This window comes from Polaribacter vadi (assembly GCF_018861005.1).
Lineage (GTDB): Bacteria > Bacteroidota > Bacteroidia > Flavobacteriales > Flavobacteriaceae > Polaribacter > Polaribacter vadi_A.
Genome location: NZ_JAHKQL010000004.1, coordinates 18183 through 75853, shown reverse-complemented (window position 1 = coordinate 75853; position 57671 = coordinate 18183). Strand labels below are relative to the sequence as shown.

Annotated in this window: 49 protein-coding genes and 1 tRNA gene (1 of these 50 only partly in view); 43 read left to right on the top strand and 7 right to left on the bottom strand. The window is 29.8% G+C overall.

Annotated elements, in window-relative coordinates:
- The 33 genes from KO506_RS02965 to KO506_RS02805 form a co-directional block, all read left to right on the top strand.
- Positions 1–1118, top strand: partial view of a Glu/Leu/Phe/Val dehydrogenase dimerization domain-containing protein gene (locus KO506_RS02965; protein ID WP_215993413.1) — the 3' portion only. The gene continues 115 nt to the left of window position 1, outside the view; the window shows 1118 of its 1233 coding nt (coding positions 116–1233); the start codon falls outside the window, past its left edge; the stop codon is at positions 1116–1118.
- Positions 1119–1131: 13 nt separating this feature from the next.
- On the top strand, positions 1132–2535 hold the full coding sequence (gene nhaD, locus KO506_RS02960; protein ID WP_215993412.1) for a sodium:proton antiporter NhaD: 1404 nt from the start codon (positions 1132–1134) through the stop codon (positions 2533–2535).
- Positions 2536–2682: 147 nt separating this feature from the next.
- Entirely contained in the window at positions 2683–3372 is a 690-nt protein-coding gene (locus KO506_RS02955; protein ID WP_215993411.1) for a MotA/TolQ/ExbB proton channel family protein, read from the top strand.
- A gap of 96 nt (positions 3373–3468) precedes the next feature.
- Positions 3469–3861 carry an ExbD/TolR family protein gene (locus tag KO506_RS02950; protein WP_215993410.1) on the top strand — a complete coding sequence of 131 codons (393 nt, stop codon included), beginning with the start codon at positions 3469–3471 and terminating at the stop codon, positions 3859–3861.
- 68 nt (positions 3862–3929) lie between these two features.
- Positions 3930–4766, top strand: coding sequence for an energy transducer TonB family protein (locus KO506_RS02945; RefSeq protein WP_215993409.1), 837 nt, complete (start codon positions 3930–3932; stop codon positions 4764–4766).
- A gap of 56 nt (positions 4767–4822) precedes the next feature.
- Positions 4823–6031 carry a bifunctional folylpolyglutamate synthase/dihydrofolate synthase gene (locus tag KO506_RS02940; RefSeq protein WP_215993748.1) on the top strand — a complete coding sequence of 403 codons (1209 nt, stop codon included), beginning with the start codon at positions 4823–4825 and terminating at the stop codon, positions 6029–6031.
- Positions 6032–6191: 160 nt separating this feature from the next.
- Positions 6192–6266: transfer RNA gene (locus KO506_RS02935), tRNA-Val, on the top strand.
- Positions 6267–6958: 692 nt separating this feature from the next.
- Positions 6959–8236: a nucleotide sugar dehydrogenase gene (locus tag KO506_RS02930; protein ID WP_215993408.1), complete on the top strand. Its 1278-nt coding sequence runs from the start codon at positions 6959–6961 to the stop codon at positions 8234–8236.
- Between the two features lie 205 nt (positions 8237–8441).
- A complete protein-coding gene (locus KO506_RS02925) occupies positions 8442–9374 on the top strand; it encodes a Gfo/Idh/MocA family oxidoreductase (protein ID WP_215993407.1) in 933 nt (310 codons plus the stop codon).
- A 45-nt stretch (positions 9375–9419) separates the two neighbouring features.
- A complete protein-coding gene (locus tag KO506_RS02920) occupies positions 9420–9848 on the top strand; it encodes an adenylyltransferase/cytidyltransferase family protein (protein WP_215993406.1) in 429 nt (142 codons plus the stop codon).
- Between the two features lie 49 nt (positions 9849–9897).
- Positions 9898–10341 carry an adenylyltransferase/cytidyltransferase family protein gene (locus KO506_RS02915; RefSeq protein ID WP_215993405.1) on the top strand — a complete coding sequence of 148 codons (444 nt, stop codon included), beginning with the start codon at positions 9898–9900 and terminating at the stop codon, positions 10339–10341.
- A 3-nt stretch (positions 10342–10344) separates the two neighbouring features.
- Positions 10345–11670, top strand: a complete 1326-nt coding sequence (locus KO506_RS02910; RefSeq protein ID WP_215993404.1) for a UDP-glucose dehydrogenase family protein — start codon at positions 10345–10347, stop codon at positions 11668–11670.
- 15 nt (positions 11671–11685) lie between these two features.
- Complete coding sequence (locus tag KO506_RS02905) at positions 11686–12636, top strand: GDP-L-fucose synthase family protein (RefSeq protein WP_215993403.1); 951 nt, start codon at positions 11686–11688, stop codon at positions 12634–12636.
- A gap of 67 nt (positions 12637–12703) precedes the next feature.
- Positions 12704–13831: a GDP-mannose 4,6-dehydratase gene (gmd, locus tag KO506_RS02900; protein WP_215993402.1), complete on the top strand. Its 1128-nt coding sequence runs from the start codon at positions 12704–12706 to the stop codon at positions 13829–13831.
- 120 nt (positions 13832–13951) lie between these two features.
- Entirely contained in the window at positions 13952–15424 is a 1473-nt protein-coding gene (locus KO506_RS02895) for a hypothetical protein (protein ID WP_303436098.1), read from the top strand.
- A 56-nt stretch (positions 15425–15480) separates the two neighbouring features.
- Complete coding sequence (locus KO506_RS02890; RefSeq protein ID WP_215993400.1) at positions 15481–16248, top strand: HpcH/HpaI aldolase family protein; 768 nt, start codon at positions 15481–15483, stop codon at positions 16246–16248.
- 71 nt (positions 16249–16319) lie between these two features.
- Positions 16320–17009 (top strand): cytidylyltransferase domain-containing protein, encoded by a 690-nt coding sequence (locus KO506_RS02885; protein ID WP_215993399.1) that lies wholly within the window; start codon positions 16320–16322, stop codon positions 17007–17009.
- On the top strand, positions 16999–17631 hold the full coding sequence (locus KO506_RS02880; RefSeq protein ID WP_215993398.1) for an HAD family hydrolase: 633 nt from the start codon (positions 16999–17001) through the stop codon (positions 17629–17631). Before KO506_RS02885 ends, KO506_RS02880 begins: the two co-directional genes overlap by 11 nt.
- Positions 17632–17638: 7 nt before the next feature.
- Positions 17639–18994, top strand: coding sequence for a lipopolysaccharide biosynthesis protein (locus KO506_RS02875; protein WP_215993397.1), 1356 nt, complete (start codon positions 17639–17641; stop codon positions 18992–18994).
- Between the two features lie 38 nt (positions 18995–19032).
- Positions 19033–20196, top strand: coding sequence for a glycosyltransferase family 4 protein (locus tag KO506_RS02870; protein WP_215993396.1), 1164 nt, complete (start codon positions 19033–19035; stop codon positions 20194–20196).
- 8 nt (positions 20197–20204) lie between these two features.
- The gene (locus KO506_RS02865) at positions 20205–21284 is read left to right on the top strand and encodes a CgeB family protein (protein ID WP_215993395.1); all 1080 of its coding nucleotides are present in this window, start codon (positions 20205–20207) and stop codon (positions 21282–21284) included.
- Positions 21285–21495: 211 nt separating this feature from the next.
- On the top strand, positions 21496–22797 hold the full coding sequence (locus tag KO506_RS02860) for a hypothetical protein (RefSeq protein WP_215993394.1): 1302 nt from the start codon (positions 21496–21498) through the stop codon (positions 22795–22797).
- Positions 22798–22895: 98 nt separating this feature from the next.
- Positions 22896–23858, top strand: a complete 963-nt coding sequence (locus tag KO506_RS02855) for a glycosyltransferase family 4 protein (protein WP_215993393.1) — start codon at positions 22896–22898, stop codon at positions 23856–23858.
- Between the two features lie 115 nt (positions 23859–23973).
- On the top strand, positions 23974–24654 hold the full coding sequence (locus KO506_RS02850; protein WP_215993392.1) for a hypothetical protein: 681 nt from the start codon (positions 23974–23976) through the stop codon (positions 24652–24654).
- 3 nt (positions 24655–24657) lie between these two features.
- On the top strand, positions 24658–25812 hold the full coding sequence (locus KO506_RS02845; protein WP_252726767.1) for a glycosyltransferase: 1155 nt from the start codon (positions 24658–24660) through the stop codon (positions 25810–25812).
- An 11-nt stretch (positions 25813–25823) separates the two neighbouring features.
- Complete coding sequence (locus KO506_RS02840; RefSeq protein ID WP_215993391.1) at positions 25824–26882, top strand: acyltransferase family protein; 1059 nt, start codon at positions 25824–25826, stop codon at positions 26880–26882.
- Positions 26869–27444 carry a putative colanic acid biosynthesis acetyltransferase gene (locus KO506_RS02835; RefSeq protein WP_303435837.1) on the top strand — a complete coding sequence of 192 codons (576 nt, stop codon included), beginning with the start codon at positions 26869–26871 and terminating at the stop codon, positions 27442–27444. Before KO506_RS02840 ends, KO506_RS02835 begins: the two co-directional genes overlap by 14 nt.
- Entirely contained in the window at positions 27437–27991 is a 555-nt protein-coding gene (locus KO506_RS02830) for a putative colanic acid biosynthesis acetyltransferase (protein WP_215993390.1), read from the top strand. The genes KO506_RS02835 and KO506_RS02830 overlap by 8 nt, the downstream gene beginning before the upstream one ends.
- Positions 27988–28893 carry a glycosyltransferase family 2 protein gene (locus tag KO506_RS02825; protein ID WP_215993389.1) on the top strand — a complete coding sequence of 302 codons (906 nt, stop codon included), beginning with the start codon at positions 27988–27990 and terminating at the stop codon, positions 28891–28893. The genes KO506_RS02830 and KO506_RS02825 overlap by 4 nt, the downstream gene beginning before the upstream one ends.
- A 2-nt stretch (positions 28894–28895) precedes the next feature.
- Positions 28896–29660, top strand: a complete 765-nt coding sequence (locus KO506_RS02820; protein WP_215993388.1) for a glycosyltransferase family 2 protein — start codon at positions 28896–28898, stop codon at positions 29658–29660.
- 50 nt (positions 29661–29710) lie between these two features.
- A complete protein-coding gene (locus KO506_RS02815; RefSeq protein WP_215993387.1) occupies positions 29711–31102 on the top strand; it encodes an undecaprenyl-phosphate glucose phosphotransferase in 1392 nt (463 codons plus the stop codon).
- 370 nt (positions 31103–31472) lie between these two features.
- Entirely contained in the window at positions 31473–32246 is a 774-nt protein-coding gene (locus KO506_RS02810; RefSeq protein ID WP_215993386.1) for a polysaccharide biosynthesis/export family protein, read from the top strand.
- A 3-nt stretch (positions 32247–32249) separates the two neighbouring features.
- Positions 32250–34655, top strand: coding sequence for a GumC family protein (locus KO506_RS02805; RefSeq protein WP_215993385.1), 2406 nt, complete (start codon positions 32250–32252; stop codon positions 34653–34655).
- Between the two features lie 722 nt (positions 34656–35377).
- On the opposite strand, the gene KO506_RS02800 is transcribed toward KO506_RS02805, so the two are convergent.
- The 3 genes from KO506_RS02800 to KO506_RS02790 form a co-directional block, all read right to left on the bottom strand.
- Entirely contained in the window at positions 35378–36232 is an 855-nt protein-coding gene (locus KO506_RS02800) for a D-alanyl-lipoteichoic acid biosynthesis protein DltD (protein ID WP_215993384.1), read from the bottom strand.
- 22 nt (positions 36233–36254) lie between these two features.
- Positions 36255–37271: an MBOAT family O-acyltransferase gene (locus tag KO506_RS02795; RefSeq protein ID WP_252726765.1), complete on the bottom strand. Its 1017-nt coding sequence runs from the start codon at positions 37269–37271 to the stop codon at positions 36255–36257.
- A gap of 446 nt (positions 37272–37717) precedes the next feature.
- Positions 37718–38470, bottom strand: a complete 753-nt coding sequence (locus tag KO506_RS02790; RefSeq protein ID WP_215993382.1) for a tyrosine-protein phosphatase — start codon at positions 38468–38470, stop codon at positions 37718–37720.
- 132 nt (positions 38471–38602) lie between these two features.
- Here KO506_RS02790 and KO506_RS02785 point away from each other — a divergent pair, with 132 nt between their 5' ends.
- Positions 38603–39454 (top strand): N-acetylglucosamine kinase, encoded by an 852-nt coding sequence (locus tag KO506_RS02785; protein ID WP_215993381.1) that lies wholly within the window; start codon positions 38603–38605, stop codon positions 39452–39454.
- Positions 39455–39514: 60 nt separating this feature from the next.
- Here the strand turns inward: KO506_RS02785 and KO506_RS02780 are convergent, their stop codons facing one another.
- Positions 39515–40771: a UDP-N-acetylmuramoyl-tripeptide--D-alanyl-D-alanine ligase gene (locus tag KO506_RS02780; RefSeq protein WP_215993380.1), complete on the bottom strand. Its 1257-nt coding sequence runs from the start codon at positions 40769–40771 to the stop codon at positions 39515–39517.
- Between the two features lie 67 nt (positions 40772–40838).
- Positions 40839–42515: a gliding motility lipoprotein GldJ gene (gene gldJ / locus KO506_RS02775; RefSeq protein WP_215993379.1), complete on the bottom strand. Its 1677-nt coding sequence runs from the start codon at positions 42513–42515 to the stop codon at positions 40839–40841.
- A gap of 232 nt (positions 42516–42747) precedes the next feature.
- On the opposite strand from gldJ, the gene porU reads away from it, so the two are divergent.
- From porU to KO506_RS02735, 8 genes are all read left to right on the top strand, one after another.
- Entirely contained in the window at positions 42748–46104 is a 3357-nt protein-coding gene (gene porU / locus KO506_RS02770) for a type IX secretion system sortase PorU (protein WP_252726764.1), read from the top strand.
- Positions 46105–46142: 38 nt separating this feature from the next.
- Positions 46143–47270, top strand: coding sequence for a type IX secretion system outer membrane channel protein PorV (gene porV, locus KO506_RS02765; RefSeq protein WP_215993377.1), 1128 nt, complete (start codon positions 46143–46145; stop codon positions 47268–47270).
- 77 nt (positions 47271–47347) lie between these two features.
- Positions 47348–47830: a cytidine deaminase gene (cdd, locus tag KO506_RS02760; protein WP_215993376.1), complete on the top strand. Its 483-nt coding sequence runs from the start codon at positions 47348–47350 to the stop codon at positions 47828–47830.
- 56 nt (positions 47831–47886) lie between these two features.
- Positions 47887–48270 (top strand): group III truncated hemoglobin, encoded by a 384-nt coding sequence (locus tag KO506_RS02755; protein WP_215993375.1) that lies wholly within the window; start codon positions 47887–47889, stop codon positions 48268–48270.
- Between the two features lie 119 nt (positions 48271–48389).
- Positions 48390–49454 carry a 3-oxoacyl-ACP synthase III family protein gene (locus KO506_RS02750; protein ID WP_215993374.1) on the top strand — a complete coding sequence of 355 codons (1065 nt, stop codon included), beginning with the start codon at positions 48390–48392 and terminating at the stop codon, positions 49452–49454.
- Between the two features lie 111 nt (positions 49455–49565).
- Entirely contained in the window at positions 49566–51101 is a 1536-nt protein-coding gene (gene guaA / locus KO506_RS02745) for a glutamine-hydrolyzing GMP synthase (protein WP_215993373.1), read from the top strand.
- A 41-nt stretch (positions 51102–51142) separates the two neighbouring features.
- On the top strand, positions 51143–52783 hold the full coding sequence (locus KO506_RS02740) for a LysM peptidoglycan-binding domain-containing protein (RefSeq protein WP_252726763.1): 1641 nt from the start codon (positions 51143–51145) through the stop codon (positions 52781–52783).
- A gap of 1 nt (position 52784) precedes the next feature.
- A complete protein-coding gene (locus KO506_RS02735) occupies positions 52785–53123 on the top strand; it encodes a hypothetical protein (RefSeq protein ID WP_215993371.1) in 339 nt (112 codons plus the stop codon).
- Positions 53124–53195: 72 nt separating this feature from the next.
- Here the strand turns inward: KO506_RS02735 and KO506_RS02730 are convergent, their stop codons facing one another.
- Together KO506_RS02730 and ccsA are read right to left on the bottom strand one after the other, a co-directional pair.
- The gene (locus tag KO506_RS02730) at positions 53196–53711 is read right to left on the bottom strand and encodes a DUF2892 domain-containing protein (RefSeq protein ID WP_215993370.1); all 516 of its coding nucleotides are present in this window, start codon (positions 53709–53711) and stop codon (positions 53196–53198) included.
- Between the two features lie 52 nt (positions 53712–53763).
- Positions 53764–56967 carry a cytochrome c biogenesis protein CcsA gene (gene ccsA, locus KO506_RS02725; protein ID WP_215993369.1) on the bottom strand — a complete coding sequence of 1068 codons (3204 nt, stop codon included), beginning with the start codon at positions 56965–56967 and terminating at the stop codon, positions 53764–53766.
- 100 nt (positions 56968–57067) lie between these two features.
- Here ccsA and KO506_RS02720 point away from each other — a divergent pair, with 100 nt between their 5' ends.
- On the top strand, positions 57068–57643 hold the full coding sequence (locus KO506_RS02720; RefSeq protein WP_215993368.1) for a hypothetical protein: 576 nt from the start codon (positions 57068–57070) through the stop codon (positions 57641–57643).
- Positions 57644–57671: the final 28 nt, after the last annotated feature.

Sequence of the window (57671 nt, the reverse complement as noted above, 5' to 3'; positions counted from 1 at the left end):
CAGCAGGTGGTGGAACAAGAATGCGTAAAGGCTTAAATATGAATGAGGTTTTGTCTTTGGCAAAAACTATGGAAGTTAAGTTTACAGTTTCTGGTCCAGCAATTGGTGGAGCAAAATCAGGTATAAATTTCGATCCAAATGATATTAGAAAAAGAGGTGTTTTAGAACGTTGGTATAAAGCAGTTACTCCGCTTTTAAAACATTATTATGGTACAGGAGGCGATTTGAATGTAGATGCAGATAAAGATGTTATTCCGATTACCGAAAGTTGTGGTGTTTGGCATCCTCAAGAAGGTATTTTTAATGGGCATTTTAAACCTACTGAAGCAGATAAGATAAATAGAATTGGCCAATTACGTATGGGCGTAATTAAGGTGATTGAAGATGAAACGTTTTCACCAGATTTGTCTAGAAAATATACAATTGCAGACATGTTAACGGGGTATGGAGTTGCAGAAGCTGTAAAACATTATTACAATATTTACGGAGGAGAAGTTAAAGACAAAAGAGCCATAGTTCAAGGTTTTGGAAATGTAGGTGCAGCTGCAGCTTATTATTTAACAAAATTAGGAGCAAAAGTTGTTGGTATTATTGATAGAGATGGTGGTTTAATAAACGAAAAAGGATTTTCGCAACAAGAAATGACTGATTTATTTTTGTCTAAAGATGGAAATAAATTGACATCAAAAAATATGATTTCTTTTGATGAAATAAATGAGAAAATTTGGAGCTTACCTGCAGAAATATTTGTTCCTGCAGCAGCTTCTAGATTGGTTTCTCAAGATCAAGTACAACAAATGATAGATGCAGGTTTAGAAGTAATATCTCCAGGAGCTAATGTTCCTTTTGCGGATAAAGAAATTTTCTTTGGCCCAATTATGGAGTACACAGATAATCATTTAAGTTTGTTGCCAGATTTTATTTCCAATTGTGGTATAGCAAGAGTTTTTGCATATTTAATGGAGGCAAAAGTAGATTTACCAATGCAAGATAAAGCTATATTTAATGACACATCTAACATCATAAAAAAAGCATTACAAAAAACATTTAAAAAGAGTGCGTCTAAAACAAAAATCTGTTCAACTGCATTCGAAATAGCGTTAAAACAATTAATTTAAATAATAAATAAAAATGGAATCAGTAATTATTATTGTATTTGTAATGGGGTATTTAGCCATTACTTTAGAGCATAATTTAAAACTAGATAAGTTAATACCTGCCTTGGTTATGATGGCAGTTTGTTGGGCTCTAGTTGCACTTGGTGTAGACAACTTTACAAATTGGTTCGATTCTGCAAATCATGGTTTAGTAGACGGTTTTGCAACAATGGGGCATGATGATAAATTACATTTAGTAGAAGAAACGTTATTACATCATTTAGGTAAAACAGCAGAAATTCTAGTTTTCCTTTTAGGGGCAATGACAATTGTAGAAATTATCGATTATTTTGATGGTTTTTCTACTATTAAAAGTTACGTGAATTTTAAAGGAAAGAAAAAGCTTTTATGGATGTTTGCAATTCTAGCTTTTATTTTATCAGCAATTATAGATAATTTAACAGCTACAATTGTTTTGATTTCTATTTTACAGAAAATTGTAAAAACTAGAGATGATAGAATTTGGTTTGCTGGTTTAATTATTATAGCAGCAAATGCAGGTGGTGCTTTTTCACCTATTGGAGACGTAACAACAACAATGCTTTGGATTGGAGATAAAGTAAGTACAGGTATGTTATTTACCTATTTATTTTTACCATCATTATTATGTATGGTTGTGCCTACTTTTATTGCAACTTTTTTACCTGCTTTTAAAGGAGAAATTGATTTTGATGAAAACGAAGTAGAAAAGCCTAAAAGTCAGCACAGTGCAACTATGTTATATTTAGGGTTAGGAGCAATTTTATTTGTGCCAGTTTTTAAAACAGTTACACATTTACCACCTTATGTTGGTATGATGTTGTCTTTAGGTATTGTAGCAACCTTTGCTGAAATTTATAGTAATTCTAAATTTGCTTTGTCAAAAGTAGAAGGAGAGCAAGCTCAAGAACATGAAGCAGAAGCACATCACAGTCCTGTACATGCATCTTTATCTAAAATAGAAATGCCAAGTATCTTATTTTTCTTAGGTATTTTAATGGCAGTTGCAGCTTTAGAATCTTTAGGTATTCTATTTAATTTTGCTGATAGTTTAAAACAAGGTATTCCTTTAATTGGTTCTGAGTTAGAAGGTACAGTAGTTTCTGATTTAGTGGTAATATTATTAGGGATTGGTTCTGCAGTAATCGATAATGTACCATTAGTAGCTGCAAGTTTAGGAATGTTTTCTGAAGGTTTAGATAATCCTTTATGGCACTTTATTGCATTTTCTGCAGGTACAGGAGGTTCTATGTTAATTATAGGTTCTGCTGCTGGAGTTGTAGCAATGGGTATGGAAAAAATAGATTTCTTTTGGTATTTGAAAAAAATATCTTGGTTAGCTTTAATAGGGTTTTTAGTAGGGTCTTTATCATTTGTTTTACTAAGAGCATTTATTTAAACATAATTTTAATAAAATTTAAAATGCCATTTTGTTAATTTACAAAATGGCATTTTTTTTTTTGCTATAATTAAAACTGAATTGTTACCTTGAAACAATTTTAAAAAAGAACAGTCGTTAATATATAAAACCAAAAAACTTAGTTGAATGATTTCATTTTTTCAAGAAAATAAAGACTTACTAGAAGAAGCTGTACAAGAAGAAAAAACACTCTCTATCTATAAGTTAATTATGGATGGTGGTATAGGAGGGCAAATAATTATTGCTTTGCTATTTGTGTTGTTAGCTGTTGCTCTATATATTTATTTTGAACGCTTTTTTGCAATAAAATCGGCCTCTAAAGTAGATAAGAACTTTATGAATCAAATTAAAGATTTTATTTCTAATGGTAATTTAGAATCTGCAAATGCATTATGTAAAAGTAAAAATACGCCTACAGCAAGATTAATAGGTAAAGGTATTTCTAGAATTGGTAAACCTTTAGATGATATCAATACAGCTATTGAAACTGCAGGTAAATTAGAAGTGTATCAACTAGAAAAAAATGTTTCTGTTTTAGCTACAATTGCAGGTGCAGCACCAATGATTGGTTTTTTAGGAACTGTTATTGGTATGATCATTGCCATTCATGAAATTGCAAATGCTGGTGGGCAAATAGATATAAAAATGCTTTCTGACGGATTATATACAGCTATGACAACAACAGTTGCAGGTTTAATTGTGGGTATTATCGCTTATATAACCTACAATCATTTAGTAGTCAGAACCAATAAAGTTGTCTATCAAATGGAAGCAAAATCAGTTGAGTTTTTAGATTTACTTAATGAGCCAGTCTAATACAAGTTCAAAATTTAAAGTATAGAGTTTAAAGTTACAAACTAATTTTTGAGGCTCAATTTTGAATTTTAAACGTTAAACCTTGAATATCCAAATATGAATTTAAGAGGAAGAAATAAAGTAGATCCATCATTCAATATGTCTTCAATGACAGATATTGTTTTTTTATTGCTGATATTTTTTATGCTAACCTCTACTTTGGTTACTGTAAGTGCTATAGATGTTTTATTGCCCAAGGCTGGTGGAAAAACAGAAAACAGTAAGTCAGTTGCTGTAACGATTACCAGTAAATCTATTTTTTATATTGATAAAACTGAGGTAAGTTCATCGAGTCTAGAAAGTGAAATTTTAAGAAGTGTTGGTACAGATAAACAGAAAACCATTGTAATTAGAGGTGATAAAGATGTACCTTATAAAAATGTAATGAAGGTAATAGATATTGCAAATAAGAATAAGTTAAAAATGATTTTAGCTGTAAAAGGAAAGTAAATACAATTGTCAGTTCGAGTGATTTTCTGATTGAAATAAAGAAAATTGTATCGAGAACTTTATAAATAATGCCAATATTAGACACAAAACATAAACGAAAATCAGCAATAATAACATTAATAATTTTAATGTTATTGCTATTTGGTATACTTAATTATGGTATGCAATATTTAGATCCGCCAGAAGAATATGGAGTTGCCATTAATTTTGGAGATACAGATTATGGTAGTGGAGAGCCAGTTTTAAATACCAAAAAAGCACCAACTCCAAAGGTTGAAGAACAAGAAGAAATTATAGAAGAAGAGGTTGTAGAAGAAACTCCTGATGAAATTATAGAAGAAGAAATTATTACTGAAGAAACTGTAGAGGATGTACCTGTAGTAGAAAAAGTAAAAGAAGTAAAAAAAGAGCCTATTAAAGAGGTTGTAAAAAAAGAAGAGAAGCCAAAACCAAAACCGAAACCAAAACCATCAAAAGAAACAACAGATGCATTAAATAGTTTGTTAAATGGTAATGTTTCTGATGGTGCTCCTAAAGGTGAAGGAGATGATAATAAAGAAGGTGTAAAAGGAAAATTAAATGGCGATCCAGAATCCAATAAATATTATGGAAATACGGGTAGTGGTTCTGGTGGTAATTATAATTTAGCTGGTAGAAAAGCATTGTCTAAACCCAAAGAGCAACCAAATTGCCAAGAAGAAGGTATTGTAGTGGTAAGAATTACAGTAAATAAAAATGGAAAAGTAATTAGCGCTGTTCCAGGAGTAAAAGGTTCTACAAATACGGCTGCTTGTTTACTAAAGCCAGCAAAAGAAGCTGCGTTAAAAACCACTTGGAATGCAGATGATAAAGCACCTTCAAATCAAACAGGAACTATTATTTATAAGTTTTCTCTCTCTAAATAATGCTTATTTTTGTTGATTCTGTCATTCCTGTAAAGCAGGAATCTAAAATCAGAATTATGAACTATCAAGAAACTTTACAATGGATGTTTGCTCAATTACCCATGTATCAAAAAGAAGGTAAAACTGCATTCAAAAAAGACTTAACTAATATTTTAGCATTTTCTAAAGAATTAGAGCACCCAGAAAAAAAGTTTAAATCTATTCATGTTGGGGGTACAAATGGTAAAGGATCAACGTCTCATATGTTGGCTTCAATTTTACAAGAAGCAGGTTATAAGGTGGGTTTATATACATCACCACATCTAAAAAACTTTACAGAGCGAATTCGTATTAATGGTAATGAAATTCCGAAAAGTAAAGTTATGTCATTTGTCAATAGCCATAAAGAATTTTTAGAAACCCAAAAACTATCTTTTTTTGAAATGACAGTAGGTTTAGCTTTCGATTATTTTGCAAAAGAAAAAGTAGATATAGCTATTGTTGAAGTCGGTTTAGGAGGTAGGTTAGATTCTACTAATATTATAATGCCAGAAATTTCAGTAATTACAAATATAGGTCTAGATCATACACAGTTTTTAGGAGAAACCTTGCCAGAAATTGCTTTTGAAAAAGCAGGGGTTATTAAAGATAAGATTCCTGTAATTATTGGTGAAGAGCAAAAAGAGGTTAGAGAAGTTTTTTTAGAAAAAGTAAAAGAAACAAATTCAGCACTCTTTTTTGCTTCGGATATTATACAAAATTATACAAGTGATTTATTGGGTGATTATCAGCACAAAAACACGAAAACAGCAGTGTTAACAATACAAAAACTACATGGATTTATAGTTTCAGAAGAAAATATTAAAAAAGGGTTATTAAATGTGGTAAGAAATACCAATTTAAAAGGAAGGTGGCAGATTTTACAAGATAACCCAAAAGTTATTTGTGATACTGCCCACAACAAAGAAGGTTTAAAAATAGTGCTGAATCAATTAAAAAAAGAAAAGTTTACAAAGTTGCATATTGTGTTAGGTGTTGTTTCTGATAAGAAATTAGATGATGTTTTACCTCTTTTCCCAAAAACGGCTACCTATTATTTTTGTAAACCTAATATCCCAAGAGGACTTCCTGAAGATGAATTACAATTAAAAGCAATGAACTTAGATTTAAAAGGAAAAAAATATTCATCTGTAAAAAATGCGTATGCAGATGCCTTAATAAATGCAAATCAGCAAGGTATAGTTTATGTTGGTGGGAGTACTTTTGTGGTTGCAGAAATAATTTAAAATAAATTTCATTTTTTGTTTGTCAGATTCAAAAACAGTGTTATATTTGCAACCGCTTAAGGTAATTGTCTTAGTTGTTTTAGAGGTTATCAATTTTGGTTTTGAAAAATTAAAATTATAAAAGTGATTAAATTCCTACCTTAGGAATCAAAATATAAAAGGGCAATTAGCTCAGTTGGTTCAGAGCACTTGGTTTACACCCAAGGGGTCAGGGGTTCGAATCCCTTATTGCCCACTTCAAAAATCCTTTACTATTATAGTAAAGGATTTTTTATTTAGCTATGAATTGCTTCTGATGTATTTAATACTTAAAAATCTCGATAGATTTGTATAGAGGAACTTAAGATGTTAGATGTATAGTTTGAAAGCACAATTCTAGTCATAAAAGGTGTTCTTTTGAGCATTGAGGTTTTAATTATTGTGTGTCGTGAAAAGTTTGAGGAATGATTAAAAGCATTGCACTGAGAACGACAAGTGATAATTGGAAAAGTAAAAAAGCCATTCAAAAATTTATAGCAACTTTAAAAACTTAAGGATCTCTCAATTTCTTCAATAAGGTAAAAGTTTATTGCTACATTTATTGTTCGCTAAATATAATTATAGTGATTTTTTGTGTATAGCAATTTGTAAATTTAAGTTTTAAATTTGTTCTTTTTTTTTAATCATTTTTTTTAGGTATTGAGAAGTGAATGTTATTTGTTTTATTGAATAATGTAATGAGGGGAATTAAAATTGTCTTGTTTTTTAGATAGCGATGTGTAAATTTCATATATAGCATAGTTAGTAAAAAAAAACATGAACTTTATTCTTTTTTTTTAAGAGTTGTTTAAAATAACTGTGTCTTTTTATTTCGAATTTTTTGCTTTTCATTCATACATAAAAAACCTTTTTTGTACATTCGTAGACTTATAATTATTTCGTCAGTTAATGCAAAAAATAAAAATAGCAATCATTGGTTTAGGGTATGTAGGTTTACCACTAGCGCGATTATTTGCTACAAAATATCCTGTGGTTGGTTTTGATATTAATACGCAAAGAGTTGCAAAACTGCAAGAAGGAATCGATGAAACCCAGGAGGTAGATGATGCGCTTTTAAAGCAAGTTATTGTAAATGAAGAACGTGCTGCAAAGGGTTTGTATATTACTACAGATTCGAATAGTTTGCAAACTTGCAATTACTTTATTGTAACAGTACCTACCTCTGTAGATAAAAACAATCAGCCTGTTTTAAAGCCATTGTTATCAGCTAGTAAAACCATCGCAAAATATTTAAAAAAAGAAGATATTGTTATCTATGAATCTACAGTCTATCCAGGTGCAACTGAAGAAGATTGTATTCCTGTTTTAGAAAAACATTCTAATTTAAGTTTTAACGAAGATTTTTTTGTTGGGTATTCACCAGAAAGAATTAGTCCTGGAGATAAAGTAAGAACGGTAGAAAGTATACTAAAAGTAACTTCTGGTTCTACTCCTGCAACTGCAAAAAAAGTGAATGATTTATATAAGTCTGTATTAAAAAACGGAACACATTTAGCACCTTCAATAAAGGTGGCAGAGGCTGCTAAAATTATAGAAAATTGCCAAAGAGATATTAATATTGCCTTTGTAAATGAATTGGCTAAGATTTTTAGTTTAATGAACATTAATACCAGTGATGTTTTAGAGGCAGCCACAACAAAATGGAATTTTCTTCCTTTTAAGCCAGGCTTAGTAGGTGGTCATTGTATAGGTGTAGATCCATTTTATTTGGCGCAAAAAGCACAGCAATTTGGTTATTATCCAGAAATTATACTCTCAGGTAGACGATTAAATGATAGTATGGGTAGTCATATTGCTTCTGAGGTCATCAAGTTGATGATTAATAAAGAGGTAAAAATTAAAGGTGCTAAGGTTTTAATTTTAGGGATTACTTTTAAAGAGAACTGTCCAGATATTCGAAATACAAAGGTGGTCGATTTATATCATGCTTTAAAAAGTTACGGAGTAGATGTTGATTTATACGATCCTTGGGCACAAAAAGAAGAGGTTTTTGAGGAGTATCAAATCAGTTTATTAGAGGGTTTAACTGAACATAAATACGGAGCTATTGTTTTGGCAGTAGCACACAATGATTTCAAAGAAATTGATATAAGTGAATTACAAAGAAGTAAATCTGTAATTTATGATATTAAGAATTTTTTAAAGGTTAAGGATAAGAGTTTGTAGGTTCACAGTTCTCAGTCTTAGTTTTTGGTTAAAAATAAGGGGAATTATAAATTACGAATTATGACAAATAGGAGGAAGAGAAGATAGTCTTGAAATAAAAAAAAAGGTTAAGTGTTGGAAGTAAGTGGTTTGGAATTAGAACTCAATAACGAACAATAGATAAACGAATCACGAATAAGTGCAGCAAAAAAGCGGAAAAATAAAAATGAAGAATTTTGCATTAATAGGGGCAGCTGGTTATATCGCTCCAAGGCATTTACAAGCCATTAAAGAAACCAATAATACCTTAATTGCGGCTTTAGATAAGTTTGATAGTGTAGGGATCATGGATCGTTATTTTCCCAAAGCAGATTTCTTTGTAGAATTTGAGCGTTTTGATCGTCATATCGAAAAATTAAAAAGAAATGGTATACACTTGGATTATGTTTCAATCTGTACACCTAATTATTTGCACGATTCACATATTCGTATGGCATTAAGAAGAGGAGCAGATGCTATTTGTGAAAAGCCTTTGGTCTTAAATCCATGGAATATAGATGCTTTAAAAGATATTGAAAAAGAATCGGGGCAGAAGATAAATACTATTTTACAATTACGATTGCATCCGAGTATCATTGCTTTAAAAAATAAAGTAGACGCTGCTAATTCCAATCAAAAATACGAAGTAGACCTAACCTATATTACTTCTCGAGGACGTTGGTATGATATTTCTTGGAAAGGGGATGAAAGTAAGTCAGGAGGGATAGCAACTAATATAGGGGTGCATTTTTACGACATGCTTTCTTGGATTTTTGGAGCAGTTCAAGAAAATATTGTACATTTAAGGACGCAAAATAAGGCTTCTGGTTATTTAGAATTTGAAAAAGCCAGAGTACGTTGGTTTTTGTCTATCGATGAAAATTCTTTACCAGAAGCGGTTAAGCAAAAAGGGCAAAGAACTTATAGATCGATCACCGTGAATGAAGAAGAAATTGAGTTCAGTTCAGGATTTACAGAATTGCACAATCGTAGTTATGAAGAAATCATAAAAGGAAACGGTTTCGGATTGGTTGATTCTGAAGAATCTATAAAAATAGTACATGACATTAGGAATTTAACAATTCTTAAAAAAGGGGAAAAACATCCATTTTGTAGTTAAATAAATAAACATATATTTGTCTCAGTATTAATTAAAAATGTAACAATGAAAAAGAAAGCAATTATCGTTTCTGGTTATTTTAATCCTATTCATAAAGGGCATTTAGAGTACTTCAATAATGCCAAATCCTTAGCTGATGAGCTATTTGTAATTGTAAACAGTGATTTACAAAGGGAGTTAAAAGGTTCTAAAGCATTTCAAAAAGAAGACGAACGTTTGATTATAGTTAGTAATATCAAAGCCGTAGACAATGCGATTATTTCTGTAGATCAAGATCGTACTGTTTGTGCAAGTATTGCGCATTTGGTCAAAGAATATGGGGATGCCTATGATTTTGCTTTTGCTAATGGTGGAGATCAAAATAACAACTCTATTCCAGAAGTGCCTACATGTAAAGAATTGGGTGTAGCCTTAATCGATGGTTTAGGTGACAAAATACAATCTTCTTCCTGGTTGCTTAAAGGCAAGGAGTAACAAGTAGAAATCAAAAATTATCAACCAAAAAGAATAAAAATAAATTAATATGAAAATTGGTATTACTTTCAGTGCTTTCGATTTGTTTCATGCAGGGCACGTAAAAATGTTAGAAGACGCAAAACAAGAATGTGATTATTTAATCTGTGGTTTGCAAACCGACCCAACCTTAGATCGTCCAGAAAAAAATAGACCGATTCAATCTGTAGTAGAACGCTACATCCAATTAAAAGGATGCAAGTTTGTGGATGAGATTGTACCTTATGCTACAGAGCAAGATTTAGAAGATGTGTTACGTTCTTTTAAAATAGATGTGCGTATTGTTGGGGATGAATATATGAACAAACAATATACAGGACGTAAATATTGCGAAGAATCTGGAATAGAACTATTTTACAATAAAAGAGAGCACCGTTTTTCGAGCAGTGGTTTACGAAGAGAAGTACAAGAAAAAGAAAATTTAAAAGAGGAAGTAAAGTCTAAAAAAGCATAAAGCATGAATATAGCTGTTATTGGTTCTGGATATGTAGGTTTAGTGTCAGGGACTTGTTTTGCAGAAATGGGAAACAAAGTTACTTGTGTAGATATTGATCAAAAAAAAATTGATAAACTTGAAGAAGGCATTATTCCAATTTTTGAACCAGGTTTAGAAAGCATGGTATTGAAAAACGTTAAAAATAAAAATTTGTTTTTTACTACCAATTTAGCTGAAGCCATTGATACTGCTGTTATTGTTTTTATTGCTGTGGGTACGCCTATGGGAGATGATGGTTCTGCGGATTTGCAATATGTATTAGCAGTTGCCAAATCGATAGGAGAAACCATGCAAAAACGTTTGATCGTGGTTGATAAATCTACAGTGCCAATTGGAACAGCAGATAAAGTAAAAGCTACTATACAAGCTGAATTGGATAAAAGAGAGGTGGCCTTGGAATTTGATGTGGTTTCAAATCCAGAATTTTTAAAAGAAGGCGCAGCGATTGATGATTTTATGAAGCCCGATCGTGTGGTAATTGGTGCGGATTCTGAGTATGCTTTTGATAAAATGAAGCAATTGTATTCGCCGTTTTTTAGAACTCATGATCGTTTTATAACCATGGATATTCGTTCTGCTGAAATGACAAAATATGCTGCTAATACCATGTTGGCGACCAAAATTTCATTTATGAACGAGATTGCAAATATTTGTGAGCGCGTGGGTGCAGATGCAAATAAAGTAAGAATAGGAATTGGTTCTGATAAAAGAATTGGGTATAGTTTTATTTATCCTGGTGCAGGTTATGGAGGTTCTTGTTTTCCTAAAGATGTTAAAGCTCTAAAAAAGATTGCTGAAGAAAACGGTTATAAAGCGAATTTAATCGAGTCAGTAGAAAATGTAAACGACGCTCAAAAGTTATCCATCGCCAAGAAAATTGTAGCGAGGTTTGGAGAAGATTTGTCTGGATTTACCTTTGGTTTGTGGGGTTTAGCTTTTAAACCCGGTACCGATGATATGCGAGAAGCTCCTTCTATTTATACCATTAAAGAATTGGTGAAAAGAGGAGCAAAAGTTAAAGCTTATGACCCTAAAGCTAGAGAAGAAGCAGAACATTTTTATTTAAAAGGAGTTGCTAATTTAGAATATTGTAATTCCAAATATGAAGTTTTATTGGGGGCAGATGCTTTGATTCTCTTAACAGAATGGAAAGAATTTCGTTCTCCAGACTTCCACGAAATCAAACAACAACTAAAATCACCTATCATTTTTGATGGTAGAAATCAATACAATGCCTTTAATTTAGACAAAGAAGGTTTTGAATATTATCAAATAGGTAAAAAGTAGAAGCATATTTAATATATGGAAAAGAATTCAAAAATATACATTGCAGGTCATCGTGGGATGGTGGGATCTGCAGTTTGGAGGATCTTAGAGCAAAAAGGATATTCTAATTTAATTGGGAGAACTAGTAAGGAGCTAGATTTAAAAAATCAAGAAGCCGTTTTTCAGTTTCTTCAAGAAGAGAAACCTGATGCGATTATCGATGCTGCTGCAAGAGTAGGTGGTATTTTAGCTAATAATGATTTTCCATATCAGTTTATCATGGAGAACATGCAAATACAGAACAGCTTGATAGATGGCGCTTTAAAATCAGGTGTTGAAAAATTTATTTTCTTAGGGAGTTCTTGTATCTATCCAAAATTCGCGCTACAGCCATTAAAAGAGGAGTACTTATTAACAGATTCTTTAGAGCCGACCAATGAGTGGTATGCCATTGCCAAAATTACTGGGGTAAAAGCTTGTGAAGCGATCAGAAAACAATTTGGTAAGGATTATGTAAGTTTGATGCCAACCAATTTATACGGGTATTTTGATAATTTCGATTTAAAGACTTCCCATGTATTACCAGCGATGATCCGTAAGTTTCACGAGGCAAAAGCTAATAATAACGCTGATGTTGTATTATGGGGAAGTGGAACGCCAATGCGTGAGTTTTTGTTTGTAGATGATATGGCAGAAGCCGTGGTGTATGCATTAGAAAACCAATTGCCAGAACATTTGTACAATGTAGGTTCAGGTACAGACATTACCATTAAAGAATTGGCAGAGACTATACAGAAAGCAGTGGGTCATCAAGGAACAATTGTTTGGGATTCTGAAAAACCTGATGGAACACCAAGAAAATTAATGGATGTTTCTAAAATGAAAGCCATAGGTTGGCAGTATACCACAGAATTGCAAGAAGGTATAGAAAAAACCTATGATTGGTTTTTAGAAAATATAGAAAGTATTAAACAAGTAAAAATGTAGAGTCGATAATCCTCTATTGTTTCTCGTCCATCGAAAAACGAAACACGAACAACGAAATAAAAAAAATATGAAAGTTGCATTAATCACAGGAATTACAGGTCAAGATGGATCGTACTTAGCAGAGTTGTTATTAGAAAAAGGCTATGAAGTACATGGTATAAAAAGAAGATCTTCTCTGTTCAATACCGATCGTATTGACCATTTATACCAAGACCCTCATGATCCAAACCAAAGATTAAAGTTACATTATGGAGATTTAACAGATTCTATGAATCTAACCCGTATTATTCAAGAATGCCAGCCGGATGAAATTTACAACTTAGGGGCGATGTCTCATGTAAAGGTTTCTTTTGATATGCCAGAGTACGTAGGTAATGTAGATGCACTAGGTACTTTACGAGTTTTAGAAGCTGTTCGTTTGTTAGGTTTAAGCAAAAAAACCAGAATATATCAGGCGTCTACGTCAGAATTATTTGGTGGTTTGCCAGAAAATAAAAACGAAAGAGGTTTTTATGATGAAAACTCACCTTTATATCCACGTTCTCCTTATGGAGTAGCAAAAATTTACGGTTTTTGGATCACTAAGAACTATCGAGAAGCCTATGACATGTTTGCTTGTAATGGGTTGTTATTTAACCACGAATCGCCAAGAAGGGGAGAAACTTTTGTAACTAGAAAGATTACTAGAGCCGTAGCAAAAATAGCCTTAGGCTTACAAGATAAAGTCTTTTTAGGGAATTTAGAAGCCAAACGAGATTGGGGACATGCCAAAGATTATGTACGCATGATGTGGATGATTTTACAAGCCGACAAAGCAGAAGATTGGGTAATTGCCACAGGAGTAACGACTACAGTAAGGGATTTTGTTCGTATGGCTTTTAGTGAAGTGGGTATCGAAGTAGAGTTTAAAGGAGAAGGTGTAGATGAAAAAGCCTATGTAGTTACTTGTAATAAAGAAGAATTTCAAGTAGCAATAGGTAAAGAAGTATTGTCTGTAGATCCATCTTATTTCCGTCCAACAGAAGTAGATTTATTACTAGGAGACCCAACAAAAGCTAAAGAACAATTAGGTTGGGTGCCAGAATATGATTTAGCAGGTTTGGTAAAAGATATGATGGAAGGTGATGTAGCACTTATGAAAAAGGATGTAGATCTGTTAAAAGCTGGGCATGAAATTTTAAAACAGGTTGAGTAGAATTTTGTTTAATCAAAATATAAGTTAGTATTAAACTACAAATAAAAAAACATGAAATTATTAGATTGCACACTAAGAGATGGAGGTTATTATACGAACTGGGATTTTGATGAAGCTTTGGTGGCAGAGTATGCTGCAGCAATGGAGGCTTTACCCATTGATTATGTGGAAGTAGGATATCGAAGTATGGCGATGAAAGGATATTTAGGCGAGTACTTTTACTGTCCAGAATATGTTTTGAAACGACTAAAAAGTTTAATGCCTAATAAAAAGTTGGTCATTATCTTAAATGAAAAAGATATAAGGTCTTCGCATATAGATGAGGGATTGTTAGATCCTTGTAAACCATATGTAGCTATGGTTCGTATGGCGATTGATCCTAAAAATATGGTGCGTGCAATTGAATTGGCAAAAACAGTAAAGGCGGCCGGTTTTGAGGTGGCATTTAATGTAATGTACATGTCTAATTGGAAAAATGATCCTTCTTTTTTAGATGCTTTAGTTGGGGTAGATGATGTGATTGATTATTTTTATATGGTAGATTCTTATGGTGGAGTAATGCCACAAGATGTAAAAGATACCATTACTATGGTCCGTAGTAAAACAAGTGTACCCATTGGTTTTCATGGACATGATAATCTAGAAATGGCACTTATCAATACTATTACAGCAAAAGAGGCTGGTTGTGAGATTTTAGATGCCACAATTACGGGTATGGGACGTGGAGCAGGAAATTTAAAAACAGAATTATTACTTACCTATTTAGAAAGTGCAGAAAACTTACCGATTGCGTATAATGAGTTAAGTAGTGTAGTTAGTGAGTTTGAAGAGATGCGTAAGCATTATCAATGGGGTACAAGTTTGCCTTATATGTTTTCTGGAGCCAAATCTTTGCCACAAAAACAAGTGATGGAATGGGTGGGGATGAATCGTTATCCTTTGGGTAGTATTATCAATGCATTAAATAATAAAAAACAAGAAGTCGCAGATAATTTAAAGTTAGCTACATTAAAAAAAGAGTCTAAATATAGTAAAGCTATAATTTTAGGAGGAGGTAAAACTGCCAAAGAACACAAAACAGCTGTAAAGAAATTTTTTGAAGGTGCAGGACAAGATGCGTGTTTAATTCATGCGGGTACACGCCAAGTAACAGAATATTTAGACATTGACTGTGACCAGTACTATGGTTTGGTAGGTTTTGAAAGTGAAAAGTTATTAAAACAAATTGGTGATTTTTCTAAAGTAACACAAGTATGTGTGTATCCTCCTTTCCCTCGTAAAATGGGAACAACTATCCCTGATAGCATAATAAAAGTATCAAAAGAGTTGGAAAGAATTACTTTTACTGATTTAGATACAGAATCACCTATGGCTATAGCAACTCAAATAGCCATTGATTTAGGGGTGAATCACTTGTACTATATTGGTTTTGATGGATACGATTTAAGTTTAAATCAAAATCAGTTTGTAATGGCAAGAGAAAATCAAATTATCTTGGAAGATGTTATGAATACAGGAGGTGTGCAAATAGAATTTTTGACACCAACGAAGTATAAAAATGTAAACGTATCTTCTATTTATAGTTTGATATAGAAAGGGAGATAGAAAAATAAAGAAGACCTTGCCTATTGACTACTTTTTAAATATATATGAAAAAGAACATACTTATCGATAAAATAACTAATCAAAAATTTCTTTATGGACCTTTTTGTAAAATGCAAGATCCTACAATTATAGAACTTGCGGCTTTAAGCGGTTTTGATTTTATTATTATTGATATGGAACATGGGCCGCATGATGTTACTTCCGTACAAAATATGATAAGAGCAGCTGAAGCTAAAGGAATTGTACCGGTAGTTCGTGTAACGGAAAATAACGAAACACTTATTTTACGACTGTTAGATATAGGTGTAAAATGCATTCAAGTGCCACAAGTATCAACGGTAAAAGATGCTCAAAAAGTAGTTGAGTGTACCAAATTTTATCCGATAGGTAATAGAGGTATGTGTAGATATGTTCGTGCTGCTGAATATACGAATGTAAGTAGTGCAGATTATTTTAAAAACTCAAACAATTCTATAGCTACCATTATTCATATTGAAGGTTTAAAAGGTATAGAAAACTTAAAGGAGATTGTTCAAGTAGAAGGAATCGATATTATTTTTATAGGATGTTATGATTTGTCGCAATCATGTGGTGTTCCCGGTGAAATAAAACACAACAAAGTTATAGAAACAATGAAAAAAGCAATAAATATTGCACAGGAAAATGGAAAAATGATGGGTACTTTTACAGAATCATTTGAAGATGCTAAAATGTGGAAAGAAATAGGGGTGCAATATATTTCTTATGCAGTAGATGTGGGTATTGTTTTAGATGCATTTAAAAAGGTGGTAACTCAGTTAAATAAGAAATAGAATATATAATCAATAATAAGAAAATCTAAGGCCATTTTTTTTTGTTATAAGTAAACAAATATCACATTACTATGACCGTATTTTTACCATGTAGAGCAGGTAGCCAAAGGATACCCAACAAGAATACCAAAGAATTTGCTGGTATCGAAGGGGGGTTATTAGAAGTAAAGTTACGTAGTTTAATTAATGCTACTTTGGTTGATAAAATCGTTCTTTCTACCAATGACCAAAAAGTTATCGATATTGCAGAAGCTATTCCTCACAAGAAAATTTCAATTGATATTCGACCAGAACATTTAGCATTATCATCTACCAGTACAGATGATTTGGTAGATTATGTACCGACTATAATTGAAGATGAGCACATTTTATGGACTCACGTAACTTCTCCTTTTATTACTTCCGATTCATTGAACAGAGGAATTAAAAAATATTATGAAAATTTAGATGAAGGTTACGATAGCTTAATGACGGTGAATAAAATTCAAACTTTTTTATGGAATGAAGATGGTAAACCCAACAATTATGACAGAGATAAAGAAAAGTGGCCTAGAACACAAACTTTAGCTCCTTTATATGAAATTAATAGTGGTTATTTTATTAATAAAAGAGATAATTACATAAATTTAAAAGATAGAATTGGTCATAAACCTTATTTGTTACAATCAGAAGGCTATGAAAAAATAGATGTAGATTGGCCCGATGATTTTTTATTAGCAGAAATGGTGTACAAATTAAAATACAGTGTTGATGTTCAATAAAAAAAACATATTGTGGGATTTTGATGGTGTCATTTTAGATTCGATGGTTGTTAGAGATTGGGGTTTCGAAGAGATTTTTAAAAATTTTGATGCTCAACAAGTTTCAGAACTATTAAAATATCATCGTGCTAATGGAGGACTGTCTAGATATGTGAAAATCAGATATTTTTATGAAAATATTTTGGGTGAAAGTATTACAGAAGAAAAAGTAATGCTTTATGCAGAAAATTTTTCTGTGTTAATGAAAAAGGAATTAACAAACCCTAAAAATCTAATATTAGATGCTGTATCATTTATCAAATCAAATTATCAAAAGTATCATTTTCATATTGTTTCAGGTTCTGACGGAGAAGAATTACGGTTTTTATGTAAAGAATTAGGTTTGACACCCTATTTTTTATCTATTGAAGGTTCACCTACTCCCAAAAAAGTATTGGTTAAAAATTTATTAAAAAATCATAATTATATTTTAAGAGAAACATGTTTAATTGGAGATTCAATCAATGATTATGAAGCTGCTAAGGCCAATAATATTCATTTCTATGGGTATAATAATAAAGAATTAAATAAATTAGATGGAGGATATATTCCTAGTTTAAATGTTTTAAACACTAATTTTTAATAATTTTATGTCTACAGTAAAAAAAAATATTTTAAAAAATGGTTTTGCTTCTATACTTACAAGAGGTGTAAGAATGTTAGAACAGCTATTTTTAGTGCCTTTTTTTATCACTAGCTGGGGTGCTGCTTACTATGGTGAATGGTTAACACTTACAATAATACCTAGTGTATTTGCATTTTCTGATTTAGGTTTTGGTTCTGCAGCTGCCAATAGTTTTGTTTTAGCATATGCATCGGGTCAAAAACAAAAGGCCGCTAATATAAACAAAGCAGCTATTAGGATAATTTCTACTATGTTAGTTATAGCAATGTTTGTAAGCGTAGTAGTATTATTGATACTTAATCATTTTGATGTTTTCGAAAAATCGATTATTGAAAAATACGATGCTATAATTGCTGTTTCTGTTTTGATATTAGCTAGATTTTTAAATTTTTACACGCAGCTTATAGAATCCTATTATAGATCAGCAAGAAAAGCATCTTTAAGTATTAACTTACAAACTTTAAAATCTTTGTTAAATTTGGGTGCAGGGATGTTAGTACTTTTATTTGGATATGGTATAGTTGCTTTTGCTATTTCTCAGTTAATTGTAATCGTATTCTTTAATTTTTTTTATTGGTATAGAGGGAGTAAAATGTTGGAAGGATTTCATAAATACAAAGGAATTAAAGATAAATTAGAAATAAAAAATATAACATCCAAAGGTATTGGATACATGTTGTTTCCAGGTTGGCAAGCTATTTATTTTCAAGGTACTACTTTTGTGGTTAGAATTGTCTTGGGACCTGAGTCAGTAGCTGTATTTAATACAGTACGCACATTAAGTAGGTCTGTAAATCAAGTTTTAAATATAATCAGTTCTAGTATTTTTCCTGAATTGCAATACGAAATTGGTGCTGGAAATACATCTAAAGCGAATAAAATTTTTAAAATAGGTGTACTTTCTTCTTTTATACTTTCTGTTTTAGGAGTAATATTTTTAGCAGTGTTTGGTCTGTGGTTTTATGGAATATGGACACAAAAACAATTGTATGTAGAACCGTCTGTATGGTATGTTTTTTTAATAGGTATATTGTTTAATTCTCTTTGGTGGTCTTCAGAACCTATATTCAGAGCAAAAAATGAACCATATGTTTTTGCTATTGCAGGTGTAATTAGCGCAATTGTATCTGTAATATTTACTTATCTATTATCTTCAGGTTTTGGTTTATTAGGTGCAGCAATAGGAGCTATTATTTTAGATATAATTATGGCATTTATAATTATTCCTAAAAGTATAAGTATGATGGAGATGAAATTTATAGAGATTTTTCAAGGATTAAATTTAAATATGGCCATAAAAAAAATTGTAAGTAAAAAATAAAATATTTCTCATTTTAAAATATCAATAACGTAATTGTCATGAAAGTAACTCAAATATCAATTGGTAGATTTCATCATTTTCATCTAGCAAGGCAAATGGAAAGATTTGGACTATTAGATAAAGTTTTTACAGGGTATCCTAAATTTAAATTAAAAGATGAGAAAGGAATAGATATAAATAAAATTAAAACTTTTCCTTATCTACATGCACCGTATATGAAAAGAAACGTGATAGGCTTGGATAAGTACGATTGGTTGAATAAAGCTTGGGTTTGGTATGATAAGCTTCTAGTAGATAGTTATGCCGCTTCTAAAATAGATAAGCCTACTATATTAATTGCACTTTCCGGAACAGGATTAAAAGCAGGTAAAGTTGCAAAAAAGAAAGGTGGTATATATATTTGTGATAGAGGATCAACACATATTCAATTTCAAGATGAAATTCTGAGAGAAGAATATGAGAAATGGGGTTTTGTTTATAAAGGGATCGATCCTCGTATAATTGACAAAGAGTTGGAAGAATATAATTTTGCAGACAAGATAACTATACCCTCTACATTTGCAAAGAACTCTTATATAGATAAAGGTATTAATGAAAATAAAATAACTAAAATTCCTTATGGTATAAATTTATCAAGATTCCAAAAGACTAAAATAACACCAATAGATGTGTTTAGAGTAATTTGGGTTGGTGGCGTATCTTTAAGAAAGGGGTTTATGTATGCGTTAAAAGCATTTCAAAGATTAGAACATCCAAATAAAGAATTTTTAATTATTGGAAGTGTCTCCAAAGAAATAAAATTTTTATTAACTAATGAAAATTTAGATAAGATAATTTTTAAAGGAAATGTTAGTAATGCAGTACTAAAAGACTATTATAGTGTTTCGCATGTATTTGTTATGCCAAGTATAGAAGATGGTTTTGGAATGGTGTTAGGAGAATCCTTAGCGTGTGGCTGTCCAATTATTACCACAACAAATAGTGGAGGTGTAGATTTGTTTGATGATAGTAAAGAAGGTTTTATTGTACCTATACGTTCTTCTGACGACATACTAGAAAAAATGCAACTTTTAGCTGATAATCCAGAAATACAAAAACGTATGAGTAGTAATGCTGAAAAAAAAGCTAAAGGAATAGGAGGATGGGATTCTTATGGTGATCGTTGGAAACTAGTAATAGACAATTATAATAAACTCAACTAGGTTACTAAATGGGATTAATAAAAAATAGTAATTTGAGAGTTTTATCTATTGGTGGTTTAAGTGCATATGGAAAAAGTAACACCTGTTTGCATAGGCATAATGCAATAAAAAAGAATGCAAATACTGTGCATGAAGTAGATACTGCAAATACAAAAGTGTCATTACTTTATAAAATAACAAATAAGCTATTTAATTTAGGTTTTCCTATCAATTTACCGGACTCTAAAAAATCTAATAAGAAAATATCTCGATTAATTCAAGAAAATAAATATGATATTGTATGGATTGATAAAGGTTTAACTATTAAAAAAAAAACATTAAAGCTTATTAAACAATTGCAACCAAATTGTAAAATTGTTAGTTTTTCTCCAGACAATATGATGATGCGATTTAATCAAAGCCAAAATTTTTTAAATTGCAGATTTCTATATGATTATACATTTACAACAAAATCATTTATAGTCCAGGATTTGAAAGATCTAGGTTTTAAGAATGTTTTTTTTATCAATAAAACTTATCATGAAGAATTTCATTATCCTAGAGAACTTACTTTAATTGAAGAAAAGGAATTAGGAGGAGATGTTGGTTTTATAGGTGCTTGGGAAGAAGAGCGTTGTCATAGTATTTTATATTTGGTTGATAACGGTATTAAGGTAAAAGTTTTTGGAAATAAAAAATGGAAAGAATACATCGACTATCATCCAAATTTAGAAATTAGAGAGGGTTTGTTTTCAGACAATTACCCAAAAGCCTTAAGAGCTTTTAAAATTTCTTTATGTTTTTTAAGAAAGATGAATAATGATCAGCAAACGGCAAGAACAATGGAGATACCTGCTTGTGGTGGTTTTATGATGGCAGAAAGAACAAAGGAACATCAGATTTTATTTAAAGAAGGTAAAGAAGCTGAGTATTTTAGTACAAATGAGGAATTGCTGAATAAATGTAATTATTATTTAAAGAAAGAAAATAAAGAAATCAGGTTAGCTATTATTAATTCAGGTATTAAGAGATGTGAAAAATCTGGCTATTCTAACGAGAAAACTATTGCTAAAATGATGAAAATAGTATTAGGAAAGAATGAAAAATAAAAATAAAATATTTATTCTTAAACAATTACGGAAATGGCTTGGTATAATTTTAATTATATCCATTACTTTAGAGTTATTACTTTTCCCGTCTTTAGCAAACTTATTAGGTTGCTTAATGACATTCTTTAGTTTTTTAATATTTCGTAATTTTTTAAGAGTTAAATATGTAGTTTACACACCTTTTGCTTTCTTTTTTTATCTTTCAATGTTTATGTACAGATACCTTCCTTTAATTGCAACATTAATAGAAGGTAACCCAATATCTCTCGGTTTTGAAAGACCTATTGAAACTTTTATTTTCGAGTTATTGCTCTTTTCTATCAGTTCATTTGCCTTTTATTTATCTGCAAATTTGAAATATAAAAATAATGCACTTCAAAAAATCTTAAATAAAAATAATTTTTTTGATACCAATCCAAAAATTATTTGGTTGTTAGGGAGTATAGGTTTTTTAGTAAGGCTTTATATATTTAGTGCTGGACAATCAGAGTATGGTAATGTGGGAGGTAAATTTTTAGATGGTATTCTTTATTTATATTATGCACCATTAATATTATTTTTTCCAAAGTTAATAGGTCAAGAGGGATATGGATATAAGAAATTAGTTTGGATTTATTTTGTAATTATTTTTATAGTTAATTTAGCCTCAAATAGCAGAGCAGCAATGATTGCACCTATAGGCGTATGTTTTCTTTTGTTTTTTTTATTTTTAGTAAAAAATAATTTAAAAATTAAAGAAATTATTTCACCTCGCCTTTTGTTAGTTTTAGTTTTTTTAGTTGTTTTTGGTTTGGATATGTTGTCTGATATGTCCTATGCTATGTTATATAATAGATCAATAAGGTCTGACGTTTCTAAAACAGAATTACTACAGAAAACTTTAAAAACATATAACAATAAAAAATTATTAGAGCAAATTAAATTTGATAGAAAAGAAAGGTCTAATGAAGTTAGTTCTTATAGTTTAGGCTGGACAGAAAAATACATTGATAATTTTATGTTAAATCGATATGCTAATATGAGGATATCTGATGAAACATTATATCATGCAAATAGATTAGGCTATGGTAGTGAAAAGTTACAGACCGATTTTTGGAATCAATTAATATTAGTTTTTCCTAGTCCTTTTTTAAATTTTTTTGGTGTAAAATTTAATAAAGAAAGTAATAAATACAGCAGAGGTGATTTACTATCTGGTGGCACTCTTGGTAATTTTGTAGTAACTAGTCATGTTGGTGATGGTTTAGCAACTTTTAGTTATTTTTATTTTCCAATACAATTCATTCTAAATATACTTGTTTTTTATTTACTCAATACCTTTGTTTATATTAAAGCTTATAAAGTACATTATTCTTTATTTGGTTTAATGAATGCATTTGTTTTTTTAGGAATGTTTAGAAATGCAAATGGTATATTAATAGATTTTGGGTATTGTGTTCGCTATTATTGGCAAAGTGTAATAACTTACATAATAATTTATAGAATAGTTAAATTAATAAAAAAAATTATTTGAGGATAAATTATAGGTAAATAACTAACCTTATTTAATCAATTAAAATTAAAAAAAACAATTTTAAGCTAATGAAAATAACTTATTTTTTTCGCCCAAAAATGGATGGTGTATTTAGTATTGAAACTGTTTTTCAACAATTATTTCAATTTTTACCCAAAGAAATTGAAAAGAAAGAGTACTTGTGTTCACATAAATGGAAACGTTATGATAGTTTTGTAAAAGCACGTAAATTTCAGGGAGAAATCAATCACATTACTGGAGACATTCATACCATTGCATTATTTTTAAAAGGGAAACGTACAATATTAACAGTACATGATATTGGTCGTTATGAAAGAAATTTATCAGGAATACGTAAAATAATTATAAAATATTTATGGCTGCAATGGCCTCTTAAAAAAGTGGCTTATATTACCACAATTTCAGAATTTACTAAACAAAAATTAATTACTACTTGTAAAATAGATGCTAAGAAGGTTTTAGTAATACCGAATCCTGCAAGTTCTGATTTTAAGCCTTTTTATAAGGAGTTTAATAATAAACAGCCTCTTGTTTTACAAATTGGAGGTAGCTCTGTTAAAAACTTACTTAGATTGATAGAGGCCGTAAAAGGGACTAGTTTTAAGTTGTTACTATTAAGAAAGCCTACTGCAGATTTAAGGAAAGATTTAGATGAAGCAAATATTGTATATGAGTTTAGATATAATTTAACAAGAGAAGAGGTATATAAATGCTATTGCGACTGTGATATAGTCTTTTTTGCTTCTCTTCATGAAGGATTTGGTGTTCCAATTTTAGAAGCACAACAAATAGGAAAGCCAATTATAACTAGCAATATTGCACCAATGAACGATGTCGCTGGTGATGGAGCTCTATTGGTAGACCCTACTAATGTTAATGAAATTAAGAAAGCTTTACAGAAGTTGAAAACTGAAACAGTGTTTAGAAATGAATTAATAAAGAATGGGAGTTATAATTTAGAACGATTTTCAGTAAAAACAGTTACAGAAAAATACGTAAGTTTATACAAAAAATTAAATAAAGAATTAGAAAAATTATAATATGGGGTTTTGGCAATTAATGATCAGAAAAGACGATTTTATCATTAAAACTATGAACAGCATAGTCACTTTAAAAAATCGTTTGTCATTTGGGAAGCAAAAAGTATTATTGAGAATGAAAAAGCAGTATAAAAACAGCACCAATGTAAATCAAGTTTACATTATTTTAAATGGACCTTCACTTAAAAAACAAGATTTGTCTGTATTACAAGGGCAAGATATAATGTTTGTAAATAGAGGGTTTAAACATGAATTGTACCATCTGTTGCAACCAAAGTTTCATGTATTTGTAGATGCTAAGCTAAAGACAGGAGAATGGCCGATTACTTGGTTGGATGAAATATTAACAATGGTACCCGATATTACTTTTATAATGCCGGTAGATTGGTATCATTTAGAAATGTTAAAACCTTATAAAGAAAAAGGAGTGAAATTTCTATGGATGTCTTTAGATACACCTTTTAAATGTATAGGAGTTTCTGGGTATTGTTTTGAAGCATCCATGTTTTGTGGATATAAGAAGATCTGTTTTACAGGGTTTGATGCTAACGGTCTGGCTTATGAGTTGATAAATCATCAAAGTCATTTTTATGGTGTAAATGAAGAAAATAATATCAAAACTAGTAAAAATTATGTAATAGATTTATATATGCATAGCAGGCATTTAAGAGAATTACAAAAACTAGCAGAAGCATCAAAGCAAAAAGGTATCGAAATAATAAACTTAACAGAAGGAGGATTATTGGATATGTTTACTAGAAATAAGTTAGAAGAATCTGTTAAAAAAAGAATCTAAGTAATGAAAATATTACATGTAATTAGTACGATGGATCCAAAAACAGGAGGGGTTTGTAAAGCAGTACGAGATATTATTGAAGGTATGCGTATTATAAAACCAGAAATTATAAATGAAGTTTTATGTTTAGATCCTCAAACTGCAGATTATTTGGTTGCAGATACTTTTTTAACAATTTCTTTAGGAAGTAATAAAACAGGATGGAGTTATAGTAAAGAATTGTTACCTTGGATGAAAAAACATATAAAAAATTATGATTTATTAATTGTACACGGTTTATGGCAATATCAAAGTTTTGTAGTTGCACAAATAGCAAAATCTAAAGATATACCTTATTATGTAATGCCTCATGGAATGTTAGATCCATATTTTCAAATAGCTAAAGAAAGAAAGCTAAAGGCGATTAGAAATAGAATTTTTTGGCAGTTTATAGAAAAAAAATTAATAAACAATGCAAAGGGTTTGTTGTTTACTTGCGAAGAAGAAAAGAAATTGGCAAATACGACTTTTCCTATGTATAATCCAAAATCTGAAAAAGTTGTTGGTCTAGGGGTTGAATTACCTCCTATTGAAACAAATAAAATGAGGGAAGAATTACAATTAATAGTACCTGAATGGAATGGAAAACCTTTTTGGTTATTTTTAAGTAGAATACACCCAAAAAAAGGAGTAGATTTATTGATTGAAGCTTACACAAAGTTAGAGCAAGAAAATATTGATTTACCACAATTGATTATTGCAGGACCTGGATTAATTACAGAATACGGTAAAAAGGTATTAGAAAAATCTAAAAGTTCTAAAAATATTTATTTTCCAGGTATGTTAACAGGCGATGCTCGATGGGGAGCTTTTTATGCAGCAGAATGTTTTATTTTACCAAGTCATCAGGAAAATTTTGGAATTGCAGTAGTGGAAGCCTTAGCTTGTGGAACTCCTGTTTTGATTTCTAACAAAGTAAACATTTGGAGAGAAATTGAAAAAAATAAAGCAGGTATTGTACAAAATGATGATACTGGATCAATTTTTAAATCATTAAAAACTTGGTTTAATTATTCAAATGAATTAAAAAAATATTATGAACAGAATGCCAAAGGTGTTTTTCTAAAATATTTTGAAATTCATCAAGTAGGTAAAAGGTTTGTAAAAGAGTTAATTTAATTCTAAATATAATGGAAAAATATGTAAGTGATAAAATTAGAATGATTTCTTTTTTTTTAATACTTTTAGTTCTATATATACATTCTGGTTTTCATACAGAAGAAATACAAGGTATGAAGGTGAATTTTTATGTTCAAATGATTTTAGGAGACATGATTGGAAGATGTGCTGTCCCTATGTTTTATGTAATTTCAGGATTTCTGTTCTTTTTATCTACCACTATAAATATTGAGTCAATTTTTATAAAAATGCAAAAGAGATTTAAAAGTTTGGTTATTCCTTATATAATAGGTTGTGTTTTTGTTGTTTTATTTCTATATATTTTGCTTCAAATTCAAGGAATTTCACACTTTATAAACGGTAATATTTCTTTAATATTTAAAAAAGATATGCTTACTCTACTTTATAATACATTTGTAAATTCTGGTAGTGGTACTCCAATAGCTTTTCATCTATGGTTTTTAAGAGATTTAATATTGTTAGTGTTTTTAGCCCCATTATGGTTTTTTTTGTATAAATGGTTCAATTGGTTTTGGGTTGGTTTAATTGGTCTTTTAGCAATATATTTATCGGAAGGTTCTTTTGCCTATTCATTATTTTGGTTTTCTTTAGGAGGTGCTATACATTTAATAAAATTTAATATTGAAGAAACAACAACTTCTTTAAACAAAAAAGTAACTATATTTTTATTTATCTTATTATGCTTATTAGAATTATTTACATTTAAATGGCATGGTTGGTATTTTTTGAAAGTACCGATAATTTTTTTAGGTTTATTAGCAATTTGGTTTGCATATGATTTTGTTTTTTCTAAACATTTTAGAATAAAAAATTATCGTTATCTTTTTTATATCACTTCTTGTACATTTTTTATCTATTTATTTCATATGCCTACATTGAATATAGTAAGGAAATTAATTGTTTATTTTTTAGGTAAAAATAGTATTGGATTTTTGATATCTTACATCCTTTCCCCTTGGTTATTTGTTGGCTGTGTTACTATTATTTCGCTATTTTTTAAAAAATATTTTTTTAACTTTTATAAAATTATTGTTGGTGGAAGAGTATGATAAATTATTAAAAAAAGTTGACTTATCTCAATATAATCATAGCTTTAGTTTAAAAAATAAAGTAAGTAGGGTGATATGGTATATTACTAGATTTTTTTTGTTTCAACCTTTTAAAGGGAATATATTTAATTCATGGAGAAATTTTGTTTTAAAATGTTTCGGAGCAAAAATTGGTAAAGGGACTATTATTCATGCCAATGTAAAAATTTGGGCACCTTGGAATTTGGAAGTGGGTACATTTACCTGTCTAGGGCAAAATGTAGATTGTTATAATCAAGGAAAAATTAGCATAGGTTCTAATACTACAATTTCTCAAAAAAGTTATTTGTGTGCGTCTACACATGATATTACAGACCCTCAAAATAATTTAATTTTAAAACCAATTGCCATAAAAGATCAAGTTTGGGTAGCAGCAGATGCATTTATAGGTCCAGGGGTAACTATTGAAACAGGAGCTGTGGTAGGTGCTACATCATCCGTATTTAAAAATGTGGAAACATGGACAGTAGTAGGCGGTAATCCTGCTAAATTTTTAAAAAATAGAAAGTTACGAAATGGATAGTGATTTTGAATACAACCCAGTACAGACAACACCTTTTAGTTTTAAAGAAAAGGTAAAAAGTCATATATGGAAAATAGTAAATATGACTATTTTTAAGCTTTTTCCTAATCAAATTAAAAAACCTAGAATCTACTTATTGCGATTGTTTGGGGCTAAATTAAGTAGTACAGTAAATATTAATAGAACGGCAAAAATTGACCATCCATGGAATTTAGAAATGGGGCATCTATCAAGTTTAGGTCACAAATCTTGGGCTTATTGTTTAGATAAAATAACAATTGGAGAAAAGTGTTGTATTGGAGAATATTCTTTTTTAATAACGGGTAGTCACAATGTTAATAGTGTCGGTTTTGAAATGGTGACAAGTCCTATAGTTATCAATGACGGATGTTGGGTAACCACAGGAGTTTATATATTGCCAGGAGTTACTTTAGGAAAATATTCTGTAATTGGAGCAAAATCCTTAGTTGTTAAAAGTATTGAGCCGCTCTCTATAGTAGGAGGTAACCCTGCAAAATACATCAAAAAAAGAGTTTTAAAAGAATGAATCAAACAAAGACCATAGCCGCAATCATACTAACGTATAATGAAGAACAACATATAGAGCGCTGTATCAATTCGATAAAAAATTCGGTAGATGAAATTTTCATTATAGACTCTTTTAGCAAAGACTATACAGTTGCTATTGCAGAACGTTTAGGGGCTAAAGTTTATCAAAACCCTTGGGTTAACTATGCAACCCAATTCAATTGGGCATTACAAAATTGCAACATTCAATCGGAATGGGTTTGGCGTATTGATGCTGATGAATATTATGAATCCAATTCGAATATAGATTTAAAACAAGAATTAGCAAACTTAAGTAGTGAGATTTCAGGTGTCTACATCAAACGAAAAATTATTTTTATGGATAAGCCTCTGTTACATGGAGGTTGGTTTCCAGTATGGCACTTAAAAATATGGAAATTTGGTAAAGGTTTTTGCGAAAATCGATGGATGGATGAGCACATAAAATTAACTGAAGGTATAACTGCCGAAATTAACATAGTTCAAGTTGATGAAAATTTGAATGATCTCACCTGGTGGACAGAGAAACACAACCATTACGCTACAAGAGAAGTTGTTGATTTATTAGATACCCAATATCAGATATTTTCTAAAAGCAGTGTAGAACCTAAATTTTTTGGCACTGGAGAACAACGTAAGCGGTTTTTAAAATTGGCTTATTTAAAATTTCCATTATTTGTACGTCCTTTTATCTATTTTTCATACCGTTATTTTTTGAAATTAGGTTTTTTAGATGGTAAATCGGGTTTTGTATGGCATATTTTACAAGGTTTTTGGTATCGTTTTTTAGTAGATGCCAAGATTTATGAGTTAAAACTTAATTTTAAGAATGATGAGACAAAATTGATTGCATATATCAAAGAAAAATATCAAATAAAATAATTATGAAAGTATCCATCATTACTATTGTCTATAACAATGCCGCTTGTATCGAAAGCTGTATACAATCGGTGTTAGCGCAAAGCTATCCCAACATAGAACACATCATCATCGATGGGGGGTCAACGGATGGTACACAAAAGGTAATAGAACCATTTATTCCTCAATTGGGCTATTATAAATCTGAAAAAGACAAAGGCTTGTACAATGCGTTAAACAAAGGGATTCAAGTAGCCACAGGGGATGTGATTGGTATTTTACATTCGGATGATTTGTTTTATGAATCCACCACCATAGAAAAGGTAGTTCAAGGTTTTCAACAATCAAATGCCGATTTGTTGTATGCCCATGGATTGTATGTAGAACGGGATGCGATTGATCATATTAAACGGGTCTATCCAGGGAAACCCTATCAAAAAAAGTATTTGAAGTATGGATGGATCCCTTTGCATACCACCATTTATGTAAAAAGAGACGTATTTGAAAGCTATGGACTTTATGATGAATCGTATCGCATCGCCAGTGATTACGAAATTTCTTTACGATGGTTCTTTAATGATAAGATCAAAAAATATTTTTTAGATGACTTTATTGTAAAAATGCGTTTGGGAGGTAAGAGCACCACCTTAAAATTGCAAAAGAAAAAGTCTACAGAAGATTTGCAGATCATTCAAAAATATCAATTATGTGGCGTTTTGACTTTAATTTTTAAAATTTCACGTAAAGTAAAGCAATATGCCTTACCAAAAATAAAGGGTTATGCCTCTTAGCATGCAACGAGTTATGTTAAAATGTATCTTTATGACTAATAAAAAAAAGTATGAAAAAAAATAAATCCAAATTTATTCCCTTAATCTTCTCGATTGTAGATGTATTGCTATTCGTGATTGCCTTTTTTGTGGCGAATTATTGGGTGTTTCAAGGGCGAATTCCAAGTTTAATTTTTTACAATAGCTTTATTGTAGTTGGTTGTTTCTTATGGGTGGGGCTTAATTTAAAGTTTGATATCTACGAAGCACCCAGAATTATATACATGCACAAATTATTGGGGAAGAATTTATATACACTAGTCACTTTCGGTTTTTTATGTGGGGGGCTTATTTTTTTTATTACCGATTATAAATTTTCTCGGGTCTTCTTTTTGTATTTGTTATTGATTTTTTCTGTTTTGGTTTTATGCTGGCGCCTTGTTTCCTATACTTTGGTGAAGGTGTATCGAAGAAAAGGTTATAATTATAGCAAGATTGTGTTGGTAGGAATGAATGAAAACATCCTGAAATTGATTGATAACGTCTATTTCAATGCCAATTACGGGTTTAAAATCTCGGGTTTGTTTACGGATGCAAACATCACCGATGATTTACAAGCCCATTTTAAGGGGAAATTATCCCAGATATTTGATTTTTTAGAAAAAAACCATGTGCATGAAATTATCATTTCTTTGCCTTACCATCAAAGCAAATTGATCAATGATTTGTTTCGTTATGCGGATAATCATATGATTCGGGTACGGGTGATTCCAGAATTTTCGGAGTATTTGTCCCAACGCTTTTCCATCAATTACATTCAGCAAATTCCGATTATGAAATTGAGAAGTGAGCCTTTAAAGAGTTTTACCAATCGTTTTATTAAAAGGGCTTTTGATGTTACTTTTTCTTCTATAGTGGTATTGCTCGTATTTTCGTGGTTATTCCCAGTCATTGCAATTATTATCAAGTTGACAAGTAAAGGTCCTGTTTTTTTTGTACAAAAAAGAACAGGACAAGATGGCAACGCCTTTGATTGCTTTAAATTTCGAAGCATGACCGTAAACAAAGAATCCGATTCAGTACAAGCTACCAAGAATGATTCGAGAGTTACTAAGTTTGGGGCTTTTATGCGTAAAACCAGTATTGACGAATTACCACAAATCTTTAATGTATTACTCAACAACATGTCTTTGGTGGGGCCTAGACCCCACATGCTCAAGCATACCGAAGAATACCGGGTTTTGGTAGACAAGTTTATGGTGCGACACTTTGCTAAACCTGGAGTAACCGGTTGGGCACAGATCAATGGCTACCGTGGAGAAACCAAACAAGTTAAAGACATGGAAAATAGAGCCAATGCCGATATTTGGTATGTAGAAAACTGGAGCTTTTTTTTAGATGTAAAAATTGTAGTAATTACGGCCTGGTCCATGTTTTTTAAGAAGGATGAAAATGCCTTTTAATGGTGATTAGATAAAAATAGGATGGTTGTCAAATCGAGTGAATTGATGATCAAAGGAGTCAATTTGTACTGAGTTCTCGATACAATTTTGATGAAAAATCAAAATCACTCGAACTGACAGCTTTGGTTGTTATTGGATAAAAGTAAAGGGAGTGTCACATCGAGTGAATTGATGACGAAAGGAAGCAATTTGTATCGAGATGCCGAAAGAATGTTGATAAAATAATAAAATCACTCGAACTGACCTATCTAGATGCAGAGACCAACGCTTTAAAAATTGAAAGCACCTGTACAAACCTTATTTTAATGTTTAAAAAGATAAAATTAGATAGTATTTTAAAATTTATGTTATTTTAGCAAAAAATTAATTTATGATTAAAAAGAGTACGTATTTTCTAGGAATCTTTGTTTTTGTGTTGATGTCTTCCTGTGTCTCCAAAAAAGACATTATTTATTTTCAAAATGACGAAATAGATCAGTCTAAAGTGTCCAACAGTTACAAAACCATCATCAAACCCGACGATGTATTACAAATCACCATTACTGCTTTAGATACAGAAGCGGTACGTCCTTTTAACTTGTCAGCCGTAACCTATTCTACTTCTTCCAATTCTGCCATTGGGGTGGCACAACAGCAAAGTTATTTGGTAGATACCAATGGGGAAATTGATTTTCCGGTTTTAGGTAAATTAAAAATAGGGGGATTGACTAGAGATGAGTTAATAGACTTTTTAAAAGGAAAACTTGAACCGGATTATATTTTAAACCCGAACATAAATATACGTATCACTAATTATAAAGTAACCGTATTGGGTGATGTGCGTATACCTGGAAGTTATACAGTGCCTAATGAGCGAATTACGATTTTGGAAGCCATAGGTTTGGCAGGAGATTTAAACATTTCCGGTCAAAGACACAATGTGGTGGTCAATCGTGAAGAGAATGGTAAGAAGATACAGTATCAAGTGGATCTATTGTCTAAAGAAATTTTTACTTCACCCGTGTACTATTTGCAACAGAATGATGTGGTGTATGTGGCACCCAATTATGCTAAAATTCAGTCTGCTTCCGCCAATTCTAATACCTCACTTTTTATTTCTGTAACCGGTTTATTGGTTTCTTTAATCACTTTGCTAATTCGATAAATTATGCAAGAAAACAATAGTAATTTTATGATGACTAATCAATTGGAAGAAAATGATTCGATGAATCTTAGGGAGGAAATTGACAAATATTTAATTTATTGGAAATGGTTTGTATTATCTCTCATATTAGCTTTAGGGTTGGCTTTTGTGTATTTGCGTTATACTACTCCTACTTATAGTGCAACTGGTTCAATTATGATTAAGGACAATCAAAAATCGGGGATTTCTACGGAATTGGCTGCCTTTGAGGATTTGGGCATCATCGGGGGAGGTTCTGCCAACAATCCGGAAAATGAAATTGAAATTTTAAAGTCTCGCAAGATTATCGGACATGTGGTAGATTCTTTAGATTTACAAATACAGTACTTTTATCAGGGAAGAGTCAAAACAATAGAAATGTTTGGTTCCCTTCCATTCAAAATCCAATTTTTAGGCAAATCATATTCAAAGAATAAAATTGATACTACTTTTGTCGTAACGATTCAAGATGCTGAAACATTATTAATCAATGATATTGAAAAAGAGCAATCTCTTACAACAGGGTTTAATATAAATTTGGGGAATACAAAGCATTCCTTTCAAATTATTAAAACTGAAGATTTAAAATCAATTCATTTTAATAAACCAATTGTTGTTGCAATATCATCAAGAGACAAAGTGATTGACAATTATAGAGGAAGAATTAATATCAGCACTATCGATAAAAATTCAAGTGTGCTAAAGTTAAATTTAATTGATGCCGTAAAAACTAAGGCTACCGCTATCTTAGACGAATTGGTGAAACAATACAATATGGATGCCATCAATGATAAAAATTTGGTTTCTAAAAAAACCAAGAATTTTATTAATGAACGCTTAAAAACGGTGGGCGGCTATTTGGCCTTGGCTCAAGATGATGTAAAAGATTATAAAACCAAATACGGAATTACTGGACTTTCATTAGAAGGAGAATTGGCTTTGGAACAAGTTTCTTTAAATAATACTAAAATTGTAGATATTCAAAGTCAATTGAGTTTGGCAAATTGGATTTTAAAAAAATTGGGGAAAGAATCGGAAACTAATGAAATTATACCTACCAACTTGGGCTTTACAGACGCAGCAATAACATCTTCTATAGCGCAATACAATGAATTGGTTTTACAAAAAAATAAATTAGTCGTGATTGCTGGGAAGTTGAATCCGCAATTGATTGAATTGAACAGACAAATTGAGGTCTTGAAAAAAAGTCTATTGGCGAGTATATCGAATTTGCAAAAATCTTTAGAAATACAATTGGAACAATTGAAGCAAGAAGCTCAAAAGGTATCTGCTAAAATCTCTAATATTCCTTTGATTGAACGAGGGATGATTGATATAGAACGTCAAAAAGAAATTTATTCAGAATTGTATTCCTATCTGCTAAAGAAAAAAGAAGAAACGGATATTTCTTTGGCGGTCACTGTGCCTAATGCTAAAATTATTGATTATGCCTATTCTAATGGTTTAGCTGTTGCTCCAAAAAAGAAAATTAATTATCTAGTCGCTTTATTCATTGGTTTTCTATTACCATTAGTTGTCATTTACATTAAAAATGTATTGGATACTAAAATTCATTCTCGTAAAGATATTGAAGACCTTACCACCATTCCATTTTTAGGCGATGTTCCTCACTCGGAAACTGATGAAAAGGTAGTGATTAAAAGTGATTCGAGAACTAGTACTGCAGAAGCTTTTCGATTGATCCGTACTAACTTAGATTTTATGTTGGCTTCCAAAGCCAATGAAAAAGGGAAAACGATCTTTGTAACCTCAACCACCAGTGGAGAAGGGAAATCGTTTATCTCTATCAATTTGGCAGCAGCCTTATCTTTATCGAATAAAAAGGTATTATTATTAGGGGTAGACTTAAGAGCGCCTAAAGTGACGGAATATTTAGGAATTCCAGAACGTAAAGGGATTACAAACTTTATAACGAATGAATCCTTGACTTTAGAGGACATTAAGTTTACCATCTCAGAAATTAAAGACTTAGATATTATTGCTTCTGGTGTTATTCCACCTAACCCAGCTGAGTTATTGTTAGGAGATCGAATTAAACAATTATTTGCAGAGGTGAAACAAGATTATGATTTTATCATTGTGGATACAGCACCTGTTAATTTGGTAACGGATACTTTTTTAATTTCGAAATATGCAGACATTACTTTATATGTATCTAGAGCAAATTATTTAGATAAACGCATGCTAAAAGTAGCACAAAACTTATATACCGAACAAAAATTAAATAATATGGCCATTGTATTAAACGATACAGACATGACTAGAGGTTATGGTTATGGTTATGGTTATAGTTATGGTTATGGTTATGGAGTGGGTTATTTAGAAGAAGCACAAAAAGTACCATGGTATAAACGAATGTTTAAATCATAAATGGTGTTAAAAAAAGTGGAGTGAGTGCAAAACTCCACTTTTTTTTTGTAACTTTTCTTTAAAAGAGTTTCAATTTAAGTAAATCTTTTATTAGTAAATATCTAACTCTATTGAATTTTAACTTTTTTGAAAATAAATCTATTATGTTTGATGTAACTTGAACCTTAAAGAAAGTTGAATTTAGGATTCAGTTCTCTTTGATTTAGAATTGATAACTTTTTTAAGTTCAAATTAAAAGTTGAATTTATTAATTATCTATTTATTTCAAATCTAAATTCCATTATTCTTTGGACTAAAAAAAATAGAGAGAAGTAATTCTTTTACATAAATTAAAAAATAATTTAATGATATCGTATTTGTGTTATAATATTATTATTTAATCATTTTTACTTTATAAATAAATAACAATTTATTTTTTTAATTTATAATGTTTTTCATTGTTTTTAATTAAATCTGAACTATTTTTTTAAAATAACGATTGTATAGTTAAAATTTTAATTATTAAGTATGCGAATTTTATCAATAATAAGATCTGAAATCAAATAAAAAATAACTATATATTTTGGTGTTATTTATATTTATTAGAAGGTTTTTGATGTAAATTAAAATATTTTGGCTAATTGTTTTCTTTACTTTTATATTAAGTTGATTTTTTTGAAGTTTATTTAACTTTTTATTAAATATTTAGAAAGAAGACTTAATCTTCTATGTTTTGTTATTTGTTAATTTTTGAAGTGATTTTTTAATTTTTGAGTTATCTTAACTGCTCCATTATAATTTAAGTGTGTTGTATTTTTAAATAAATTATCTTCTTTAATTCCGTTTTTAAAATCAATTACCTCTACATTATTATATAATGAATCAATCTTATTTAAATAGTTTGTTGCCATATTAATATTATCGAATTTATTAAAGCAAGACTCGTGGTAAGGTGTAACTATTAAGATTATTTTTCTGTTAGTTGATTTTATTAAATTATTGAATTGTCTATTTAATTCAGGTTCTATTTTGAATTTAGTTTCAGTGTTCATTCTTTTTTCAATATCTTTATTAAAAATCTCTTTTGTAACCTGAAATTTTTCAAAACTCCCTCCTTTATCAGTAATTTTTGTTAAATTCACCTTATTGTTTATGAAATATTTAAAATATTTTTCAAAACGTCCAAAATATTTTATAAACGGTATAGTATAGTAAAATTCACCTTTATCATTAAGATATTGCTTTGATTCTCTCCAATTAGGTATAAAATTACCTAAATCACCATCAGAATATATTAAACCTTTTAAATCAAAGTTTATAATAATAGGTGTGTTTTTCTCTTTTTTTAATTCATGCTCTAAAAAATACAACCAAATATTACTTTGAGTACCATCAATACCATAATTAAAATAGTTATTACCTAGTATTGAAGGTACAATATTTCCTTGTGCTCGTGAAGAACCAAATATGGGTATTTCAGAACTATTATTAACTTTTAATATTTTATTAACCTTACTAGCACCACTTATTTCACTTTTAAATATTATTTGATTCTCAAAAAAATAATTAAAAGAATAACCAAAAATAATTAAAAACAAAAATATTTTAAAAATAAAAATACTAAAACTGAAAATATATGAATTCTTCTTTTCCATTAACACCAATAATAAAAATTAATAATATAAAAATAATAATAAAAGTAATATTCTGACCTTCCTTTTTAAATTTTAAATCTTTAGGAAATAAATATGTTAAATAAAGTAATATAATGGCTAAAAAACTTAATAATAAATTTAAAGGACCTTTTTGTGCTGTAATTTGATTAAGATTAAATGATAAATCAAATTGAATTAATTTTTCAAAATATACTATAGCATGATTAAGGTTTTCTGCTCTAAAAAATATCCAAGCTAACGTTACTATTGTAAATACAAATACAACTTTTATAAAATTACGAAATTTGTTTTCTGAAGATTTAGTTCTACTTTTTCTAATAAAATTGAGATAAATAATTTGAAATAATCCATGTAAAAATCCCCAAATTACAAATGTCCAATTTGCTCCATGCCATAAACCACTTGTTACAAATACAATCATTAAATTATAATAATTTCTTTTCTTAGACACTCTATTACCTCCAAGAGGAATATATAGGTAGTCTTTAAACCATGTTGATAATGATATATGCCATCTTCTCCAAAAATCTGAAATATTTGTAGCAAGATATGGCTTATTAAAGTTAATCATTAATTCGAAACCTATTAATTTAGAAATTCCTCTAGCTATTAAGGAGTAACCAGAAAAATCAGCATAAATTTGAAACGCAAAGAATACTGCTGCTATTATTAATGAAATTGTATTTGCTGTCTCAACATTATTAAAAACTGAATTCACATAAATTGCTAAACGATCTGCGATTACTATTTTTTTAAAGAAACCGTATACAATTAGACTGCACCCGTTAATAGATTGTTTTAAGTTAAACTTTCTTTTTTTTTGAAACTGGGGTAATAGATTTGAAGCTCTTTCTATAGGACCTGCTACTAATTGAGGGAAAAAAGAAACAAAAACTGCAAAGCTAATAAAGTTATCAGTATGTTTTATTTTTTCTTTGTAAACGTCAATGGTATATGACATAGTTTGAAATGTATAGAAAGAAATTCCAACAGGAAGAATGATTTTCAGAGTCCAAGTGTCAAAATTTATTCCTAAATTTTGTAATAATTCTTCAAAAGAGTTTATGAAAAAGTTAAAATATTTAAAAAAACCTAAAAATCCCAAATTAATTGCTAGGCTTGAAAATAATAAAATCTTTCTTTTTTTTGATTGTTTTGTTTTAGATAATATTTTTCCTATATAAAAGTCAATTATTGTACTAAAAGCTATTAGTCCGAGAAATCTCCAGTCCCACCAACCATAAAAAAAGTAACTAGCAACTAATAGTAAAATATTTTGAAATACTAATGGTTTTTTATTTAAACACCAATATGTTATAAAAATAATCAAGAAAAATATTAAAAACTCTATAGAATTAAAAATCATATAATTTTTTTATGCGAATATATTTAAAATTTTTATATATTTTAATTGGTATTGCTTAAAAACTGTGCATTATTAAGCAAAAGAGATTGTAAAGTTTTTAAATTCTTTTTAGTACTAATTTTTTGCAACAATTTTAAATGCTCAAAGTGATGGGTATCTGTGCCTACAAAATCATAGAGGTTTTCTTTTAATAATTTTTCTGCTGTTTTTTGAACGCCTTTGCCATAGTTTTCGGTAAGAGATAATAAATTCAATTGAAACAAGCAGCCCGCGTTTTTAAGTTTTTGAAAAATACGAAAATTATTGTGGTAACTTACATAACGTTCAGGATGTGCCAAAACTGGTTTATAACCTTTTAAACCCAGTTGAAATAAAATGTCGAACAAGTTGTTTGGTGGACTGAAATAGGACATTTCTACCAATACCAAATTGTCTTTTAAGGTTAATATTTCTTTATCTTCTTGCAGCAGGGTTAAAAAATGCTCGTCCATCATGTATTCTGCAGCAGCTTCAATTTGTATTTCATCTAGGTTTCTTTTTTTTAGCTCTTCTTTCACTAATTTTAATTGACCTCGAATAATTTCTGGTGTGTTTGGATAGACATCACCTAAAATATGTGGAGTTGTAATAAATTTTTTAATTCCATAGGAAGCCATTTTTTGAATCAATTCCATAGAATTATTTATATCTCTGGCACCATCGTCTATACCAGGTAATAAATGTGAATGTATATCTATAAACCCTTCAGGAAAAAATTCGTTTAAAGGGATTTCTTTACTTTTAAAAAAAAACATTGTTTTGTATTTGATACAAATTTACAATTTTAAAAATTTATAATTATATTTTGAAACGAAAACGATTGAAGTTTCTCAGATACTTGTACAGCATTTTTTGTTATAATATCTTTGGAATAAAATAGATATATTATGATTTTAATCGCAGACGGAGGTTCTACAAAAGCAGATTGGATTGCTATAAATAGTGATAAAAGTGAAGCATTTAGAGTAAGAACATTGGGTTTAAATCCTGCTGTTGTTTCAGAGGAAGAGTTGAACAATAGAATTATAAATATGTTTCAGTTAATTAACGTTAAAGAAGATGTAACTGAAATTCATTTTTATGGAGCTGGATGTGGAACACTTAAACCTGCTAAAATCTTAGAAGATATTTTACAAGCTATTTTTATAAATGCTAAAATTAATGTGGCTGAAGATATGTTAGCTGCTGTTTACGCTGCTACAGGTGCAGCACCAGCTTTGGTTTGTATATTAGGTACAGGTTCTAATAGTTGCTATTTTGATGGAGAAAATGTGTTAATGAATACACCTTCATTAGGTTATATTTTAATGGATGAAGCCAGTGGGAATTACTTTGGTAAGGTTTTGTTAAGAGAATATTACTATAAAAAAATGCCGGCTAAAATGATGCTTAAATTTGAGGAAGAATTTAATTTGGATGCAGATTACATCAAACAAAACTTATATAGAAAACCTAACCCTAATATGTATTTGGCTTCATTTGCTAAATTTATGTTCGATTTTAAAGAAGAAGCTTACATTCATAAAATCATTAGAAATGGTTTTAAAGAGTTTTTTGAATACAGAGTGTTGCCTTTTAATAAAACATCAGAAACCCCTTTGTATTTTATAGGTTCAATAGCATTTTATTTTAGAGATATTTTAGAAGAAGTCGCAGAAAATTACAAGCTTAAAGTTACAGATGTTATTCAGAGACCAATTGATAATTTACTAGAACATCATAGAAATAAGATGGTTTAGTTGGCTTTATGCTTTATGCTTTATGCTTTATGGTGTTGGTAGTAGGCAGTAACGAACCCATTACATTAAATCTAAAACTCTTTCTAAACGCATTCCTCTAGAACCTTTTATTAAAATAGATTGGTTTTCTAGGGGATTATTTTTGAGGTAAAATTTAAAATCTTCAAAAGTTTTAAATTGTTGATGTGTAGCAGACGTTTGTAGGAAATTTTCACCAATAAAAAACTGATTATTAATATCTAGAGCACTAGATAGATCAACAATATTTTGGTGTTCTTTTAAACTGTCACTTCCTAATTCAAACATATCACCTAAAATAATTACTTTATTTTCGTCTTTTAAAGAAGCGAAATTTTCTAATGCTACCTTCATGCTAGAAGGGTTTGCATTATAAGCATCAAGAATTATTTTATTGGTTTTAGTTTTAATAATTTGAGAGCGATTATTAGTAGGTGTATAGCTTTCTATAGCTTCTTTAACTTCACTTTTATAAACTTTAAAATATTCAGCTATAGTTATTGCAGCTGCAATATTTGTATAATTATATTTTCCGATTAAATTACTCTCTATAATTGTATTGTTGTATGATAATTTTACAAAAGGATTAGCATCAATAAATTTTAAATCATTTTTAGGAAAAAATAGAGATGCTATATTTTTCGTTTTTTGAACTTGAATTTCATCCTCAGGATTTACAAGAGCCATTTTATTATTTTCTTGTAAATAGGTATACAATTCACTTTTACCTTTAATAACACCTTCTATACTTCCAAAACCTTCTAAATGTGCTTTTCCAAAATTGGTGATATAGCCCAAGTCTGGTTCACAAATAGTACATAAAAATTCTATTTCTTTTTGATGATTTGCACCCATTTCTACAATGGCTAATTCGTGTTCTGGTGTTATAGACAATAAAGTTAAAGGAACACCAATATGATTGTTGAGGTTTCCTTTGGTAGCAAGCGTATTATACTTTCTGTTTAAAACCGTATTTATTAGTTCTTTTGTTGTAGTTTTTCCATTACTACCTGTTAAACCAATAACTGGGATATTTAACTGAACTCTGTGATAATTTGCTAATTTTTGAAGTGTTTTTAAAACATCATCAACTAAAATTATATTTTCTTGAGTTTTATATTCTATTTCATCAACAATTGCATAGTTTGCCCCAAGTGTTAAAGCTTTTTCAGCAAATTGGTTTCCATTAAAATTATCCCCTTTTAAGGCAAAAAAGAGGGTGTTTTCTCTAATATTTCGAGTGTCTGTATCAACAAGAAAATGTTCGGAATAAATTTGATATAATGTTGAAATCTGCATTTTATAAATATAAAAAAAACCTCATTATTATAAAACAATGAGGTTTAAGTTTGTTATATGTTTTATATTATCTACTAGGGTTTCTAGCAGATCTTTTACCAGTTGACATTGGGCCAACTCTATCAGAAACACATCTAAAACCAATATAGTTTGTAGCCATGTACTCTGGTAAATATCTTCTTTGAGCAGGATCTAACCAATATTCTCTATCAGACCAAGAACCCCCTTTATAAACTCTTGTTTTATTACTAATTAAAGTTGTTCTTCTTTCTTTGTCGTTTACTAGAATCTCTTCACCTGTTTCTGGGTCAATTTCTCTTGTAGGTGATTTAGGTGAATTATACATGCTAGGTTTAGATGCTATTTGATCTTCTTCTTCATCAAAAAATCTACTAGAATTTGCATCACCATCATTAATGTCTGTATTATCAGCAACCATAAAGTTTCTTCTCATTGTTGCATCATCTTTAGTAATAGGAATGTATTTAATAGAACCTGGTAATTGTCTTGTAAAGATTTTACCATTTGGTAAAGTGTCATATGCTACTTCTGGAGCTTGATCATTTGCAGCAATAACCACATTACCTTCTTCATCAATCATTTTTTTAGTAAAAATATTACCTCTAAAATAGTTGAAATCATTAGCTTCATTGTCAATTATTGGTCTGTAAACATCAGAAACCCACTCAGCAACATTACCAGACATATCATACAAACCAAAGCCATTTGGTGGGTAAGATTTAATTTTGTTAGGTATATCTGCTCCATCAGAACTCCAACCAGGTAAACCACTATAATCTCCTTTACCTTGTTTAAAGTTGGCTAATTGATCTCCCCTTGTTCTTTTATTTTTAGATCTGGTATATTTACCATCCCAAGCATATTTTTTTCTACCTCTAATATTATTGTATTCTCTGTTTTCGATATTTGCTTTTGCAGCAAATTCCCATTCAGCTTCTGTAGGTAATCTAAAAGGTTGTACAAAAATACCATCAGCTTTGGTAATTGGTCTTCCTTGGTAAGCATCTCTACTTGGTTTTGGTTCTCCTTTTTTTCTAGGTGTTCTTCCAATACCTCTAACGTTTAATGTACTGTCTAATACTTGATCTGGACTTGTTAAAAAAGCATCAGTATCAAAAGGTATTTTAATAGAATCTATTTCAAAAATATTTTTGATGTGTCCTTTGTCAATTAATGTTTTAAGGTTTACAGCATTAGTACGCCATTTACAATACTCATTTGCTTGTAACCAACTTACACCCACAACAGGGTAATCTGCGTATGCAGGATGACGAAAATAGTTTTCTGATAAAATATCTGTGTTTCCTAAACTTTTTCGCCAAACTAAAGTATCTGGTAAAACAGAATTATAAATGTGTTTGTAATTTTCATCTGATGGAGGAAAAACATCTTTTATATATTGTACATATAAAAAATATTCTGAGTTAGTAACTTCGGCTTCATCCATAAAAAAAGAACGAACGTGTATCTTTTTAGGAGTTGTATTCCAATCGAACATTACATCATCTTGTACTTGACCCATTGTAAAAGAACCACCTTCTACACCTATCATTCCTGGAGGTGTTTCTTGACCACTAAAAGAATTATTTCTAATAAAGCCACCGTTTTTTTCATCATTAAAATTTAAACCTGTAAGTCTAGATTTATTTGAATTTGAACTTTTACAGTTTGATAACAATAAAATTGTTACGAGAACTAAAGAGATTTTAAATATGTTTTTCATTTCCTAATTTAAAATTGATAGGGTTTTACATAGCGAATTTACGATAAATATACTTTCTTACAAGCAAATCACCAAGTTTTAACGCATCATTTTTGTACATATTTTAATAAACGATTGCTTTTTTACTTTAGTATAATTTATCTTTGTTTGCCATAAAATATCTAAATTTTATTTACGTTATTTGAATAATTAAATGAAAAAACAGCTTTTACTTCTTTTTTGCGTCTTCTTAATGCAACAAAACTATGCTCAAGTTAGCAACTCTGTACTTGCTTCTGGAGATTGGTTTAAATTTTCTGTAGATACAACAGGAGTCTTTAAAATTGATAGAAATTTACTACAACAAATTGGTGTTTCTACAAATGGGTTAAATCCGAAGAAAATTCACATTTATGGTAATGGTGGTCAGCTTTTGCCAGATTTAAATAGCGAATTTAGATATGATGATTTACAAGAAAACTCCATTTTTGTTCAAGGTGAAAATGATGGTTCTTTTGATGCTAACGATTATATTTTATTTTACGCAAAAGGCCCTCATAATTGGACAGTAAATACCACATTAAGTACAGCAACTCATAACCAGAATATATATACAGATAAGTCGTATTACTTTATTATGATTAATGATGAAGATGGAAAAAGAGTCCAACATAAACCTGGGGTAACAACTAATGCAACAACACAATTAAATAAATTTAATGACTATACTTTTTACGAAAAAGAAGAGAATAGTATTTTGGCTGTAGGTACTCAATGGTTTTTTAATACTGATTTTAATATAGAAAAGACCCAAACTTTTAATATTCCTTTTCCTGATGCAGTTGCAAATGGAGAGATTTCTGTAGAAATAGGTGGCGTTTCTAATTCTGTGGTTTCTTCTACTATGGATGTTAATGTAAATGGAGAAGCGATTTATTCAATTAGTTACCCAGCAGTAAATTCGGGTTCTTTAACTAAAGCTTATGCCATACAAAGAAGTGCAAAAATTGTAAATTCATCAGAAAATATAGCTATTTCTATTACTTATAATAATAATGGAAATCCGTCTGCTAATGCTTTTTTAGATTATATAGAAGTTGTTGGTGAAAAGCAATTAAGATTTAGTGATTTTCAATTTTCATTCAGAAGTTTTGAACAAGCAAATGCAGCTGGTGTTGTTGAGTATCAAATAGAAAACGGAAGTTCGGCTTTTCAAGTTTGGGATGTTACCAACTATATAGAACCACAAACCATTTTAAATGAAAGTACAGCTACAAATTTTTCTTTTAAAGATAATGGAGGTGAGTTAAGAGAATACATCATTTTAAATGAAAATGATTTTTATACGCCAGAAACTGTTGATAATTCTAGAATAACCAACCAAAATTTACACGCTATAAAAGATGTAAACTATATGGTAATCACAAATTCCGAACTTTCGGGTCAAGCACAAAGATTGGCAGATTATCATCAAACTAATTCAGATTTAACTACAAAAGTGGTGCTTTTAGATGAAATTTATAATGAATTTTCTTCAGGCTCTAAAGACATTACAGGAATTCGAGATTTTATAAAACATGTGTATACCACAAATTCATCCGAAGATACAAAGCTTAAATATGTTTGTTTTTTTGGTGATTCTTCTTACGATTATAAAGATAGAATTGCGAGTAATAATAATATAATTCCTGTAAAATTATCTGATATCAGTTTTAATTTGGCAAATTCTTGGGTTACAGATGATTTTTTTGTGATGCTAGAAGATGATGAAGGTACAATGTCTAGCAATCACACAGTTGATGTTGTGTCTAGTAGAATTCCAGTTTCTACAATTAGCGAAGCTACTATTGTTATAGATAAGATTTTAAATTATTATAGTAAAGAAGCAATTGGAGATTGGCGAAATACAATTACACTTTTAGCAGATGATATTGATGCTTCTGGAGAAGAAGTAATTGAACAAGGTGTAGAATCTATTGCAGATGAAATTAAAAATAATAAACCCATTTTTAATGTAAATAAAATTTATGTTGATGCTTTTGTGCAAGAAAACTCTTCAGGAGGTGAACGTTACCCAGAAGTAAATGAAGCCATTACAAATGCTATAGAAAAAGGGACTTTAATTTTCGATTATTTTGGTCATGGAGGAGAAGATGGTTTTGCCTCAGAAAGAATTTTAGATGTACCACAAATTCAATCTTTTAATAACCCAAATACATTGCCGCTTTTAATAACAGTAACCTGTGATTTTTCTAGATTCGATAACCCCAATAGAATTACAGCAGGTGAGTTAACTTTTAAAAGTGATACTGGTGGAGCTGCAAGTATGATTACCACAACAAGAGAAGTTTTTATATCTACAGGCCAACGTTTTAATGAGCAATTAGTAAGAGAATTATTAGCTTTTAATGATCAAGATTATACCATTGCAGAAGCCCTAGCAGCAACAAAAAACAATTTTACAAGTACACAAAAATTCTTTATTTTTCACTTTGGAGATCCTGCAATGAAATTAGCAATTCCAGAGCCTAATATACGTATTACAAAAATGAATGATGTTGATGTAACTCAATCTCTAGATACGATAAAAGCTTTATCAAAAGTAAAATTTGAAGGCGTTATTACAGATGATGTTAATGCAGTTTTAAACAATTTTAATGGTACCTTATCTACAACAATTTTCGATAAATCTATAGATAAAACTACTTTAGATAATGATGGTTTTGGAATAGAATTAATCTTTGATACACAAGATAGTAAGTTGTTTAGAGGTAAATCTACAGTTACAAATGGTACTTTTACTTTCGATTTTATTGTGCCAAAAGATATTAAAATTGCCTACGGAAAAGGGAAACTAAGTTTTTATGCAGAAAATGGCGAAACAGATAAAGCAGGTGCAAATTTTGATGTTGTTGTAGGTGGAATTAACGAAAACGCACCCGAAGATAATATAGGGCCAGAAATAAGTTTGTTTATGAACGACGAATCTTTTATTGATGGTGGTAATACAAATTCATCACCTAATTTAATTGCAGTTTTATCAGACACAAATGGTATTAATACTTCCATAACTGCAGTAGATCATGATATTGTTGGGATTTTAGATGGAGATACATCTAACCCAATTATTTTAAATGATTTTTATCAAACAGAATTAGACGATTATACGAATGGAAAAGTAAATTATACACTAAGAGATTTAGAAGTTGGCTCACATACTTTAAAAATTAAAGCTTGGGATACTTACAATAACTCATCAGAAACTACGTTAAACTTTGTGGTTGTAAGTGATGCTATTCTAAATCTAGAAAATGTATTGAATTATCCAAATCCTTTTGTAAATTATACAGAGTTTTGGTTTAATCATAATAAGCCTAATGAGCCATTAGAAGTGCAAGTTCAAGTTTTTACAGTTTCTGGTAAATTGATAAAAACGATTAATCAAAATGTGCAAACAACAGGTAATTTATCTAGAAATATTACTTGGAATGGTTTAGACGATTTTGGTAATAAAATAGGTAAAGGTGTTTATGTTTATAAATTAAAAGTAACATCTACAACAAGTAATTTAGTTTCAGAGAAATACGAAAAATTAGTAATACTTCAATAAAAAGAAGATATTTGTAATAAATAACAAGAAAATTAAGAATGAAAAAAATAGTATTTTGTATGGCACTTTGTGCTTTAGTAAGTTTAAAAATTAATGCACAAACAGATACTCAACAAACAGGTGGTATAACAACTGCAACACCTTTTTTATTAATTGTACCAGATGCTAGAGCAGGAGGTATGGGAGATATGGGAGTTGCAACTACTGCAGATGCTTGGTCTTTATTTCACAACCCAGCAAAAATTACATTTAGTGATCGACAAATAAAAACAGGTATTACATACTCACCTTGGTTACGAAATTTAACCGACGATATTTTTGTTGGTAGTGGTGCTTACATTAACAGATTTAGTGAAAATGCAGCTTGGGGTGCAGATTTTAAATATTTTTCTTTAGGGCAAATCGATTTAACTAATGATGATGGTAGTGATAATGGTTCTATAAACCCAAATGAATTTGTAGCAACAGGTTCTTATGCTTTAAAATTAAGTGAAACTTTTTCTATGGGAGTTTCGTTAAAATACATTCGTTCTAACTTAGCGTTTAATGGTACTTCTGGTAATTCTTTACAACCTATTAATTCTTTTGCTGTAGATGTTTCTGGTTACTACCAATCTTATGAAGAAAACTATGGTAACTTTAATGGTCGTTATAGAATAGGTTTTAATATTGCAAACATTGGACCTAAAGTTTCGTATACACCAGGTGAAGAAGATTTTATACCAACAAATTTAAAATTTGGTGGTGGTTTTGACTTTATTTTAGATGATTACAATATTATATCTACAAATATTGAATTCACAAAATTACTAGTACCAACACCACAAGAAGATGGTTCTGATGAAGAAAAAGGATGGATACAAGGTATATTTGGTTCTTTTGGTGATGCTCCAGGTGGTTTTAGCGAAGAATTAAGCGAATTTACGTATGCTTTAGGTGCAGAATACTTATACAATAATGCTTTTGCTTTAAGAGCAGGATATTTTCATGAAAGCCCAGATAAAGGGAACAGACAATATTTTACTTTAGGTGGTGGTTTTAAAACAAATGCACTAAATGTAGACTTATCATATTTAATTAATTCATCAGATGTAAATAATCCATTAGAAAACTCATTACGTTTTTCTTTATCTTTTGATTTAGGAGAAATTTACGATAATTACTAAAATTGATTTTTTTTTAGTAAATTTATAACAATATAAAAAGCAGTCAAATAAGGCTGCTTTTTTTGACCAATTTATTTATGAAAAAAATTGAAATAGCTACAACTGCCACACTTTATAATGATGTGTCAGAACTCTCTTCAGAAGACAAAATGTTGATGGATAAAGCTATTGAAGCAAGGCATAAAGCGTATGCACCTTATTCTAAATTTAATGTTGGTGCAGCTTTATTATTAGAAAATAACAAAATTGTATTAGGTAACAATCAAGAAAATGCAGCCTATCCTTCTGGTATGTGTGCAGAAAGAGTTGCTATTTGGAAAGCAGGTTCTGAGTTTCCTGGAGTAAAGATTTTAAAATTGGCAATTACAGCTAGTTCATCTATTACTAAGGTTGATAAACCTGTTGGACCTTGTGGAGCTTGTAGACAATCTTTATCAGAATATGAAATAAAGCAAAAACAATCCTTTCCAATTTTATTTATGGGTGAAGTAGGCGAAATTGTAAAAACAGAATCCCTACTTTCTCTATTGCCTTTTTCTTTTGATAGTTCGTATTTATAAAATTCTTTTTTCTGCAAGGTTTTTAAAACCTTCTAGATATTTTAAAATGATAATAGGTGAAACCAGATATTAGCTCAAGAAAAGACATCAAATTTATCATTACCCATTTTTATGATAAATTATTGGTAGATAAAAAGATGATCCCTTTTTTTGAAGAAATTGTTGCCAAAAATCAACTTGAACATCATCTAGAAACCATTACAGATTTTTGGAACGATATTTTGTTTGATACCCTAACTTATCAGAATAATGTAATGCAAAAACATGTAAAAATAAATGCATTTCTACAGTTTAAAGAAGTACATTTTGGCATTTGGGTATCGTATTTTTTTGATACTATTGATGCTAATTTTGAAGGAGAAAAAGCACATATAATGAAAAACAGAGCAAGCTCAATTGCAACAGTAATGAAGCTTAAGATGAATGTTTATAAGAAATAATATAATTTTCTTATTCAAAATAAGTTGTAAAATTTCAATTTGAGTCTTCCATTACTATGCATGCATAGTAATTTTGCAAATCTGAATTTCATAAATTTATACTCGAAAATAAGTACAATATGATTTCATCAAAGATTACAGGAACAGGAACCTATATACCATCTTTAATAATAAAAAATTCAGATTTTTTAAACGAAGAATTTTTAAATGCAGATGGTTCTACTTTTGCAGCGAGTAATGATGTTATTGTCGAAAAATTTAAAGCAATAACAGGTATTGCAGAAAGACGTTATGCACCAGAAGAATATAAAACTTCTGACATTGCTTTTTTTGCTTCTCAAAAAGCAATAGAAGATGCTAATATTAATTCAGAAGAATTAGATTATATTATTGTTGCTCATAATTTTGGAGATTTAAAAAAAGGAGCTATTCAGGGTGATACGTTACCAAGTTTGGCATCTAGAGTAAAAAATAAACTTGGTATTAAAAACCCTAACTGTGTTGCTTACGATGTTTTGTTTGGTTGCCCAGGTTGGATTGAAGGTGTAATACAAGCACAAGCTTTTATAAAAGCAGGTATTGCTAAGAAATGCTTGGTTATAGGTGCAGAAACACTATCTAGAGTAATAGATAAATATGATAGAGATTCTATGATTTTTAGTGATGGAGCAGGAGCTTGTATTGTAGAAAAAACAGAAGAACAAGATTTAGGTATTTTAAGTCATGCTTCACAAACTTTTGCGAATGACGAGGCTTATTTTTTAAATTTTGAAGGCTCTTATAAAAAAGAAGAAGACCAAAACGTAAGATATATTAAAATGTTAGGACGCAAAATTTATGAATTTGCCATAACAAATGTACCAGCAGCAATGAAATCTGCACTAGATAAAAGTGGTGAAGAAATAGATGATGTTAAAAAGATATTTATACATCAAGCTAACGAAAAAATGGACGAAGCAATTATAAAACGCTTTTATAGGTTATATAAAAAACGAGTACCAAAAGATATAATGCCTATGAGTATTCATGAATTAGGTAATACTTCTGTTGCAACAGTACCTACTTTATTAGATTTAGTTTTAAAAGGTAAAATAGACAACCAAGAAGTAAATAAAGGAGATGTTATTATGTTTGCTTCTGTTGGTGCAGGTATGAATATTAATGCAATTGTATATAAGTTTTAAATTTAATATTAATAAATTTAACGAATTCTAACTCATTTTCACGAATTCTAATTCGCGTAAAAAAATATATATTTCAGGGTAAAAATTTAAACTGAAATAGTATTTTTGCGTATGCAACAACACAACGTACTTATTTTAGATTTTGGTTCTCAATACACGCAATTAATTGCAAGAAGAGTAAGAGAATTAAACATTTACTGCGAAATTCATCCGTATAACAAATTACCAGAAAGTTTAGATAGTTTTAAAGCTGTAATCTTATCAGGGAGCCCTAATTCTGTAAGAGGAGAAAATGTACTTCATCCAGATTTAGCAGAAATTAGAGGCAAAAAACCTTTACTAGCAGTTTGTTATGGTGCACAATATTTAGCACATTTTTCTGGCGGAAAAGTAGCAGAATCAAATACAAGAGAATATGGTAGAGCAAATTTATCATTTATAAAAAATGATGAAACGTTCTTTAGAAATATCACAGAAGGCAGTCAAGTTTGGATGAGTCATTCAGATACCATAAAAGAATTACCAACAAATGCTGTTTTATTAGCAAGTACTAAAGATGTACAAAATGCCGCTTATAAAATTGAAGGCGAAACTACTTTTGCCATTCAGTTTCATCCAGAGGTATATCATTCTAAAGATGGTAAACAATTATTGGCAAACTTTTTGGTAGATATTGCAGGTGTAGCACAAACTTGGACACCCAATTCTTTTGTAGAAAGTACAGTAGATGCAATTAAAGAAAAAGTTGGTGAAGACAAAGTTGTTTTAGGGCTTTCTGGTGGTGTAGATTCTACAGTTGCTGCAGTTTTATTACACAAAGCAATAGGTGAAAACTTGTACTGTATTTTTGTAAATAACGGACTTTTACGTAAAAATGAATTCGAAAGCGTATTAATTCAATACGAAGGAATGGGTTTAAACGTTAAAGGAGTAGATGCTTCTGAACGTTTTTTGAAAAAGTTAGAAGGTATCACAGATCCTGAAGGAAAAAGAAAAGCCATTGGTAATACATTTATTGATGTTTTTGATGATGAAGCACATCAAATTAAAGATGTAAAATGGTTGGCACAAGGTACAATTTATCCTGATGTTATTGAGTCTGTTTCTGTAAATGGAGGGCCTTCTGCAACCATTAAAAGTCATCATAATGTAGGTGGTTTGCCAGATTTTATGAAACTAAAAATTGTAGAGCCTTTGCGTATGATTTTTAAAGATGAAGTTAGAAGAGTAGGTGCTTCTTTAGGTATAGATAAAGAATTATTAGGTCGTCATCCTTTTCCTGGTCCTGGTTTAGGAATCCGAATTTTAGGTGATATTACTGCTGAAAAGGTTAGAATTTTACAAGAAGTAGATGCAATTTTTATCAACGGTTTAAAAGAAGATGGTTTGTATGATAGTGTTTGGCAAGCAGGTGCTATGTTGTTACCCGTAAATTCTGTTGGAGTTATGGGTGATGAAAGAACCTACGAAAAAGTAGTAGCCTTAAGAGCTGTAGAAAGTACAGATGGTATGACTGCTGATTGGGTAGATTTACCTTATAAATTTTTACAGAAAACATCAAACAAAATAATAAATCAAGTAAAAGGTGTAAATAGAGTTGTGTATGATATTAGCTCTAAACCACCTGCAACTATAGAATGGGAATAAAGTATATGAAGCATTTAAAATTTTTTATTTTTCTGTGTATTTTGACATTCACAGTTTCTTGTGGCCAGCAGAAAAGATACATTCAGTATAAAGTACAGCAAGGAGAAACCATGAGTAAAATTGCTGAAAAACTGGCTATGAAAACGCCAGATTTAAAGCGATTAAACCCTGATGTGGAAGGTGAGCCCAGAGCAAACACTTTTTTAGTAGTACCAGAAAAAAAACTAAATAATTTTAAAAATCAAGTAAAAGAAAGTGCTGAGGTTGTTTCAGATTCAATTGTAAATACTTCTGATTTAAATGAAGAAGAAAAGCTTTTAGAAGAAATCAAGGAAAAATTCGTGGTTTATGAAGTTAAAAAAGGTGATACTTTTTATAGCTTAAATAAAACTTTTGATGTTTCTAGAGGAGAATTATTGCAATTAAATCCAGAATTAAAAGAAGGTTTAAAAGTAGGAATGTTGTTAAAAATAAAAGAAATTCCTTTAGAAATTGTATCCGAAGAAATTTTTTATAGCGATTATATTGATAGAAATAAAGACTTAAAAGTTGCTTTATTATTGCCTTTTAGAACGCATAAATATAGAAACGATTCGCTTACTTTAAAAGAAATTTTTGATAGAAATTCAACTTTATTAAACATTACCACAGACTTTTATTTAGGAGCAGAAATTGCGATTGATTCTTTACGTAGAAAAGGTGTAAATATCGAATTTAATGTATATGATACAGGAGATCGTAGATCTAATCAAATAACGAATATTATTTCTAGAAATAACTTAAATAGTAATGATGTTGTTATTGGCCCTTTGTATTCAGAAGAGGTTCGTACAGTGGCTTCTAATGTAAATATTCCTGTAATTTACCCTGTTTATTCTGATGATCAATCAGGATTTAGTTCTAGTAATATTGTAAAAACATCACCAGAAAAAAAGGTGTTTAGAGAAGAATTGGAAAAATATATCATCGAGAATTTTAACAAAGTAGAAACCATAGAAGACAACAATACTTTGGTAGATGAACAAACTATAATAGAAACTCCAATTATTGAAAAAGGAAATATTATTATTGTAACTGATGAAAGTTCTGCCTCTAAACAAAGTAGTAGAACCATTCAGAATAACTTAAATTTTGGTTTAGATGCAGTTGTAAATATATTGTCTCCACAAAAGGGTTATATCGCAAAAGAACGTTTCTTAGAATTGTTAAAACCAAATGCTAAAAATTGGGTAATTATTGCTACTGATAAAAATGTTGCAGTTTCTGACGCAATTAATAGTTTAATCAGTTTGCCAGAAGAAACTACTGTAAAAGTTTTTACTTTTGATAAAGGGAGAGTATATGATAAAATTGACAATAGAAAATTAGCTAAAATTGGTTTTACCTATGTAAGTGATGAGTTTGTTGATGAAAACTCTTTAAACACAAGAATATTCAATCAACAATATCAAAAAAAGAACAAAGCATTGCCATCTTTTTACGCTACAAAAGGTTTTGATATTACTTATGATATATTAATTCGTTTGGCTTCTGGTTATGATTTAAAATCTACATTAAACGAAGGAATGTCTGTAAGAATAGAGAGTAAGTTCGATTATAGAAATAGTACTTATCTTGCAGAAAATCAAGGTTTATTTATTGTACAATACAATAAAGATTTGTCTTTAACTAGATTGAAGTAAAATGAAATTATACACGAATTGTAAATCTTGCAAAAAAGAAATTACAATAAAATCTAACGCTTCAACTAGACCAGATTTACAAATGGAAAAAGGAGATGAATTTAACGTGAATTGTTTTAATTGTGGTAAAAAGGAAAAGAAGCATGTAAATGATATTAAAGCTGAACCTAATAAATTAGTTCTTCTAATTGGGCTTCTGTTAGGAATTTTTGCAACACTATTTTTGTGGACAATTTATGGAGCAATAGGTACAGTAAGTATTATTATTCCTTTAATATTTTTGCAACAACAAATGAGCTCAACAAAAGGTTTTAATTCTTATATGGTAAGAAGAAAGTAGAAATTTGTGTAATATATAAAACAAAAAATCCGCTATAAGCGGATTTTTTTGTTTTTGAATGGAAATAACAACTTAGATTTTCTTCATCTGTTGTTTCATCATTTGCATTTGTTCTTTTAGCATTCCGTGTTTGTCTAATTTCTTAGCCTCAGCCATTAAATTAGTCGCTTCACGTTTACGTCTTTTGGTCATTGCAATTCCTGCTAATTGTAGTTTTGCCATTGCCAAATCATGATCCATAGACAAACCTAATTTTACTGCTTTTCTTAAAAACTTTTCAGCTTGTGTCATGTTGGTTTGGCTTAACATAATACCATGTAAATAGTTATAATAACCTTGTTGTTTAGTTATTAAAGCAGTTTCTGGGTTTTTTATATAACCTAACCATTTTTGTGCAGCAGGAAAATTTTGCTTACGCAATTGTAAAAAAGCCAAAAGAATAAACTCGTTTTTAAAATAGAATAAGACAAAAATTCCAGCTAATAATAAGATAGAAATTCCGTTCATAATATTTCCTTGCGTAAATTCATACACAGACCAAACTGTAATTAAACCTGCTAAAACTAATTTTATATTTTTATTAAACATTGTTTGTTTTTGATGATTAAAAATTTCGAAAAGCAAAAATACATTTTCAGAATTACTTCTTAAAGTATTTCTTGTATTTAAATGATGCTAATACTGTTAAGCCAACTAAAGCTATAATATATATATAAGCTTCTTTAGGAGTTACAGCTTGGTCTCCACTTGCATAAGAATGCAAACCAGATAAGTAGAAGTTAACTCCAAAATAGGTCATCATTATAGATAAATATGCAAAAGCAGATGCAAAGTTAAAAGATAAACGACCTCTTAAACCAGGTATTAAACGCATATGTAAAACAAAAGCATAGACCATAATAGAAATTAAAGCCCAAGTCTCTTTAGGATCCCAACCCCAGTAACGACCCCAACTTTCATTGGCCCACATACCACCTAAAAAGTTACCAATGGTAAGCATAACTAAACCAACAGTAATAGCCATTTCATTAATAATGGTCAATTCTTTAATGTTAACATCCATTCTTTTTTTATTCTTATCATTGGTAAAAGCAATCAAAATTAATGATACAACTCCAAGAATCATCCCTAGAGAAAAAGGGCCATAACTAGCTACAATTATAGATACATGCACTAATAACCACCAAGAATTTAAAACAGGTTGTAAGTTGGCAATTTCTGGATCTAACCAGTTTTGATGTGCAAATGCTAAAATAATAGCAGCTAAAAATGTTGTTGCTCCAATGGTTAGTGCAGATTTTTTACCCAGATATAAACCAAATGCCATTGTAGCCCAAGCTACATAAATAATAGATTCGTAAGCATTACTCCAAGGAGCATTACCACTAATGTACCATCTAGAAATTAATCCAAAAGTGTGGAATAAGAAACTTAAAATAATTAATGTAATTAAGCCTTTAACAATGTAATTTAAAACTTTAGATTTATAGTAAAAGATTTTAAGAATTTCTATAAATATTAAAAGTAAACCAAGTATCATGTAAAAAATAGAACTTTTTATAAAAATACCTAATTTGTTATAAGCAATTTCTAAGTCAATTTTTCTTTCTTTAGGATAAACTTCAGCACCATATTTCTTTTGATAAGTTTTAATTCCGTCTAAAATTTTATTAGCTTTACTATAATCTCCATTTCTTTTAGCAGTTTGTAAAAGTTGCATGTATAAAGGCAACAATTTAGGAACGTAAAGTGAATCTTTGGTCTTTAAAATTTTGCTATTTGCTATTTCTGGATGCGAAACCCATTTGTTATTTTCATCATTAGGAATTGGATAAATTCTTAAAATTCCACCACCAATAGCGCTGTATAATAAACCAACTCTTCTATCGATTTTAATTAAATCTTTATCAAATTTATTTTGAAATTTTGTTTTTTGAGCTTCTTCTATTTGACCTTTAATAATATACTCACCTCTGTTAGAGAAAAAGTCTGACAAACGAGCATATTTAGCAGTTTTTTCTAGGCCTAATTGTTCTCTAATTTTAAAATTATTTTTTTCTAGATATATAGCTGGTACTTCATACCAAAGCCTAGAGTTTTCTAATATTGATAATAAAACCTGACTAGGTTCCATATTATGTAAAGTTTCGGTTTGACTTACTTTTCTAACCAATTCAGAAGCAAAAGTATGCGCAGGTTTCATTCTACCTCCTGCATCTTGAATAATTAATTTATTAAAATCTTCTGCATGCTCTAAGGATACTAAATTTGCTTTTAAAATAGAATCTACTTGTTGGTCTGTAATTCTATTTACTTTATGAGGAGTAGTATGTTGTTGCTTCGTTTGAGTAGTTGTTGTATGTACATGATTTGGATCTGAATGATCGTGATCTGCTTCTTGCCCAAAACTAAAAGAAGAAATAAATAAAGCTGTAGTTAAAGACACTAAAGTTTTTTTATTTCTGATTTTCTTTAATGAGTTTTTAAGCGAATCAAAACGTGTGTTTTTTGCAAAAAAGATGCAAATTAAACCTGTATATAAAAGTGAATATCCTAAGTAAGTGATAAAAGTTCCCCACCAATCATGGTTTACAGATAAGTGTGTTTGTTCTCTTTCGCCAGATAAATCGTAACTAGATTGAAAAAATTTGTAGCCTTTGTGATCTAAAATATGATTCATAAAAATTCTAAAATCAAAAGTTTCATCAGTATCAATTACAGTAACTTCACTTGCATAAGAAGCTGCACTTTCTGAACCTGGATATTTTTCTAATTGAAAATCGTTTAGTTTTACACTAAAAGGTGTTTCTAAAATTTTAGCACCATACCATAATCTAAAATTTAAACCATTTAAAGTAAAATCTTGTGCATTATCGTTGTTAAATTTACCACCAGTAAGTTCTACTCTTTGTGTTTCTGTACCTGTTTTTACATCTAAAACAATTACGTCTAAAACTTTATCATCTTTTGGACCACTAATTGTTGTCATTGTACCTTTACTTGGGTATTGAGGTACAACAAAAGGCAAGCCAGCAACATTATATAAAGAACGTAATTTAAAATCTTGAATACTATCTTTTAATAAACCACCTTGTTGTTGTGTAGCCATTACTTGATAATTACCATCAGCTTTAGAAAGAATTTTTAAACTATCATTTCTTTTAAATATGTTGATATTCGCATTGTTATCTTTAGCATTAAAACCCACTAAAACATTATGAATATTAGCAACTGTACCCGATTTTATATAATGTTCGTGTCTATTTCCGCTCGAAGATTCTACTATAAATAAATGTTCAACCCCATTTTTATCTTCAACTAATTTTCTTTCTGCCCAAGGTATGTAATCTACTAAATTAACCTCATAATCTTTGCCTTTAAAATTATCAGAAAAAGACCAAGAATTAGAACCCCAAGCACTTAATAAAATAGGTTCGTGTTTAGTTTTTTGCACCTCATTATTATCAACAATAAGATTTACATAGGTAGTTTCTGATAAAAATTTATTAGTAGTTTCACCTTCGTCAATTAACATAATTCCTTCAAAACCAACATATCTAGTAACACCTGCGCCAATTAAAATAAATAAAAATGCTACGTGAAACATTAAAACTGGCCATTTTTCTTTTCTTAACAATTTGTATCTAAAAATGTTACCAAAAAAGTTGATGACAAAGAAAATCATAATTACTTCAAACCACCAAGTATTATACACTAGCGCTTTAGAAGTTTGAGTGCCAAAATCATTTTCTATAAAAGTGGCAATACCCATTGCTGTTGCAAATAAGAAAAATAGAACAGCCATTAAACGAGTTGAGTATAGAAAATTAAAAAAGTTTTTCATCTTAAAATATGTGCTTTTAAAAGAGCAACAAATTTAAGCATAAAAGCACAAATAACCTTTTTGATATAAGTATATTTAATTGTTAAAAAGAACTAAAAAAATGAATAAAACTCACATAATTCCTAATAAAATTCAAGAAAGAGTAGAAGTAGCATTAAAATATTTTCCACAATTAGCCGATATTAAGATTGAATTTAAATTAAAGAAAAACATCAAAAAATCTACAATGCAAGCTAGACCCACGTTTGATAGTTTTTTTAGAAGTAAAAAAAATAGAAAATATTTAATTTTAATTAGTAAAAAATTTAAAATTTCTGATAAAGAATTTTCTACTTTAGATATTCCTGATGATATTTTTATTGGTTGGATTGGTCATGAATTAGGACATATTATGGATTATCAAGACAGAAGTAGATTCAATTTAATTTGGTTTGGACTCAAATATTTGTTTTCAGAAAATCATATTGTAGAAGCAGAAAGAGCAGCAGATAGTTTTGCAGTAAAACATAAAATGGAAGACTATATTTTAAAAACCAAGAATTTTATTTTAAACCACGCAGAAATCTCAGAAGTGTATAAAAATAGAATGAGAAGATATTATTTATCGCCAGAAGAAATTATGTTTTTAGTTGAGGATAGAGATAAAATGCCAGACAAGCTAGAGAAAGCTTTATAGAAATATTGAATTAAAAAATAAAAGCCTT

Coding starts and splice junctions, on each gene's coding strand:
- nhaD (WP_215993412.1), top strand. CDS start 1,132: ATGGAATCAGTAATTATTATTGTATTTGTAATGGGGTATTTAGCCATT.
- KO506_RS02955 (WP_215993411.1), top strand. CDS start 2,683: ATGATTTCATTTTTTCAAGAAAATAAAGACTTACTAGAAGAAGCTGTA.
- KO506_RS02950 (WP_215993410.1), top strand. CDS start 3,469: ATGAATTTAAGAGGAAGAAATAAAGTAGATCCATCATTCAATATGTCT.
- KO506_RS02945 (WP_215993409.1), top strand. CDS start 3,930: ATGCCAATATTAGACACAAAACATAAACGAAAATCAGCAATAATAACA.
- KO506_RS02940 (WP_215993748.1), top strand. CDS start 4,823: ATGAACTATCAAGAAACTTTACAATGGATGTTTGCTCAATTACCCATG.
- KO506_RS02930 (WP_215993408.1), top strand. CDS start 6,959: ATGCAAAAAATAAAAATAGCAATCATTGGTTTAGGGTATGTAGGTTTA.
- KO506_RS02925 (WP_215993407.1), top strand. CDS start 8,442: ATGAAGAATTTTGCATTAATAGGGGCAGCTGGTTATATCGCTCCAAGG.
- KO506_RS02920 (WP_215993406.1), top strand. CDS start 9,420: ATGAAAAAGAAAGCAATTATCGTTTCTGGTTATTTTAATCCTATTCAT.
- KO506_RS02915 (WP_215993405.1), top strand. CDS start 9,898: ATGAAAATTGGTATTACTTTCAGTGCTTTCGATTTGTTTCATGCAGGG.
- KO506_RS02910 (WP_215993404.1), top strand. CDS start 10,345: ATGAATATAGCTGTTATTGGTTCTGGATATGTAGGTTTAGTGTCAGGG.
- KO506_RS02905 (WP_215993403.1), top strand. CDS start 11,686: ATGGAAAAGAATTCAAAAATATACATTGCAGGTCATCGTGGGATGGTG.
- gmd (WP_215993402.1), top strand. CDS start 12,704: ATGAAAGTTGCATTAATCACAGGAATTACAGGTCAAGATGGATCGTAC.
- KO506_RS02890 (WP_215993400.1), top strand. CDS start 15,481: ATGAAAAAGAACATACTTATCGATAAAATAACTAATCAAAAATTTCTT.
- KO506_RS02885 (WP_215993399.1), top strand. CDS start 16,320: ATGACCGTATTTTTACCATGTAGAGCAGGTAGCCAAAGGATACCCAAC.
- KO506_RS02880 (WP_215993398.1), top strand. CDS start 16,999: ATGTTCAATAAAAAAAACATATTGTGGGATTTTGATGGTGTCATTTTA.
- KO506_RS02875 (WP_215993397.1), top strand. CDS start 17,639: ATGTCTACAGTAAAAAAAAATATTTTAAAAAATGGTTTTGCTTCTATA.
- KO506_RS02870 (WP_215993396.1), top strand. CDS start 19,033: ATGAAAGTAACTCAAATATCAATTGGTAGATTTCATCATTTTCATCTA.
- KO506_RS02865 (WP_215993395.1), top strand. CDS start 20,205: ATGGGATTAATAAAAAATAGTAATTTGAGAGTTTTATCTATTGGTGGT.
- KO506_RS02860 (WP_215993394.1), top strand. CDS start 21,496: ATGTACAGATACCTTCCTTTAATTGCAACATTAATAGAAGGTAACCCA.
- KO506_RS02855 (WP_215993393.1), top strand. CDS start 22,896: ATGGATGGTGTATTTAGTATTGAAACTGTTTTTCAACAATTATTTCAA.
- KO506_RS02850 (WP_215993392.1), top strand. CDS start 23,974: ATGAAAAAGCAGTATAAAAACAGCACCAATGTAAATCAAGTTTACATT.
- KO506_RS02845 (WP_252726767.1), top strand. CDS start 24,658: ATGAAAATATTACATGTAATTAGTACGATGGATCCAAAAACAGGAGGG.
- KO506_RS02840 (WP_215993391.1), top strand. CDS start 25,824: ATGGAAAAATATGTAAGTGATAAAATTAGAATGATTTCTTTTTTTTTA.
- KO506_RS02830 (WP_215993390.1), top strand. CDS start 27,437: ATGGATAGTGATTTTGAATACAACCCAGTACAGACAACACCTTTTAGT.
- KO506_RS02825 (WP_215993389.1), top strand. CDS start 27,988: ATGAATCAAACAAAGACCATAGCCGCAATCATACTAACGTATAATGAA.
- KO506_RS02820 (WP_215993388.1), top strand. CDS start 28,896: ATGAAAGTATCCATCATTACTATTGTCTATAACAATGCCGCTTGTATC.
- KO506_RS02815 (WP_215993387.1), top strand. CDS start 29,711: ATGAAAAAAAATAAATCCAAATTTATTCCCTTAATCTTCTCGATTGTA.
- KO506_RS02810 (WP_215993386.1), top strand. CDS start 31,473: ATGATTAAAAAGAGTACGTATTTTCTAGGAATCTTTGTTTTTGTGTTG.
- KO506_RS02805 (WP_215993385.1), top strand. CDS start 32,250: ATGCAAGAAAACAATAGTAATTTTATGATGACTAATCAATTGGAAGAA.
- KO506_RS02795 (WP_252726765.1), bottom strand. CDS start 37,271: ATGTCATATACCATTGACGTTTACAAAGAAAAAATAAAACATACTGAT.
- KO506_RS02790 (WP_215993382.1), bottom strand. CDS start 38,470: ATGTTTTTTTTTAAAAGTAAAGAAATCCCTTTAAACGAATTTTTTCCT.
- KO506_RS02785 (WP_215993381.1), top strand. CDS start 38,603: ATGATTTTAATCGCAGACGGAGGTTCTACAAAAGCAGATTGGATTGCT.
- KO506_RS02780 (WP_215993380.1), bottom strand. CDS start 40,771: ATGCAGATTTCAACATTATATCAAATTTATTCCGAACATTTTCTTGTT.
- gldJ (WP_215993379.1), bottom strand. CDS start 42,515: ATGAAAAACATATTTAAAATCTCTTTAGTTCTCGTAACAATTTTATTG.
- porU (WP_252726764.1), top strand. CDS start 42,748: ATGCAACAAAACTATGCTCAAGTTAGCAACTCTGTACTTGCTTCTGGA.
- porV (WP_215993377.1), top strand. CDS start 46,143: ATGAAAAAAATAGTATTTTGTATGGCACTTTGTGCTTTAGTAAGTTTA.
- cdd (WP_215993376.1), top strand. CDS start 47,348: ATGAAAAAAATTGAAATAGCTACAACTGCCACACTTTATAATGATGTG.
- KO506_RS02750 (WP_215993374.1), top strand. CDS start 48,390: ATGATTTCATCAAAGATTACAGGAACAGGAACCTATATACCATCTTTA.
- guaA (WP_215993373.1), top strand. CDS start 49,566: ATGCAACAACACAACGTACTTATTTTAGATTTTGGTTCTCAATACACG.
- KO506_RS02735 (WP_215993371.1), top strand. CDS start 52,785: ATGAAATTATACACGAATTGTAAATCTTGCAAAAAAGAAATTACAATA.
- KO506_RS02730 (WP_215993370.1), bottom strand. CDS start 53,711: ATGTTTAATAAAAATATAAAATTAGTTTTAGCAGGTTTAATTACAGTT.
- ccsA (WP_215993369.1), bottom strand. CDS start 56,967: ATGAAAAACTTTTTTAATTTTCTATACTCAACTCGTTTAATGGCTGTT.
- KO506_RS02720 (WP_215993368.1), top strand. CDS start 57,068: ATGAATAAAACTCACATAATTCCTAATAAAATTCAAGAAAGAGTAGAA.